Genomic DNA, 57671 nt, shown 5'->3' with positions numbered 1-57671 from the left:
TGGAACTTTCTGCGTGGCGGTGTTATATATTATCAATAGCATAGGTATAATGGGATTAATCCCTGCTTCTGAACTTATTAGCTCTAAAGCTCCTTATGCCGATGCCGCTACATTATTATTCGGGGGTAAATGTTCAAGTGTAATTACGGTTATAGCCTCGATTATATGTATAGGTACACTCAATGCTTGGGTGCTAACTAGCGGACAGATTGCTCTAGGGCTTGCAGAAGACGGATTATTACCGAAATTCTTTGCTAAGAAAAATAGCAATAACGCTCCAACTAACGGAATTATTGTAAGCTGCCTTGGAATTGTGCCGTTATTAATCTTTACGGCAAATGATAATTTTGCCGCACAAATTACGCAAATAATAGATTTCTCGGCGGTAACATTCTTATTCGTCTATTTAATTTGTAGCTTAGCTTTCTTAAAGGTAATTTTTAGCTCAAAAGAAAATTTTTCTTATTATTATTTACTTATAGCCATAATATCGATTATCTTTTGTGTATGGGTTATCTATGAAACACCTATTAAAACTCTGATTATAGCTAGCTCCTTTACTATTCTCGGTATTCCTTTATATTATGGATGGTATACTCGGTGAATTTCAAAAATTGGCATCGTCGTCTACCAATGATAAAAGAACGAGTTAATCTACTTGTATTCCTTTATATTATGGATGGTATAAAGTACAAAAAATTACTGATCCATGCTTAACGCTTAAAGCTTGTAAGAACGATGTAGAAATTAAGCATGCAATCGATTTTCATATTAAAGATGCAGTAGCTTTATGTGAGTTTTTTGCTGATTTGGATAAAAGTATCCGTCATTGCGAGAAGACGCAAAATGTCGACGAAGCAATCTCAGGAAAATATGACGAGATTGCCAAGCAGTCTTCGACTGCTCGTAATGACAGTGGGTTATTAACAGAATATTCCCTTGGTTTAAAGCTTATGGAGCAACGAGCCAAACAAGAGGGCTATGTTTCTGATAGTTTTCCTGCTATTTGCGGATTTCAGGAAAATTGGCTCAATAATGAAATAAATTTATTTTTACAATAATTATTGTAATTGACGTTTCCGCTATTTATTGGTATAAAGTCCATATAATCGTTTAATTTGAAAAATTGGCTAAGTTATCTTTCAAGATGCCTTGCTCTTTTCCAAATTAAACTTCGTCTATCAACTCTTCATTATTTTCTACATTGGGACGTCGCCAAGTGGTAAGGCAACGGTTTTTGGTATCGTCATTCGGAGGTTCGAATCCTCCCGTCCCAGCCATTCGTCAATTTTCAATATTTTTACAATCCCTGAACATTCCTGAAATCGTATTACGATGGGAAAAAGAAAAGCAATATAAAAAAATAATTGTTCTATAATATAGATTATGGAAAATGAATAACTATCCTTCAAAACTAGTACCTACTACCGGATGACCTGCTAGATCGTTATAAGTTTCTATCCCTAATAGTGCATGTGCTAGACCGCTATCTCTGATATAAATTTTTGGTGATTTAACAAGTCTTTTCCCAATATTTGAATGAAAAGGATTTAATCTTCTGACAAGTAACAAATCAACTGCCCTGATCAATAAGACTACGTAAGCTTTGAAATAATTCAGGAAATCTATGAATTTCATCGAATATAACTAATCTATCTTCAAGAAGATATACTCTAAATGACCGTTATATTGAGTTGATTTAGTGATGGTGCATTCGATTGGATTTGAACCAACGACCTTTGCCTTCGGAGGGCAATGCTCTATCCAGCTGAGCTACGAATGCAAATGAGGATACCGCCCTGTCATTGCGAGCAGGCCTTGTTGCGTGAATCAGTTTTCTATTGTCATCCCGCGACTTTGATCGTGGGATCCAGTTAAAAATACTAATAAGAACGGTCCAAAATAAATCTAATAATCGAAAATAAATAATCTTTATAACTATTCTGAACCGGAATTTTATTTAATAACTTATTTACTTCATTTTCTAAGTTACTCAAATAACTAACTGTTTCATTATGAATTTCATGTTCAATCATCAAATCACGTACTTTAATAAACTCATCATTAGTACGCTTATCGCATTTAATTATATTTTCAAGCCAGAGCTGTTTATCTTGCTCTAGCTTATTATATAAAAAAATCAGCGGTAACGTAACTTTTCCTTCTAAGAAATCATCGCCGATATTTTTGCCTACCTGTTTATCATTGCCCAAATAATCAAGTAGATCATCTATAACCTGAAATATCGTTCCGAGTAATTTCCCAAAGTCCCGCATATCTTTAGAAATATGGTCTACCTGCTCTGCTATAATAGCTCCAACTTCACAAGAAGCTCCAAATAGTTCGGCGGTTTTAGATTTAACTATTTGCTGATATTCGTCTATAGTTATAATGCGTCGCTCATTTAGCTTAACCAGCTGTACTACCTCCCCTTCGGAAATAATTGCTGAAGCTTTAGCTAGAACATTCATAGCTTTAATAGAGCTGGAAGCTACCATTAACTTAAAAGACTGACTAAAGAGGAAATCACCGACTAAAATACTTGTTTTACTTCCCCAAATAACGTTAGCCGTAGGTTTAAATCTTCTTAAAGTGCTGTCGTCTACCACATCATCATGAAGCAATGTAGCGGTGTGAATGAATTCAACGGCACTTGCGAGCTTTATATGATTATCGCCTTTATAATCAAACATTTTAGCGGTTATTATAGTTAAAAGCGGACGAATTCTTTTACCACCCGCCTCTAGTAAATATTTACCTACTGTTTCTATTAATTCTTCATCACTTTTTAAACAGCTAATGATTAAATCGTTTAACTTAGTTACTTCATCTTTTAAATCTTGCTGTATTTTTACTATAATATTCATGGTATTTTTTTAAATTTTTCTGTCATTGCGAGGAGAGGCGAAGCCTCGACGTGGCAATCTCAGAAATTTTGTACTATTTTCACGAGATTGCCACGCGGTCTTCGACCGCTCGCAATGACGACTAACGAGGTTCATCAACTATACATTCCTCTAATATTTTTTGATTAACGCTCGGAATTAACTCCATAATTTTTTCTTTTACGTTTTCTCCGGGTTTCACTTTTTTTACTGCTGCTTGGTATAAAGATAAATAATATAAAGGTATAAGTTTATTTATATCATCTATATTACCTATTTTAGCTTTGTTTAAATCGGATAAATCAAACTCATACTCAATGCTAGCGTCAATTAAATTAGATGAATTCGGGTGGTCGGATATAGTTTTTAAAAATGATTTTAGAGCATCTCCATATACTTCTTTGCTCTCTTTGGATAAGTTTTTAAAATCCCCTACTCCATATACATATAGACTTAAAACATCTATTATTTTAGAGTAATCATTAATTACTATCGTACCTTTACTGTAAGAATCTTTAAGAGCATTTACTATAGTTTCATTTGTTATATTAAATCCCGATGCGTTTGAATATAGACTTAAAGCATTTATCTGTGTTCTAGTTAATTTATTTAATTCAGTAACTAAATTAATATTTAAATTAAAATTATATTGCCTATCTTCAAAAATACTAAAATTATATTGTTTATTATTATTTAAAATATAGCTTAGTTCATTATTAAAATCTTTATATAGATTATTATTGGAAAGTTTAAACAGATAGGTTTGCCTATCGTAATATTTCTTTATAAATTCTAATGAACCTATTATAAAACCAGGTTTTAGCTTAAATTGCGAATCTATCAAAAGATCAATATTATTATTGCCGAAATCGTTTAACTTACCTTTATATAATAAATTAATATTATTTTCAAAATTATTACTATTTATTTTTGCATTAGTAACTTCAATTGTTAAATCTTTAGCAATATCTTTAAAATGCAAACTACTAGTACTAATCAAGAAATTACCGGAAAATTTGAAATTATTATTCCAAGCGGGTCTATATAATAATAAGCCGGCAGGTATTATTCTATCTTCAAGATTACTTTTTATTATTTCGGTTTCATAATAAATTTCTAATTTTTGCGGTATATTATCAAGGAAATCCTGTTTACTTGTATAATACTTACTTTTGTCAAATAACATAGTAAGTATAGTATGATCTTCTTCATATAATTTTTGATTATCTACTAAGTCAAAAATTTCTGTTTTACCGGAAGTAAATTTAATATTTTCTATTAAATTTATAACTTCAAATAAATCTTTTTTTGATCGTACTATTTCAAATAATTTAAAATTTAACGGTATTTTTGTTGATAATATACAGTTCTCATTATAAAATCTTACTCCAAACCCTCTTTCAACCGGCTTAAATTTTCCGAATGCTTCTCCGGAAAAATTTATAAATAATTTCTGCTTAAGTAAATCATAACCGATATTTATCGGTGTGGTAAATTCAATTGCTCTATTAATACTCTCTTCTTGCCAATTAATTACCGAAATACCTAATTTAAAAGGAAAACCATATGGCTGAACTTTAGAAAATTTAATAAGATATTGCTGATTAGGATTATTATCAGTTTCTTCTATATTAAGGTTGGTACCGGCATATTTTTGATTTATAGAGTGTGATAAAGAGAACATAATAGTAAACCATAGCCCACTATATGCGAGTATAATAAAGATAGTTATAAATAATATTATTTTAAGAATTCTTTTCATTATTTTAGCTGTAGTTTCCGTTATTGCGAGGAAAAATTGAAAATTTTGACGAAGCAATCTCAGGAGTATTATTTCATGAGATTGCCACGCAGCCTACGGCTGCTCGCAATGACGTGATGCCATTATTTACACAATTCTATATATTCCTTATTCAATTTTATAACGTTCCAAATCCATAAACTCATCATAACTATAAAAATTACTAATAAATATATTATAATAGAATCAAAGGTAGCAGTCGGAATAATAATAAATATCAAAGACTGTATAAATGCTCCAAGCGATTTACCGAATTTAGTACCTATTACCTCTACGGCAGCTTTTCCCTTAGTTCTAAGCTCTAAAGATAAAGGAATATACGCCATTTCTTTTGTTGAATCGAATAATGAATATTTGGACGATTTACTAAGTATGTTCTGAATAGCTCCAACAATAATCGCTGCATATAGAAGATTAAAATCACCGAAACATGCTCCTATTTCTTCAATAAAAATTATAAAGATAAAAAACATCAAGCCGGTAATAGACAACATAATAGGAGTTAATAATGCAGAAATGAGCCAACCGAGTCTTCTAAGTATATTGCTGCCTATTACCATGAAAGTAACGCATGATATCCCCATCCAAATATTAAACCTGCCCATAAAGTTAACATAGTCTATAGTGTTTGGATGTAATTCTTTTATTTTTGCTTTCCAAGGTCCTTCCACTATGTTTATTAATAATCCATAACAAATTATTAGTAAAGCAATACGACCTATATATTTTGAGTGAATTACTAATTTGATACTTTCAATTACCGAAAGTTTTGTTTTCGTTTTAGCCGTAACTTTTTTTGTATCTAAAACATTTATGGAATCCGTTAAAATAAATCTATTTATTATTCTAAATAGAAGCATAGCAATTATTCCTGCAACAACAATAATTGACATGATAGGCTGAAGCATTATAGCATTTCCGGCAGATGAATTAAAAGAATCCGGTAATAATTCTGAATCAATGACCTCCTGCCCGCTTGAGAAAAAAACAAGTACGCTACCTGCTATTATGAGACCTATATTACCGACCATTCCAAGAACTGGATAGAATCTTTTAGCTTTAGAAGTATCAAAAATGTGATTGGCAAACTGCCAAAACATTAAGTTTATGACTACTGCACTCCATAATTCTGAGAAAATATACATCAGTGCATAACTCCATTTACTACCTATTTTAATGAACCATTTAAAATTAGGGTATGAAGCAATTAAATTATTTATCATTTCATCGTTAGGATGATAAATATCTTGATTGGGATAAATAATATAGGCAAATAATAAGAAAAATAGTAAAAAACTGCCAACTATAATGTAGAAAATATATTCAAAATTTAATTTATTACTAAGCTTAACATAAAGTACGGTAAAAATTACGCACGAGGGTAATACTAACCATAATTTTAAGAAACTAATAATTTCGGCCCCCATAGAGGGTACTACTAAACTATCTTTGATAGATCTTAAAGCCCCAAAATTAAAAAGGATACATAACATCATTAAAGCCATAGGTATAAATAGCTTTAATTCTTTCCTTTCTATAGGCCAAATTATTTCTTTAACTTTTTCAAAGAAAATTTTAGGCGGTAACATTTTTATTGTAACCTTACATATTAAAGTTAACTTTTAAATCTCTTAAGTGCTAAAGTCAATTAAAATAATTAATTTATACTACTCCAAGGTGTTATTTCTCTATATCGCCAGTAATATTTTGTGATTTTATCTAATTTGTCCTGATTTGTCTTCCATAGTTCATGCTTATCGGTAGTCCATGGCTTAGGTCCTGCATAGTGTAAAATGAAGTAAGAAAAATAAGGGCTTTGATCTTCAAAATATGTCAAAAAGTTCCATCTCATCGACAAAGGATAAATGTAATCATGAAAAGCTATATTTAACACATCTTGATCAGGAAGCGAAAAGTCACATTCTGATTTTTTTATAGTTTCTAATATCGCAGATTCAGTTTGTTTTTCTCGCATATTTTTTAAGTTTAAAAATACTATCCTGCTATTTTTGTAAGAATGAGCCATATTTCTTTTACATTCTTTTATCAATTTATGATTACAATATGTAATACCTGTATCTATGCTACCTGCGGCAATATAATTACTCATATCTATTTTTTTAAGAGAATTCAAATCATGCAACACTACAATATCCGCATCAAGATATAATATAGAGTCTAGATGAGGAAAGATTTGATCAAAATATAACCTATACATTACTAAACTAGGCCAATTATACGTAAATTTTATTTTCTTATCTTTTAAAGCTTGATTTAATATATTTTCAGGAAAAGTAATAAAATCTATAGAATAATCTCTGATATATTTCATGGAAGCTAATTTTTCCATTGATTCTTGACTAACAGGGTCATTAGAATCCATAACAATATGAAATCTATAGAAACTATCTAAATCGCTATTTAGTAAACTAGAGGCTATTACTGTACTGGCATGAATAGCAAACTTATCATTAATAGTTAATGCTATATCTAGTATGTTATTTTGCCTTATACCGGTTAACTTAATTACATTTTGTATTTCTTCTATGGCAAGCTTATAATCAGTTTGTATAGTTTTTTCATTAAAAGATGACCTACCTAGTAAGTGAATTAAGCTAAGCCTATATAAACATCTAGCAGTAAGTTCCGGTATATTAAGAGAGATTAAACTATTTAAAAAAGGAATCTCATCCGCTGTATAACCGCTATAATATTTTAGGAAATCATCATCATTTTTTATTTCTAATATTTCTTTTACTTTTCCTTCGTGACCTAAAATAATGAGTTTAGCTAAATTAATCGCAGCTTTTTTAGTATATAAAGTATCTAAACCGTAGCTACCGTTTTTAATCGCTTTATATTGCTGAACTAAAGGAGCATTTTTGTCTAGATAAAGACGTAGTAAGCAATCATAACCCTTTGCTACCTCTAAACGTACCATTCCGTCTTCTACTTGAAAAGAGCAAATTTTTTCTAACCTTGCTTTATCTCTTGAGTTTAAAGATTCGCTATCTTCTAATTGCTCAAGTACTAGATCAAAATTTAATTGATCTTCACGTATGGTACTATAGAACTTTTTATAACTATAAGTCCAAATATCCATAATACAACTTGTATTTTTATGCATTCTGTAATTACTTATGAAAAAAGTAGTAATAACTATTATCAGTAGAAAAATAAAAAAGGATAATATTAAATTCGTACGAGACATTTATATTTATAAAAAATTAATGTACGGATTTTAACAATTAATAACAAAAAGAGCAATAATTATTAGGCTCTGTGAAGATTTCTAAAAAGATTATAACTATTTTTTCTTTCTCTTCTTAACTTAAATCGTATATAATTTAAACTATTCATTTTAACTTTATCAGATAAAAATGCCTTCTAAAAAGCAGCTCATCCCTAATAATAATATTTACGAATTACCTACTACTCTTGTAAGTAATATAATTTATCAAATTGAATCAGCTAAATCACAAGTAGCAAGTTACACTAATAGTACTTTAGTAATGTTATATTGGCATATTGGTTCTCTTATTAATCAAGAAATTCTAAACAATAAACGGGCTGAATATGGAGAGCAAATATTATCTCAAATAGCTAAAAGGTTAACCCTACTATATGGCAATGGTTTTGATTTTGCTAACCTTTCACGTATGGTTAAATTTTCTAAATTATATCCTTATCAAGAAATTGTTGTGACAGTGTCACAACAATTATCACGGTCGCACATCATAAGCTTTGTTATATGGCTCATTTTATGTCATTCCCGCGTAGGCGGGAATCCAGTAAAATCTATAAAAAACTTATTGAAGTTATTTTTTTGGATCCCCGCCTACGCGGGAATGACATCGAGTAGGTTTTCCGAATCATGCAATAAGACCCACATCATAAAATTAATACATATATAAAATTCATGTTAAATAACTCTCGTTTATGTATTATTTGGTTGTTTGGGCTTATTAGCGGTTTTAATCTAATGATTACCGGTAATACTTTAAATTATTGGCTTGCTAAAGAAGATATAGCACTGCAAACAATCGGTATATTATCATTCATAACGCTTCCCTACTCTATTAATTTCTTGTTAGCACCGATTTTTGATGCAGTGCAAATTAAATATTTAAACAAAATATTCGGTCATAGATTATCTTGGATTTGCTTAACTAGTACTGCGTTAATATTTCTTATATATATTTTCAGCTTTCTGGAACCTCGTACTAATCTAGTATTATTTACCTTTACGGCTTTAATTATTTCTTTTTTTAGTGCAGCCCAAGATACTATATTAAGTGCTTTAAGAACGGAAATAGTACCTAAAGAATCGCTTGGGTTTACTTCAGGAATATATATATTCGGTTATCGAATCGGGATGCTTTTAGCCGGTTCCGGAGCTATTTATTTATCTATTTATTTTACATTTAATGAAATATATAAAATCTTTGCCGGCTTAGTATTTATTTATTTAATTTTATTGATTGTAGGAATTAAGTATTGTTATTTAAACGAGAACATACATATACAGATAATCAAGAATGATATAAAAAATAATCAAAATAAAAAAAACATAATAAATTTTATATATAATGCGTTAAAACCTATAGGTTCTGTTTATTTCATTATTCTTATATTAATTTTCCTAGTATTATATAGATTACCGGATAACTTAATCAATGTTATGATTAATCCGTTTTTGCTTCATCTTGAGTATGATGCTTTTGAGATAGCAAGTGTTGGGAAGTTCTGGGGTGTTGTAGGAGCTATAATCGGCGGACTAGTTGGCGGCTTTATTATGAAACATAAAAATATACTAAATAGTATATTTTTATTTGGGATTATTCATGCTTTAGGATACATTTTGTTTATTTTTCTTGAAATACAGGGGAAAAATTCTTTATTATTATTTATCACGATAGGAATAGAAAGTATTACCGGTGGTATGACGATGACTGCTTATATAGCTTTTATTTCTTCGCTATGCCAAGGCAAATTTCGAGCTACTCAATATTCTTTTCTTTCGTCGATGATGGGAATTTCGCGCTCAATTTTTCCTATAATTTCAGGCTATATGGTAGTAAATTTTGGATGGCAAAATTTCTTTTTATTTACTACAATTATTACTATCCCCTCTTTGTTAATATTATTAAAAATAAAAACTAAATTACAATGAATGATATATTAAGTGCTTTTTTACATGGTATTGTTTTAGCTCTTGGTTTAATAGTGCCGCTTGGAGTACAGAATATTTTTATATTCAATCAAGGAGCAAAACAGCCAAAGTTTAGTAAGGCTTTAACTAGCATAATTGCAGCCTCAATATGTGATACTATTCTTATATGTATGGCAGTTCTTGGGGTATCTTTATTAATTCTTGAAATTTCTTGGTTAAAATTATCTATATTTATTGTTGGATTTATTTTTTTAATTTATATGGGATATAATACTTGGAATCAGCCGCCTATTGACCTTACAATGAATTCCGGAGCTTTTTCAGCTAAAAAACAAATTTTATTTGCTATATCGGTGTCAATATTAAATCCTCATGCTATTATGGATACGATTATAGTAATAGGTACTAGTGCTTTAAAGTATAACGGTATTGCAAAAATTATGTTTACCTTAACTTGTATATTTATATCTTGGATATGGTTTTTTTCTTTAGCAGTTGCAGGTTATAATATCAGAAAGCTAAATAAAAGTAGTACGATTTTAACCATAATTAATAAAATAGCTGCTATTATTATTTGGGCAGTTGCTTTTTATATTGGAGTACAAATATTGTATGAAATCGGTTTTATTAACTAGAAATATTGAAGAAAATAATGAAACTATAAAAGAAATAAGTAAATATAATTTAGATTTACGTTATATTCATTGTCCTTTAATTAAATATGAAACTCTAGATTTTAATATTGATATTTTAGATAATTACTCAAATATAATAATCACTAGTAAATACGCAGCAAATATCTTAGCCGGTCATAACTTAAAACAAGATATTTGGGTAGTAGGTAGTAAGTCAAAACGATTATTAGGCAAGAAAGTAATTTATACTGCTAAAAACGTGGAAGATTTGATTAAGCATTTTCCTCCTGATTTATATGAGCAGACTATATATTTATCTTCAAATGAAATTACTAAAGATTTGCCTAATAAAATAGCTAGACATATCATTTATAATGTAGAATATTTGAATGAGCTTCCGTTATCTGTTATAAAAGGATTTAAAAGCAATATTAGACATCTTTACAAACCAGCTTATAGAGAGGAATTTAAAGGAGACATGGAACGCAGCACCGCAGCGTACATAGAAGTACGTGAGGATGCGAGTACCGGATCGACGTATAAATTACCTCTAGAAGCGAAGTTTGGGAAGATGTTTATTGATTTTATATTACTTTATTCTCAGAATAGTGCTAAAACTTTTTTAAGATTATTACTTCAAAATAATTTACTAGAATATTTACAAGATAGTTTAGTTGTAGCTATAAGTTTGAAAGTTGCAAATATAGTTAGACCTTTTATAAAAAATGTGGTTTATTGTGATGATCAAAACCCTAACGATATAATCAAGTTATTATCCGAAAATGCAAAAATTTGATAGTTTATTTAAAAGCAAAAATATCTTTTTTATAGCAATAGTAATATTTGTCTTATCTTCTTTTACTTTTTATCATAATAGAGCCGATATTTTAAAACTGTTTAAAAGTGAAAATAAAGATTTAAGTCAAATTCCTGATCAAGCAGTAGGAAATAAAGAAAATAACGAGGAAGAAAAGGAAGCAACCCCTCTATTATCTACTAAGTCGCTTTTAAATTACGTAAGTTCTTTAAAGTTCCCTGAAGCACCGCCTGAACAGAAACTAGAAACTATTTTAGCCTCATCCAGAGATAAAGAGCAAGAAGCAAAGCCTATGATTAATAGGAGAGCAACGAGTGACGATGTAGGCGGAATGGGATCAATTGACTATATTAATTACTTATTAAATGTAAATCTATTAATATATAATTTCATGCAAGATAAGGATTATACCAAAGAACTAAAAACAGTATATTTCAATTGGTTACCTCTAGATATAAAGAATATTTTAAATAACTTAGAAGCATATAATAATAATTATCTTTTCTCGAAATCAAGTAGTACGGAAGTAATTTTTCCTACCAACCATAAATGGCTGGAGAAATTTATCAAAATTGAGAAAAAACCTTCTTCTATGATAATAAAAGAACAAGATAAAGCTCTAATTTTAGAGAAATTAAACTATCTAATCGATTTTCTTTATTCAGAAAAATTTATGCAGGAGTTTGTAAATAAAGATGTTTAGGTTATTATTAATATGTGCTACTTTTTTACTACTTTATTTCGGGTTTACTTTAATAAAGAGCTTTGATTCAAAAGTTTTTATTAGTTTATACGATTATAATATTGAGACTACTTTGTTCTTTAGTCTTATTTTAGGGTTATTATTACTAATTTCTTGTTTTATTGTCATTAGATTTCTAATATTAATTATCGATTTACCGTCTAAAATACATAATATTTTTAATAAACGAAAAGTTAATCATGATAGATATACTTTAATTTTAGCTTTTGCCGAATATATTATGAGTAATAAAGCTAAATCTGCTTCTATTGCCCGCAAAAATTTATCTTCTGAAGATCTAAAAGATTCACAAGAATTCCATAATTTAATCTTAGCCGTAACTGAAGAGGATGTAGATAGAAAAATTTCCTATTTTCAAAAACTTATTACATCTAAAGAATTTGTTTTTTACGGTAGCAAAAACCTAGCAAAACTTTATTATGATAAATCCTTGTATGAGAAAGCAGAAAATTACGCAACAAAGGCTTATAATTTCAATGAACTTGATAGTGACAATTTAATTACTTTAATGCGTTGTTATGCTAGACTTTCTCTATGGACGAAATTTATTTTTATAACAAATAAGCTCGCAAAATTTCATAAACATGAGTCTATGCCGGAAATTGCTGAGTATTATTTATTAGCAGCAAAGCAAGAAGTAGAAAGTAATAATACGGCTAATGCTATAGATTATTTGGAAACAGCTATAGATTTAAATTTTTATAATGATGAATTACTAGAATTTTACTTTAATTTAAATGATAAGCTTAATGTTAATAAAAAGACCAAAATATTAAAAGATGCTTTTCGTATTATCCCTTCTTTAAAATTAGTGCAGCTATTTAAAAAATTTACTTCTCTATCAGATAGGCAAATTTACGAAGAATTAACTCAAGAGTTAGATGCTAAAAAAGATGAAATATTAACTTTGGCAATAGAAGCTTATTTAGAATTATAGGTGTTGTTGTATCATGTCATTCCTGCGGAAGCAGGAATCCAGGAAAAATAGTCTTAATATTGGCAAAACAAACCTAAAAAACAAGTTTTTTATAGGTTTTTTACTGAATTCCCGTTTTCGTGGGAATGACATAAAACAAGCCATGCAACAAAGCACTTCGCTACGGCATTGTTGCATGGCTCGAAAAACCTACTGGGTGTCACCTAGTTCGCTTGACCACGGGGTCCATAAAAACAATAAAGAATACTAATATTTTAATATTTTTAACTGGATCCCGTGGTCAAGCCACGGGATGACAGAGGTGAAATTGATCCACGCGTGCAACGCTTACTCGCAATGACGGATAAGATAAAACCTAATATAAAAATAGTTTCTTTTGGCTCTTACTAATTTCTTCATTTACATTGTTATTATGGTGATGATAATTAGATTGGATCGTTATTAAATAATCACTTATTGCTTTAGAAAATTCTTCAGTTTTATAACGAAAGAAATGGTCAGCCCCATTGATAATTTTATAATCAACTTTAATATGGGATTGTTGCTTAGATAATCTATTTGCTAGGTCTTTTACATTATCTGCCGATACTATACTATCATTATCTCCCTGTAATATAAACCCTGGGATGGGACAAGGTGAAAGGAAAGAGAAGTCATATTTATGAATTGTATTAACCGGCGGCGAAATAGCAATAAAATGATTTATTTCCGGACGTCTCATTACAAGCTGCATAGCTATCCATGCTCCGAAAGAAAAACCTAATATCAGATTAGACTGAGCATTTGGGTTATTCTGCTGTAACCAGTCGAGAGCTGCCCCAGCATCAACAACTTCACCGACTCCGTTATCAAATTTACCTTGCGATCCCCCTACTCCTCTAAAATTAATACGTAAGACGGTATAACCGTTATCTGCTAAAATTTTATAGGCATTATAAACTACTTTATTATTCATATTACCCTCATATAAAGGATGAGGATGAAGAACTAATGCAATAGGAGCATTAGGTGAGGTAGCTTTTGCATATCTTCCTTCAATTCGTCCTTCCGGACCGTTAAAATAAATTTGCGGCATAATTATTCATAATATTTAATTTGTTCGATATGATATTTTACCACTTTTTCTTATTAGTGCAACTGTTCTTAATTAAAATATGATTGTATTGACGCATGCCGCCATATATACTAAAGCTTCTGATAAATGAAAAATAAATAGACGAAGCTCAATTTGGAAAAGAGCAAGGAGTCTGTAAGCCGAGGAGAGGAGCGTATAATAATACGTGAGCATCCGAGGTCTTACAAAGACGACGTAGCCAACTTTTCAAATTCAGCGAGTATATGTCGGAAGCCATGAGGATATTCCTGAATCAATGTATAAATAGTGGTGGTTTGCCTTTCAAACCACATATTAAGATTCCTAATGAAAAGACTATAAAAACTTTTGAGGATACAGATAAGCAAATTGGCTTAACTATCTCAAATAATACAAAAGAAATGTTTAATAAGTTAGGCATCTAATTTATATCGTCATTGCGAGCAGCCGTAGGCTGCGTGGCAATCTCATCAAATATCCTGAGATTGCTTCGTCAATTACTACGTAATTTCCTCGCAATGACGAAAAAGCTGTTAATACTATTTGGTCTAAGAAAATACTGCTCGCTCGACTGCATCTGTACTATGTTGTACTAAATCCTTAGCGATTTCTTTAGTAACCATCTTTTTTAGACCGTTTTTAAGTTCTTGTCTAACACATCCAAGCATCTGCGGTTCTGCTACAATAATCAATTCCTTATATTTAGCTTGATCAGCAGTAGTTACTTTCTCTAAATGTTTAATAACGCTCCTTGCTGCTTCTTTATGTTCTATGTCTTTTAGCGAAGTATGCGGCTCAAAAAGTGATCCTGGGGTAGATTTATTCTGGTAAAGGCTTTGTCTTTTTTCTCTATGGTGATGATGTTCCTCTAAATCTAAAGATAATTTTAAAGGTTTATTAGTAGTAATTTTAATACCCAACGCGTCGTAAAGCATCATTTGTTTACTATCGATAACTGCAATTAATTTTAACGGTGCTGTACTTACCATAAATACCTCCATAAGAACTAGGTTGTAATTTTATGATAATACTAATTATTTTTAAAACCTAATATTAATTTAATAATTTTTGCTTTTCACTGTTAATAATTTGCTCAACCTTGTCATTAAGTATACGTACGTCTGTTTGTTCTATTTCTTCTTTTTCTATTACACCTATAATCTTTACCTTTATAGTTCCAGGCTGCTTAAACCAAAAGCCTCTAGGCCAAAATAAACCGGCATTATGAGCCATCATTACAATTGGAACTTTAGTAATTGAAGCAAGCTTTACGGCACTTGGCTTAAATTTCACTGTTCTATCAGGTGGGACTTTGGTTGATTCCGGAAATATTATTAACCATAACCCTTCTTTTATTTTTTCCTGACCTTCTCTTAAAATCTGAGCAACCGAGCTATTAGTACCACGGTCAACCGCAATAGGTTTAACCATCCGAAGTCCCCAACCAAGCAAGGGTATATTAAATAATTCACGCTTTAATACCCAAGAATGTTTAGGAATAATCAGTTGCATAAACATTTGATCCCAGAAAGATTGGTGATTAGACACGACTATTGAGATTGTTTTCGGTAATTTCTCAAGCCCCTCTACTTCATATTTTAAACCGCAACAAATTTTTGCAAGCCACACAAAAGCATAAGAAAAAATAATGGCAATTCTGTATCTTATTTGATAGTTGACATTAAAAAATGTTACGGGTATGTAACATATAAGAAAAAAAATAAATGTAAATAACGATAATAATCCGTAAAATGATAAAATTCTTAAACGCCAAAGCATAATTTAACAAAAAATTAATATAATTTAGTATACGAAAATCAACTTGAAAAAGAGCAAGGCGTTTTGAGATTTTTAACCGCAGCGTAGTTAAATCTACGTGAGGATTAAAAATGAAAAACAACGTAGCCAATTTTTCAAGTTCATCTAGTATATATAACATAATTTTACAACGAGTAAAATAAATAAGGTATTATAATGAAAAAAACTGTTCTTTCCGGTGTGCAAGCAACCGGTTCTTTACATCTCGGTAACTATTTAGGTTCAATTAGAAACTGGGTTAAAATGCAGGAAGAATATAATTGTTTTTTCTTCTTAGCGGATTTGCATGCTATCACGGTTGATATTAAGCCCTTAGAACTTAATAATTCAATTATGGAAACTCTTGCAGTTTATCTAGCAGCAGGGCTAGAGCCAGACAAAGTAACGATTTTTGCCCAAAGTATGGTGAAAGAGCATGCAGAGCTTGCTTGGCTACTAAACTGTGTTACACCGCTTGGATGGTTAAAGCGAATGACGCAATTTAAAGATAAAGCCGGAAGCGATCAAGAGAAAGCTTACCTTGGGTTATTTTCCTATCCGGTACTTATGGCAGCGGATATATTGATATATAAAGCCGATATAGTACCTGTCGGTGAAGACCAAAAACAGCATCTAGAACTAACAAGAGATATTGCAGGGGTGATAAATAGAAAATTTGATAAAGAAATTCTAAAAGTTCCTGAACCGCTAATTAATGGTTCAGGTACAAGAATCATGAGCTTACGGGATGGATTAAAGAAAATGAGTAAATCTGATATATCTGATTTCGCTCGTATTAATTTGAAAGATGATAACGCTCTTATTCATCAAAAAATAAAAAAAGCCAAAACCGATCATTTAAGCTTTGTTAGCTATGATAAAGAAACAAGACCGGAAATTAGTAATTTATTAGATATTTATAGAAGTTTATCCGAAGAAAGTTTAGAAAAAATAATCAATAATTATCAGAACCAAGGTTTTGCAAAATTTAAAGAAGATTTAGCAGAAATTATTATTACAAATCTACAACCGATACGTGATAAATATTTAGAATTAATGAATGATAAAGAATATTTATTAAAAATACTACGCATTGGAGCAGAAAAAGCAAGAATTAGAGCCTCTGAAACGGTTAACGAAGTGAAAGAACAATTCGGATTTGTAATTTAAATTCAACTTCTTTTACTATATTTCAAGATTTCCCTTGAAATATATAAGATTATTTGGTATGAATCTTCTTGGATAGGTGGCCGAGCGGTTTAAGGCACTAGTCTTGAAAACTGGCGTACGGGCAACCGTACCGTGGGTTCGAATCCCACCCTATCCGCCAGCCAGCATATTATGGTCTTTTAGCCTAAAATTCTTTACTATATTACATTTATACCTAATTGTTAAATCCATACTAGGGATATGAAACAACAGACAAAGAATCCTCTTACTACCGAAGCTCTTCTTAAAGAAGCTTTGCTATTTGCAGAAATAGAAAGCAAATATTATGAACCTGCACTTTACGGTATAACTGATGGAAAGGCAATAGGTACTTATTTAGAACATAAGTTTAAAGCATATATTACACATAACTTATGAATATGTTAAAGGTAATGCAGCTTTTGGAGTAGATTTTCCAATTCTTGAAATAGACATAAAAGTAACTAGTATTAAACAACCACAATCTTCATGCCCATATAAATCAGCACGACAAAAAATTTATGGACTTGGGTATAGTTTACTTGTATTTGTATATGAAAAATTTGATGATGTAAAAAACCACACAGCTTGCCTTGATATACAACATACAATTTTTATTGATAAAAACAGAACTTCTGATTATCAAACTACGAGAGGTATTGGTGAAATTTTAGAACGTGATGGAAATGTGGATGATCTTATTGCGTTCATTCAGGATAAAAATCTGCCAATTGATGAAATAGAAGCAAAAAATATAGCCGAGGAAATATTAATAAATCACCCTATACAAGGATATTTAACAATTTCAAATGCATTACAATGGAGACTGCAATATAGTAGAGTTATACAAAAAGCTGGAGAGATTGAAGGTATTCATAAAATAAGATAGAATTAAAAAGGCTAATATGCCAAAAGTATTAAACACGAAAAATGTCAAATCATTTGGAGATTTTCAAACGCCAAAAGATTTTTCAATTCAAGTATTAAAATGTGTTAAAAAATCTCTTCCCTTTCAGCCACAGTCTATTTTAGAACCTACTTGCGGTAAAGGTTCTTTTTTATTTGCTGCTACCGACGTATTTTCTACTGCTAACTCTTATACAGGAGTTGAAATTAATAAATCTTATATTCAAGATTTATTTGATAACATTTATAACCAAAATATTAAGGATCGTATTAACTTAGTTAACGATGATTTTTTTACATTAGATTGGGATAAAATACTTTCTTCATTAATAGAACCTATTCTTATTACTGGTAATCCGCCTTGGGTTACAAATTCTAACATTAGTACCATGAAAGGAACAAATCTCCCAATAAAAAATAACTTTCAAGGTAGAAATGGAATTGAAGCTATTACTGGAAAAGCAAATTTTGATATCTCTGAATGGATGATTCTCAAATACTTAGAGTGGTTAGAACACAAACAAGGAGCTTTAGCAATTTTATGTAAAACCTGTGTGGCAAGAAAAATTCTTTCTTATATTTGGAAACATAAAAAGCCTTTTATAAATGCTTCAATTTATAAAATCAATGCATTAGCAATATTCGGTGCTGCTGTGGATGCTTGTTTATTTGTAGTAGTTACAGGGAATTCTAATAACAAAGAAGAATGCCGTATTTATGAAAACATAGAAGATGAATTACCAACACAATATATTAGTTATAAAGACGATATGATTATAGCAAATATAGATAATTATATGAATCTTTCTTATCTCAAGGGTATAAATACCTTTTATACATGGCGTTCAGGAATAAAACACGATTGTAGTCATATAATGGAACTTACAATCAATGGTAATATTTTAATTAATGGTGTTGGGGAAAAGGTAGCAGTAGAAGAAAAACATTTATATCCATTATTAAAAAGTTCAGATTTTGGTAATGAACGAGTAAAAGAGTATAGAAAATGCTTAATTGTAACTCAAAAATTTGTAGGTGAAGATACTAGCAATATAAAATCCTATGTACCATTAACGTGGGAATATTTACAATCTCATGCACAGGCTTTAGCCAATAGAAAAAGTTCTATTTATATAAAAAAACCTCTTTTTTCAATTTTTGGAGTAGGTAAATATTCTTTTTCTCCTTGGAAAGTTGCTACTTCTTCTTTATATAAGAACCTTAAATTTTTCTCTATAGGACCTATGGATAATAAGCCAGTTGTTTTTGATGATACAGTTTATTTTTTACCTTGTAGCTCAGAAAAAGAAGCTAAATTTATATGCGAATTATTAAATTCCCATACTGCTCGATCGTTTTTAGAGTCATTTATTTTTTGGAATGAAAAACGCCCTATCACCATCGATATTCTCAAACGTCTCTCAATAGAAAATTTAATACAGTATCTTAACCTTAAAGATGAGTGGCTATTATGCTTCAGTGATACAAGCTATTAACAAAGTTATTGAATAAAAATACTAATCAATCCAGTTGATTTAACATCATCTTAGCGGCTTTTATGGCTGATTCTTTTGAGGTTTTTATATTGGTAGTTTCGGTATGGAATGTTATTTTACTGCAATCGAGGTTGCCGAGCATGAAATCGGTTTGTATATTATCCGCATCTAGATATTTTGAATAAGCAGCAATCGGTGTACGGCAATTAGCATCTAGATATTCTAAAAAAGCTCTTTCGGGTTTTATTAGTTCAAAGGTAGGAATATGATTAATTTGGTTACATATCTCAAGCATAGCATTATCATTTTGTCGTATTTTGACTGCAATGACCCCCTGCCCTATACATGGTAACATCTGTGAATACTCTATCAAATGGCAATATTCCGGATTAAACGCCCTGAGCCTTTTCAGCCCAGCATATGCTAAAATTGTTGCATCAACTTCCGCATTCATTAGCTTTTTTATTCTTGAATCAATATTCCCCCTAAAAACCGTTACCTTTAAATCCGATCTTATTTTTTGGATGAATGCTTTTCTTCGTACTGCCGAGCTACCTATTACGGCATTTTGCGGCAGCTCTTCTATGGATTTATAATTTAAACATACAAACACGTCTCTAGGGTCTTCACGCTCTAAAACAGCAGCTATTACTAGCTCTTCGGGTATTTTACCGGGTACGTCTTTTAAAGAATGAACCGCTAAATCAATTTTTTTGTCAAGCAAGGCTTGCTCTATTTCCTTTAAAAATAAAGCTTTACCTCCTATATCGTATAATGGTTTATTTTGGATTAAATCACCGCTAGTAATAATGGGTACTATTTCACAATTAATATGAGGGAAATATTGCTTGATTTGCTCTATTACTAAATTAGTTTGAATTAAAGCAAGCGGACTTTTTCTTGTACCTATTCTGATAGAATTTGTCATTTGTTTTCTACTATTTCAAAAGGGCTAGTAAAGCTTAAAACATTACTGTTTATAATTACTTCATGATTCATAATAACCGGATGATTTACCTCTCCATACCCTATTTCGTGAGCTTTATAAGCTTCTATATGCGGAATATGATTTAAACAAAAACTTTTTATAGTTTGTTCTACAAACTCATCCCCTTTAGTAAAATCACCGAAAATTATTGCTTCTAAACATTCAAATGTACCGGCATTTTTTAATTGAACTAGATTACGATGCACGGCATAGGCTTTTTCATTAATATCTTCAAGCAGTAATATATTACCCTTTTTTAGGTCAATAGAAGTTCCTATCAATTTGCTAAAAACCGTTAAATTGCAGCCTGTTATATTTTCTTCGCTAATTTTATTTATAGGTATAAGTTGTATTTCACTCTTTTTCCCTTCAAGAACATCTATTATAGGAATAATAGCCTGATTAGTAGGCGGTAGTAACGATGTTAATACTGAACCGTGAATAGTTGTGATATTGTAATGGTTATTTAGTAATAAATGCAAAACGGTAATATCGCTATAGCCTATCAGGATTTTATCCCCTTTTTGCTTTATATTAAAAAAACCTTCTACAAATTCACTGCATCCATATCCACCGCGAAAAGCCCAAATTATTTTAACCTGCTCATTTTCCATAGCCTTCTTTAAACATTCTCAGCCTTTCCTCTTTGGAGCAGCGAAAAAGGACAATTCATCACCTAAAAAAATCTTATTATCTATTAAAGTTTTAAAACCATGCAAAGCTAGTATTTTAATAGCTTCCTTTAATTTATCTTGTGCCTCCAGACAGCTTGACGCCGGTGCTATAATTGATATCAAATCTCGTTGTTTGTTAAAAATAATCTTTTTCATAATAATGTCATACCGTGACCCAGCCACGGTATCCAGATAAAAATGTTAAAAAGTGCCTATTATAAGTTGTTGTTCTGGATACCATGGAGGGGCTACGGTATGACAGCAAAAAGTACTGGATTCCCGCTTCTGCGGGAATCACATTAAAATTATAATAGTTATACGAAGGTCAATTTCAAAAAGAGCAAGGAGTCTGCAAGGCGAGGAGCGGAGCGTATACTTAATACGTGAGTACCGCAGAACTTGCTAGACGACGACGCCAATTTTTGAAATTCACCGAGTATAAGGCATTGTGAAAATAAACTGAGTCTTGCCCTGTTTATCGTTTTCTGCCCAAATTTTTCCGGCGTGCAGTTCTATTACTTTCTTACAGAGAGCAAGCCCTACTCCTCTACCTCCTGCCGGTGTATGTGTTTTAGAGCTCACGACAAATACGCCGAATATACTCTGCAATTCCTCTTTTGGCACTCCTATTCCATCGTCTTTTATACTGAATAAAATACTATATTTCTGCTTTTGTAAATCAATTTTTATTATTCCCTCACTACAATAGCTGAGAGCATTAATTATTAGATTATCGAATGTGTGTTTAATATAATGAGGATCACAGTTAAATATTATATTCTCTTCAATATCAGATACAAAATTTAAGGTTTTGCCGTTTAGATATAATTTCTTACATATTTTAATCCTTTCATGCAGCACTTCGCTTAAGTTTATATCTTCTTTATTTAATTCATAATTAAAACTGGATAATTTTGAGAAATCTAGAATATTATTTATCAAGCTATTTAATCTAATAGAGCTTTTAGCTATAATCTCTACGGCACTACGGCGTTGATCTTCATTAAATTTATCATAATTAGCCCATAAGGTTTCACCAAGGCTAATAATACCAGTTAGCGGCGTATTGATTTCATGGTTTATATTACGTAAGAACTCATGTTTCAAATCAAGTAACTTCTCTAATTCCTGCTCTCTATAATTAACTCTATTACCTAAATGAGTATTTTTTAGGTTAACTAATCTTTCTTGCTCCTGCCTTGGTTTTAAGAATACTATTAAAAAGCTACTAAATAAGGTTAGGAAATATATTACTTTGAATTGAAAACTATCTATGCTAATTAATAACTTCTCATCCATAAAATATTTATAAAACTCTATACTAGCAAACACTCCTGTAACGGTCATAAGTAAAGTAGCTTGCCACCTGAATATCGTTGCAATTATAAGTAAGTTAATTATCGAACACATTAATTGCAACTGATCAAAACTATTTGATATGACAAGTAAACTACCGAAAAATATTAATATAACGAAAGTAGCAACAAACCAAGATAAAGATATAATATAATTCTTTTTAAATTTTAAAGACCATAAAGGATAAGTGATTAATATTGCAGCAGTGATAAGGGTGGTATGGTAAATAATATTATATATATCCAAATGGTTCATTATTTTACTACCCGATGTGGTATATAAAGATGAGAACATCGATATTAAAATAAATATACCGACATAGCTATAAGTAATTTCTTGATTTGGTAAGGTGCTTTCCCAATATTTAAAGATGTTAAAATTCTTAAGATCACGAAATAAAGTCAAAAATTTTCTTTTTCTCTCTTGCTTGATTATTTTAACGGCTAGCGGCTCTTTTAAAGAATTAAATCCTCCTGGTTGTTTTAAAATATAATGACTTCCAAGGAAAAAGATTAAATTTACGATAGTTGCAGGCAATATCGGATAAATACCTAAAACTGCTCTTAAAGAAAATACTTGCCACAATATAATAGTTAATATTGCAGCAATCATACCGATAAAAAAACTTTTGGCACTTGATTTAAAACCGTATATTAACAAAATTAACGGCAAAGTGATTAGCGGCAAATAGATACTAGTTAACAATAGAAATAGATTTATTAAATCTTTCGTATAGAGTGATATAATAAAACCTATTAATCCTATAGTAATTGCCGTTATATAATTATACTTTAGAGAAATTTTTTTAATGATATCATTAGTAAAAGTTACCGCTGCAACGTTAATATAAGAGTTAGTACTTGAGATTATCATTGCCATAATAACACCGACAATTAACCCCTTAAATCCTATATAACTTTTAATAATCCGTAAAAACAATTCATTAGTGTTAACACTTGGATCTTGAGATAGTAATAATATTACAATCCAAATAAATAAGGCGGATAAACAAAGACAAATAATTGCCGAAATAAAAAATGTTTTTGATATTTGCTTTGTGTCTTTTGCCATCAATATTCTTTGAAAAATTGAAGGACCAAGCGACGGAATCGCAAAATATATAAAAATATTTAAAGAAATCCAAAATTTAGGGCTAGTATAGTGAAACAATCCTTGTAAATCAGTTAGACGAGTCTGTACGTTTGAGTCTATAACTATATGCGGATCGCTAAAAACATTCCATACGACAATTCCTATTACCGGAATAATTGCACTATAGGTAAAAAACTGTACGGCTTCGGTAAAAGTAACCGATTTTACACCGCCAAAAGCAGAATAGCTTATTATTACGGTGGCAATACATAAATCTATGTAAAAATTTGAAATATTAAAGAATAGCTGTAATATTAAACTTGCTACGTGGAATTGCATGGCAATCCTACCTATAGACATTAATATACTAACTATCGACGTAAGAATACGAACTTTGTTATCGTAAGCCTCCCCTATTATTTCCGCTGCCGATAAGCTACCCAAAAAATTCTCAAAACGAGGAGCTATAAAGTAACTAATTAATAACCAACTAACGACGCTACCAAATATACTAGGTAATAAGTAAAATAATCCATCTGTATATATTCTTGAATTATCAATTAAAAAAGTACTAGTACCGATCCAAGTAGCAATAAGAGTTGCAACTATCGTACCTGTAGAAAAATTCCTTTTTCCTATAGCATATTCGCGAATGTTTTTTATATTTTTGATATTTAGAAGTCCAGCTAGCAAATTAATCGCTAAAAAGCTAGTAAAAATGAGGAGAGCTATATTTGGCATAGAGTTAAGTTATAGGGATTTTCTATGCAAATAATAATAAAGATAAAAAAAGAAACAAACTATATTTTTGTGGATATAAAGAAATATCGAAAAACGCATTCGGTGTCATCCCGTGGCTTGACCACGGGATCCAAAAAAATAATAAAAAATACTAGTAATTTTAGTATTTTTAACTGGATCCCAGGAACTTCGTCCCGAGATTGTAAAGGTTACGTAATTCGACGAAGCAATATCAGGAGGTTTGACGAGATTGCCACGTCAAGGCTTCGCCTTTCCTTGCAATGACGTTAAAAACGAACCATGCGAGCAAGGCTATGACGAGGCGACTCTTATTCATAAAGATTAAATGCAATAATTGAGATTTAATCTTACATTTAGTAAAATAAGATAAATATTAAATGGAGGATTAGAGATGAATCTAAATCAAAAAATAATAAAGCCAAAAATAGGATTACTAGAATTAGCTAAGAGTCTTGGTAGTATATCGTCCGCCTGTAAAGCAATGGGATACAGCAGTGACAGTTATTATAGGTTCAAAGAGCTATATGAAACTGGTGGAGAAGAGGCGTTATATGAGATTAGCAGGAAGAAGCCAATTATAGCAAATAGAGTTGAACCAGCAGTAGAGAGAGCAGTATTAGATATGGCAATAGAATACCCAGCTTATGGTCAGATGAGAGTATCAAATAAGCTTAAAAAGACTGGTATTCTTGTATCACCTGGAGGAGTTAGATCGATTTGGCTACGTAAATGATTTAAATAATATCAATAAAAGACTTAAAGCATTAGAAGCAAAGATGGCTCAAGATGGTATTGTTCTTACCGAAGCTCAGTTACAAGTATTAGAGAAACGGCGTAGCGAAAAAGAAGCCCATGGTGAGATTGATACACAGCATCCAGGTTATCTAGGATGCCAAGATACATATTATGTAGGTAATTTTAAAGGTATAGGCAAGGTATATTCTCAGGTATTTATTGATAGCTATACTAGGGTCGCAGATGCTAAATTATATACTGATAAAACAGCTCTTACCGCTGCTGACATGCTTAATGATAGAGTACTGCCGTGGTATGAGAGTCAGCAAATACCAGTGCTTCGTATTCTAACTGATAGAGGTGGTGAATATAAAGGAAATATAGAACATCATGCTTTTGAATTGTTCTTAAGCATTGAGGGCATTGAACATAACACTACTAAAGCATATTCTCCTCAAACAAATGGTATGTGTGAACGTTTTAATAAAACTATGAAGCAAGAATTATTTGATATGGCTATGCGTAAAAAGATTTATACTGATCTTGATGATCTACAACTTGACCTTGATATTTGGTTAGAACATTATAATAATGAAAGACCTCATTCTGGGAAATATTGTTATGGTAAAAATCCTATGCAGACCTTCAAGGATAGTAAGAAGTTAGCTGTTGAAAAGAATAATGAAATCTTATATCTTGAATACTCATCTGACAGTCATAACTTATCAAACATTCAGATATAATTTTTATAGTGTCTGTAAGATTAAATCTTGACTTCTACAATCCATTTGAGTTTGAAATAAACTTATATTTTGATTACTCGGATTATTAGTAATAAGCTGATATTTATTTAAATATGTATTTACATAAATATTTATTGCAGAATATAAAGTATCTTGACCAAGATCGTTAATATCTAAACCTAACGACTTTAATTTTTCGGTTTGGTCTTTACGGAAATCATCAGAAATATGCGGCTCCATAGCAACACGGAAAAAATTATGAATTTGTGCTTTTTCAGCTGCAACAAATTTATCCATTATTTGAGAATTATTATGAAATACATCCATTACCTTAGAGCTATTACTCCAAACACCCCATTCAAATATAGTATTACCGTTTGCATCTTTCTTATCCAATTAGTTTCAGAAATAGAAATCATTTTGCTTAATATCTGTACAGCAGTATTTTCTAAAGCATTTTTAACGTTCTGATCTTGTTGTTGAGGTATTAAATTACAAAGAGTTTCAAAAATATTAAGATTGTTGTTAACATTATTTACATTATCTTTATTTAAAGCCGTTGGTACAGACATTATATCTTGTATACGTCCGGTATTAAGTAATTCAAAAGGTGTACGTGTATCAGGAATATTAATATCAAGACCTATTTGTTTAAATTTTTCGATTTGCTCGTTTTGGAACGTAGAGGCAAGATGGTTTGATTTTAAAACACGTGTAAAATTTTGCATTTGTGCTTTTTCAATTGCTATAAACTTCGTTGTTGTATATGGATTTTTATGAAACACATTCATAATTTCAGAAGAACCGCTCCAAATACCCCATTCAAGTATAGTATTACCGGCTCCATCTTTCTTACCCCAATTAGTTTCAGGGATGGCAATCATTTTGCCTAATGTTTGTATTGCAGTATTTTCTAAAATATTTTTAACATTCTTATCTTGCTGTTGAGGTATTAAATTACAAAGAGCTTCAAAAATATTAAGGCTGTTGTTAAGCTCATTAACATTAGTTCCATTTAAAAACTGCGGTATATATTGTATGTTTTGTATATTTCCTGAAGTTAACAACTGAAAAGGTGTAGTCATAAAAGTATCCAATTTATATTAATTTTTTATAAAAAATACCATGAAATATGGTTTACATCTAGTTATAATAGATATAATACATGAGAACTTAATGAATGTCAAGTAATTATTAAAAAATTAACTAATTATTTAATACCAAGGTGCGAGAGATAAGTTTATTTTAATTCCTTTAACTGTGATATCAGATTTTTTACAGGCAAGATATTTTTCTTCTTTAATTAAGGCGATTGCTTTATTACGGTAACTTGAGCATATTAAGCCGATTTTATCGTTATCTGCGAGTATTTCTTCATCTTTAACTAATGAGGATAAATCTTCATCTGCTGTAATTTTATATATCTTTCTTCTTATAACCCCTTGATATTTAGCTCTTGAAATAACTTCCTGCCCAACATAACAGCCTTTATCAAAACTAATTGCATTTAACTCCTCAGCACCGTACATATTTGGAATGGATTTATCTGTGATTAAATCTTCCACACCGTCTATTATTGCGAAATTATATTTATCTTCTAGATATATTAGATTCCCGCTTTCGCAGAGAGATGTTGTTGCGTAGTTCTCCAAACCGTCATTGCGAGTGACCATAGGGAGCGTGGCAATCTCAGGAATTTTGTCCGAGATTGCTTCGTCGACGCCCATGGCGTCTTCTCGCAATGACAAAAAAGATGACACGATTGAGCGAAAACCAAGCATAGAATATCTCGGATCACGAGACGTAACTAGCGTGTCTATATCTAATTTTTGATGTGAATAGACAATTTTATATTCGTCACTACAATCTATTATTTGTATTTTTGAGCGAAATTTATAAAAGTTTAAATGCTCTATCAAAGCAGCTTTATTGCTTTTATCAATATCAAGGTAAATTTCCTCAAGCTTATGAACATATACGAAAAAATCAAATAAATATCTTCCTTGATTATTAAGCAAATAGGTATAACAGTAGCTGCTCTTACAAATATCATTGGTAACAAGATTTTGTAGGAACTTTACCGAATCTAAACCTATTATTTTGATAATCTCTCTATTACTTAATATTTCATACATAATTATAATATTATTGACTTTATAGGTGCCTAACTACTATACTCTAAATTTATATAAATTAAACTTAATAATCATGAGATGTTCATCTTACTGTACTTCTTCCGAATATAAGATGAGTGATCTAGTTACTAATTTAAAAAAGATTGGTCTTGAGCCTCAGCATTTTGACGATGTTTTATATATTCGGAAAGAGATAAATAAAGATTCTGATTTTATAGAGATATTTTTCTTTCCGTTTGGCTGTGTAACTATTTGGGGCGGCAATGAAATTCAAGAAAAAATAGTTTTAAACGATACTGATTTAGTAACAGTTAATAAGCTTAAAGAGCTGGTATCTGATTATATTTATTTTGAATATAATACAGAAGTTGAGAAAACATTTATTGATGAAGAAAAAAATAAAATAATCTTAGCAGATAAATCAGTCTTTGTTAAACTTTCTATTTCCCATGCTCTTGCACAATCGGTTAAACTTAGCGTTCTTGAGCAATCCGTTAGTAACTTGATTGTTCAGACCACTCCTATTCAGCAGGAACTAGCTAGAACCGGCAGCGTATCGCTTTCAAAAAAGGAGATATTACAGCAAATAGGTATATTATTTAACGAGCGTTATTCAATCAGTTTGCATAGCGATATATTCGATACTCCGGAATTCTTTTGGCGTCGTCCGAGCTATGAGCCTTTATATCTGATGACAGCAGAATTTCAAGACATAGAAATACGGCAAAATATAATGAATCATCGTCTTAATATGATTCACGAGCTTTTAGACATTCTTTCAAATGACCTTAATTATAAACATTCTACCAAACTTGAGTGGATTATTATTATTTTAATCGGTCTTGAAGTTGTCTTGTCGTTATCTCATACTAATCTTTTCTTAAAAATTATCGGAGCTTTATAAATAGCTTCTATGCAAATTATTGATAATCAAAAAACATTAGAAGAATTTTGTAATAGGTTAGCAAATAAGACATGCTTAAGCATAGATACGGAATTTGAGCGTCGCTATACCTATTATGCTCAGCTTAGTATAATTCAAGTTAAAGCAGAAGAATATTGCGGAATAATTGATGCATTAAGCAATTTAGATCTGAATATTTTTAATAAGTTACTTGCAGATAATAATATTACTAAAATATTTCATGCTCCTCGTGAAGATTTAGAGATTTTCTATAATTTATTTAAAACCCTACCTTCTAATGTTTTTGATATACAAATTGCAGCAAATATTTGCGGATTCGGTAAACAGCTAAGCTATGATGACCTTTGCTATAAGCTAATAGGCATTACTATCGATAAAACCCACCAAAAATCTAACTGGCTAAGACGCCCTATTACTAGTGATATGTTAAATTATGCAATGTTAGATGTGGAGTATTTGTATAAGATATATAAAGAGCTAAATAATATAATTATTAGAAATAATTTAACTAATAAATACCAAACTACTCTTAGTTCTTTATTAGACGTTAGAAATTATAAGGTTGAGCCGAAAAATGCGTGGAAAAAAATAAAATATAGAAGTGATGATGAAAGTTTTAACTGTAAAATTCAAGCACTTGCAGCTTATCGTGAAGAGAACGCACAAACTATAAATATTCCTCGTAAGCATTTTATTTTAGATGAAGATTTAATAAAGCTTAGTAAATACCCGCCATTGAATCACAAGGATTTTAAAAATCTAAATTTAAAAAGCAAATATTTACACAAACAAAAATATAAAGATGAAATAATAAGTTTGTGTAATAACTTATAAGAAAAAAGCTACAAATCAAATAATTTGTAGCCTATATATGCTGTAGAGGTCAAGATTTAATCTTACAGGCACTATAAAAATTATATCTGAATGTCTGATAAGTTATGACTGTCAGATGAGTATTCAAGATATAAGATTTCATTATTCTTTTCAACAGCTAACTTCTTACTATCCTTGAAGGTCTGCATAGGATTTTTACCATAACAATATTTCCCAGAATGAGGTCTTTCATTATTATAATGTTCTAACCAAATATCAAGGTCAAGTTGTAGATCATCAAGATCAGTATAAATCTTTTTACGCATAGCCATATCAAATAATTCTTGCTTCATAGTTTTATTAAAACGTTCACACATACCATTTGTTTGAGGAGAATATGCTTTAGTAGTGTTATGTTCAATGCCCTCAATGCTTAAGAACAATTCAAAAGCATGATGTTCTATATTTCCTTTATATTCACCACCTCTATCAGTTAGAATACGAAGCACTGGTATTTGCTGACTCTCATACCACGGCAGTACTCTATCATTAAGCATGTCAGCAGCGGTAAGAGCTGTTTTATCAGTATATAATTTAGCATCTGCGACCCTAGTATAGCTATCAATAAATACCTGAGAATATACCTTGCCTATACCTTTAAAATTACCTACATAATATGTATCTTGGCATCCTAGATAACCTGGATGCTGTGTATCAATCTCACCATGGGCTTCTTTTTCGCTACGCCGTTTCTCTAATACTTGTAACTGAGCTTCGGTAAGAACAATACCATCTTGAGCCATCTTTGCTTCTAATGCTTTAAGTCTTTTATTGATATTATTTAAATCATTACGTAGCCAAATCGATCTAACTCCTCCAGGTGATACAAGAATACCAGTCTTTTTAAGCTTATTTGATACTCTCATCTGACCATAAGCTGGGTATTCTATTGCCATATCTAATACTGCTCTCTCTACTGCTGGTTCAACTCTATTTGCTATAATTGGCTTCTTCCTGCTAATCTCATATAACGCCTCTTCTCCACCAGTTTCATATAGCTCTTTGAACCTATAATAACTGTCCCTGCTGTATCCCATTGCTTTACAGGCGGACGATATACTACCAAGACTCTTAGCTAATTCTAGTAATCCTATTTTTGGCTTTATTATTTTTTGATTTAGATTCATCTCTAATCCTCCATTTAATATTTATCTTATTTTACTAAATGTAAGATTAAATCTCAATTATTGTAAGTAAGTATCGTTTTAAGTGCAGCAATAGTGCGGCAATCTTTTTTGATTAAACTCTCAACACATGAGGTAAATAGTATCTCAATACTATTTTGACATATTCATTGTATACATCATCAGGCAAGTTACTAAATGCCTGATCGATGATAAGTATACCTACTCCTATCAATGCTAATTGAAAGCAAATATCTCCAGTCTGAGTATCGCCGGATACTTGTCCTGTTTCTAGCCAATCTCCAACTGCTTGTGCAAAAAAAGCAAAAGGTACACCGAGCAATACAACAATTTTTTTTTATTATATCAACCATTTTATCCTAAGTTGATTTTAGTAATAATAATATACAAATATAATATTTTATACAATTAAAAAAAATTAAGGTTATTATACCGAAATCACAAATTTAAGCTTACGATCATGAGATTCAACCGGAAAATTATCTATTAATTGCTCTTTTAAACAAACTCCGACAGCCAATATATTTCGGTTATTATTAAGATATCGATCAAAATGTCCTTTGCCGTATCCAAGTCTATAACCGTCCTTACTAAACGCAAGTCCTGGGATAATAACTAATTCAGGAATAACACAATCATTATTTATAGGTTCATAGGTTTTAAAAGCACCTAAAGCCAACTGATCGTTATAATGATAAGGACAATATTTTATCTCATTTTTTATAACTTTCGGTAGGAAGAATCTTATTTCAGGATGTAAGTTTGTTATTTCAAGTAAGTTAATTTCGTATTTTAGAGGGTAATAGTGACCAATTGTTTGTACTTTTAACTCCTTTAATAACCGACTAATTTTAGTTATTAAGGATTTTTTGACTAAGTCGGAGGTAATTTTTTCTTGGTTTTTTATTAAAAATTCTTTGAAATAAAGCCGTAGCTCTTGCTTGGTAATTGTTACTGTCATTCCGGTACTCTTCTATGTCATTCCGTCGTAGGCGGAGCGTTGTTGCACGGCTCTTATGTCATTCCCGCATATGCGGGAATCCAGAAAAAAGGTATAAATACAACAAATTTTTGAAATTAAAAGCTCGATTTATCTCGCTTTATGCTGGATTCCCGCTTTCGCGGGAATGACATAGCAGCTATGCAACAGTACTTTTAGTTGCTTACAGTGACGTAGGAGTATATCACATATTAATCGTTCTTTTATCCACACTAAGAGCTGCTTCTTTTATAGCCTCGCTTAAAGTCGGGTGGGCGTGGCAGGTTCTTGCTATATCTTCTGAAGCTGCTCCGAATTCCATATAAGCGGTAAGCTCGGCAATAAGCGTACCTGCATCAGCTCCTATAATATGAGCTCCTAAAACCCTATCGGTTTTACTATCGGCAAGAATTTTAACCATCCCTTCCGTACTACCGATTGCTCTTGCTCTACTATTTGCTAAAAACGGAAACTTACCCACTTTATAACTGATACCTTTTTCTTTTAGCTGCTCTTCCGTTTCACCGACGCTTGCTACTTCGGGATAAGTATATATTACGCTTGGAATTAGATTATAGTTAACATGTCCTGTCTGTCCTGCCATAATTTCCACGGCAACTACAGCCTCTTCTTCGGCTTTATGAGCAAGCATAGCTCCTTTTACCACATCACCTACTGCATAAATGTTTGGACTAGATGTTTGGAACCGGTCATTAATCTCAATTCTACCTTGCTTATCTGTAATAATACCGACAGACTCAAGCCCTAGATTTTGGGTATAGGCTTTTCTACCTACTGCCATTAATACCACATCGCTAGTTACTACCGAACTCTTACCGCCCTCCTCTATTGTCATATTTACTTTTCCTGACTTTACTTCAGCAGACAGCACTTTAGTATTTAGTTTAAACTCTATACCCTGCTTTTGTTGTAACTTCATAAACTGCGTAGCAATTTCTTTATCAAGCATCGGCACAATGCTCGGTGCATACTCAATAACCGTTACTTTAGCACCTAAACGACGCCAAACCGAACCGAGTTCTAAGCCTATATACCCTCCCCCGACTACTATTAAGTTCTCAGGTACTTTAGAAAGCTTTAAAGCTCCGGTAGATGAAACAATAAACTCTTCATCTATTTTGATATTCGGTATTTCTATGACGCTGGAACCTGTAGTAATTAGGATATTTTTAGCTTTAATTTGCTCTTTATTTACCTCAACGATATTGCTAGAGATAATTTTAGCTTCACCCTTTATCCTAGTAATCTTATTTTTGGCAAATAGGCTTTCTATACCTTTTGTAAGGTCAGAAACTACTTTATCTTTATTAGCTAGCATTTTTTGTAAGTCTAATTTTACATCTGCAGTAATACCTATACTCTCAAAATGCTTTAAAGCTTCTTCATATTTTTTAGAAGAATTAAGTAAAGCTTTCGACGGTATGCACCCTATATTTAAACAAGTGCCGCCGAGAGTATCGTTTTTCTCAACACACGCTACTTTCATACCAAGCTGAGCAGCTCTAATACTACCTGTATAACCGGCCGGCCCGCTACCTATTACCACTAAATCAAATTCTTGCATATTTGTTTGACCTTAATAAATTGTTGGATCGTCATTGCGAGGAAATTATGTAATAATTGACGAAGCAATCTCAGGCAAGATTCCTGAGATTGCCACGCTCCTTTTAGTCGCTCGCAATGACTTAATACTGCTAAAATACACCACTATCGCCTTTATAACAACTTTAATCTTATACTATTCTTATTTGGTGAAGCAATAAAACTAATTAAATTAATATTATCTTCAAAGCCGTTTGTATAATTTTGTAGTAAAGAGAACATCTTTTTAGAAATAGCGTAATTGTGACTAGCATTTAGTGAATTTGACTCACCGATATTTTTTACTTCCCTCATTAAAGCTAAAGGATTATCAAATTTTAGCTCTATATTTTCATAATCAACAATTACTTCGGCAAATCCTGCTTGTGATAATAGCATTGGGACATGGTCAAAATGAATAAAGGGAGAAATATGAGGAGAGTGTTTAAAACCACTTGCTGTTTCGGCATCTATTAAAGATTTACGTAAATTCTTTAAACTATTTCCGCCGACAAAATTACCAATAAAAATACCGTCAGGCTTTAAAAATGTTCTTATATTAGATAGAAAACTCTGCACATCATTTATCCAGTGTAACCCTAATGAATAAATAATTAAATCAAAAGAGTCTTTTGGAAATTCTAAATCTTCATCATCAATAGACATCTTTCCAAACTTCGCTTCTAGAGGTAATTTAGACGTCGATCCGGTACTCGCATCCTCACGTACTAGCGTGTACGCTGCGGTGCTGCGTTCCGTGTATCCTTTAAATTCCTCTCTATAAGCTGGTTTGGAAAGATGTCTAATTAATAATTTACGATCATGCTTAAATGAATCAAGCAATAAAGGTGACATATCCGTTGCAGTAATGTTGGCATTTCGGTAGGTAGTTTTTAACAATTTTGTAAGGTAACCGCATTTAGCCGATATTTCTAGAATATCCGAAAAATCCTTATCAATCATCCCTAATCGACTTATTATATCATTAGCTGCATGCTTGATAAATAAGCTGTTACTTATTCCCTCTACTGCATTATTTCGGTGATTTTTTAGCTTTAATCTGTTGAATATATAATCCCTTCCATTTATCTTCTATCTTTTGACCTAAAGTGTTAGTCGGGAATCGAGAAATAAGATCTCCTCTTAACCAACTATTTTGAATAAGTTCTCTCTGTCTTGCAGTGCGAATATCATCCCCTTTAACTCTATCTAGCCCTTCAAAATTCTCTTGAATACCTACAACTATAGGTTTCGTATTTTTATTATTAGGAGATAAAGGTTCTAAACTCAACAGGCTTTTTTCTAAAGGATTTAAATCCGAAGTTAGATCCAAATGCTCTAAGTAGACAGGTTTTAGCTGTTTATCATTACTAGAAACTTTTTTTCTTTCTATCCCTGAAATATTGTTCTCGGTCTTATTAGATTCTCCTAGAGATTTATAACTACTTATACACAACAATACTAATATAAATTTCTTTAACATAAATAACCCTGTATATTATTATAGTTAATATAAATTAAATAATATATGAATCAAGTGCTGAAATAAATTAATTATTTCTAAAGATATTATCTTCGTATTTTTTTCTATAATATATTTTGTAATTCTCGTTTCTTATATCATTAAACCATTGATCTTGTTGTTTTTTAATATAATAATTTAGAGAATTAGATTTACTTTTACTAGTTTGGAAATTATCTTCACAAAATTTTAAAAAACCTGATATTAAAGTTTCTACTCCATTAGTCTCAGATTTTTTCTCAAGAAATTGCATAGAAAAATTAGTAGGATTATTATGTTTTAAATAAAATTGCTTATATTTCTCATGAATTTTATTTTCTTTTTTTATTTGTTGTTCTAAAAAAGATAATTTTTCCTCTAATAATTTATGAATTTCGGTACAGTCGCTCCAAGGTAATTCTATTGTTAGCTGCTCTTCCTGATATTCAAAATTATCTTGAATATTGTTAAAATCGGCATTTACTTTTACCGCACTTACTAATATTAAAAAGTAAATGAAAAGCTGGTATACGAAGTTCAACTTGAAAAAGAGCAAGGAATCCACAAGACGAGGAACGCAGCGTATACTTAATACGTGAGTACCGCAGTAATTGTAGGATGACGTAGCCAATTTTTTAAGTTCAACGAGTATACTCATAAAATTTAATTAATTTTAGCAGGAATCGGTACCATAATACTACTTCTGTATCTTTTATTGCTACTAAAAAGTGATTTTTTTTGAATTTTGTTATTATTTACTGGAATTCTATCTTCTAAAGCCCCTTCATTATTATTTAGATAACTATGTAAGGATGCTTTATAAAGAGCCATATTACTTGCTATTTTAACTACATCTTGCTTATATTTAAACCCTAAAGAATGAGTGGCTGAGTGGTAATGTGCTATAGCTTTGTGCCAGCTCCCTAGCTGATCATATTTTGAGCGTAAAAACTCTGCCCCGTAACGAACATTATTATTTGGATCGAATGCCTGTTCAAGGGAATTAAAAGCCCCTAAATGATGTCTTAAGTTAATCTGCATACATCCGACATCAATACTCTCTCGCCCTTTTATAAGCTCCATTCTAACAAAACTTACGGCTTCTCTTTTCGTGTTAAAATAATAGCCTTTTCCTTCAACATTTACCGTCCAAGGCCATACTACTCTAATTTTACGGGTCGTATGTTTTTTCCCTGATTCTTTTAAAGCTATTGAATGTAATGTATTAGATGGGATATTAAATTTTTTTTCAAAGTAAGGAAAAAGTTTTGAACATTTAAAGGATTCAGCTATTTCAGGATCGGCAATAGCCGGATTTGAAAAGAAGAGAAAGGAACATAGTAGGATTTTAACGTCATTGCGAGGAAAATTACGAAGTAATTGACGAAGCAATCTCAGGAGTGTTATTTTATGAGATTGCCACGCTCCTTTCAGTCGCTCGCAATGACGGTTTTGTTCTAATTTTCGAGCCATATCGGCAACGCTAAAATAAACTTGAGTTACTAATTAAGATAAACTAGCCTACCATAACTTATCTTATGAAGCAAGGGAAGTTATGAGATAAGAAACCAACAAGATTACTTATAAATCATTAGCGTCAAAATTATCTTTAGCAATACCTAATGTTTCTAATATTTGTTCAAGTTCTATTACTACAGGCTCTAACTCAGCTGACTTTTTATTAAAGTTAAAGTTTTCTGAGGTTAATGTTTCTTCATTTAAACTTGCAGTTCTAACTACACTAAATCTTACTCCAACTTCTTTAAGCCATTGATATGTATTATTAACATCTTCATTATTTCTATAATAATCACTACAATCATTTAGTATTACGTGAAATATTTCTGCTTTTAATGGATCGCTTTTATAGTTACCGGTAAATTTTGAGCAAGTAACTCTAATATGTCCTTACCTTTTATAATAGCTTCATTACTATTTTTTGCTTCTTTTGAAACCTGCTCTAAGGACAACAAGCCTTGCCTTAACGCTATATTATCAATATTACTAGCTTCAATAAACTTTTTAATTTCGATAAGTATGCTCAAATAATCTATCGTCTCTAGTGGTTTTACTGTATCTTTTTTTAATTTTTCAACTAATGACTCTTTCACAAAAATATATCCTTATTTAAATTAAATTCAAATCTTAAAAAAAACCATGGAATATGGATTCTGAATTTTTGAAAACGGAAATATATAGAATTTGTAAAATTTTTTCAATAAATATAAGGTTTATGTATAGAAATTGTTAATTCTTTTTAAGAAAAAAGGCAAGTATCATAACTTTCTTTATGAATCAAAGAAAGTTATGATATTTAAAAACTAGGGACTTAATCTAGATCAAAGTCAGGTTGTATATCACCTAAAGAACTGACTCCGTGGTCGTTTAAATTATTTTCGGTAGTTTCAAAATTTTCACTTCTAGAAAAATTTTCTTCATACCATTTTATATATGTTTCTGCTGCTGTTTTTAATGGATTTAATGGTTCTCCACCAAACATAGAGCCTAATACTTGTAATGGATTACTTGTTCCTTCTGTTATTACTTTACAATATTCATATTTTAGAGTTTTACTTTCTTTATCTAATATAGGTAGTAAATCTTCTATAAATTCTGCTAAATTTTGAAACTCATCTGACTCTATAAATAAAGACTTACTTACAAAATTCAGAGAAGCGTAATGATTACCTAATGATTTCGTAAGATTTTCTACTATTATGAGAAGTTCTTGTTTAATAAAGTGAGGCTTATTTAAAGCTTGATCTATTATCTCTGCATCTTCGGTTTCTAAGACTCTATTTATATATTCTTCACTGATTACTATTTTATAATTTTTTATTAACTTATTGATTTCATTAATACTTTCTTTAACATTAAACTCTACTCTATTAGAGCTAGCGGTATTTGAACTAGTAGAAGGTTGTTCACCTAATTCTGCATTATTTAATATTGAACCTGCATGATTTTGCCATGCTTGATAATTTCCAGGTGTTGAAGTTGCTTTATTAGCGAGAGCTGTTGCTTGACTAAATAATGCTGCAAGTTGCTCAGAATTACCAAGGTCTATATATTGCGGCATTTCCGGCGGTGGAGTAAAATCGTTATGAGAAATATTTGATTCTTCTTCAAGAGATTCATCTTCAAATAATTCTTCTGTAGGCTCTATAGTAGCCCAACATACTGCTAATGTTTCAAGCTCATCATTAACAAATTCTTGATGTTTTGCAGCTGCATGTTTTACATTTTCATTATTTTTATAATTACTAGGAATAGCGTATAAACCGTATTCTCCTTCATTTGCTTCTTCTAATATAAGACTAAATATTTCTGATTTAATTTTATGGTTTTTTGTTTCTTGTAAATTGTTCTCTAGTAGTTTCAGTATCTGATCGCCTTGTGCTGCTCCTTTATTATTTTCCCAGCCTCTTGTTAAACTACAATAATCTATACCTGATGTTTTAGCATACTCTAACACTGCTTTTATAGCTTTCCATTGATTATTAGCTTTTTCATTTTCACCTTGCTGCTCATCTTTAATAGCATTCTCAGCCCATTTAGCAAGCTGAGCATAGGATGCTAGCTCCCCTACTGCATTAAATATGGATACATGTTTACCTGGATAATCTACTTTTGTAATTATTTCAGATAGATCAAATTTTTAAACTAATTTCGGTAATTAACAAGAAATTCATCATAATATGGTTTGTCTAAACTCCATTCTCTTCCATTTTGTTTGATTTCATTTATAGTTGCTTGATTAAAAGCATATGGCGAATATTTTTTCATAATTTGACCTTTTTATAATTATGGGTTAAATTTATATTTAAAAAACCATAAAATATGGTATCTCTTAATTTTTATAAATACATAATACATTATTTTATTAATATATGTCAATAAAAAACCACGAAACATGGTATTTTGTTTAAAAATGCTTTAAATTGGTAATTGACTGATTAAATAAAAATGTTTATTATTAGTCCAAATTAAATGTAATTAAGTATATTTTATGAAAGTCGTTAGCTCATTAAAATCACTAAAAAAACGTGATAAAGATTGTCAAATAGTTAAAAGAAGAGGCAAAATTTTTGTAATAAATAAAAAGAACAAAAGATTTAAAGCAAAACAAGGTTAATTGTTTCTAGATAGAATATGGCCGGTCACTCAAAGTTTAAAAATATTCAGCATCGTAAAGGGGCTCAAGATAAAAAAAGAGCAAAAGTTTTCACTAAATTAATTCGTGAAATAGTTACTGCAGTTAAAACCGGCTCTTCTAATATCCCTGAAAATAACCCGCGTCTTAGAAACGCTTTAACCGCCGCACGCAGTCAAAATCTCCCAAAAGAAAGAATAGACAAAGCTATTAATAGTGATGATGATGCTAATACCGAAAATTATACGGAAATTAGATATGAAGGTTATGCACCGAACGGTATTGCTATAATAGTTGAAGCTTTAACCGATAATAAAAACCGCACTGCTGCTGAAGTGCGTTCCGGTTTTACCAAATACGGTGGCAGTTTAGGTGAAACAGGTAGCGTTAATTATTTATTCAAACATTGCGGAGTTATTCAGTATCCAACAAACATAGCATCGAATGAAGATATTTTCGAGGCAGCAATAGAAGCCGGAGGGGATAATATCGTATCTGATGAAATATTCCATACAATCTATACGGATATTGAAAATTTTTCTAAAGTTCTAGAATTTTTAACCGGCAAATACGGTATACCTGAAGACTCTTATATAGGCTGGATTCCATTAAATACAATAATTATAGATGATAAGGAAAAAGCTGAAAAGTTACTAAAGTTTGTGGAAATTTTAGAAGAAAGCGACGATGTGCAAAGAGTTTTCGGTAATTATGAATTATCTGATGATGTTTACGAAATAATACAAAGAGAAGAATGACTTATAACGCTGCAAATTATCAAATAATTATTTTAGCAGCCGGTAAAGGTACTAGAATGGAGTCCGATTTACCGAAAGTAATGCATAAAGTTGGCGGAGTTCCAATGCTTGAAACGGTATTAAAGAATTCGCTTAACGTCACAAATGATGTAATTATAGTTTATTCAGAAGAACTTAAAAAACATTTAACGTCCTATGAAAATATGTGTCGCTTTGTACTGCAAGAAGAACCTAAAGGCACAGCTCATGCTACTTATGCAGCAATAGATTTAATTGATAAAAATAAAACAATATTAGTTTTATATGGTGATCATCCTCTTATTACTCCAAAACTTATGCATGAATTAATAGCTTACTTAAGCCTTACTAATTCTGCATTAGTTACTTTAAGCTTTGAGAGAGCAAATCCGGCTCAATATGGAAGAATAGCTACAGATAAAAATGGCGGATTTTTAGAGATAATCGAATATAAAAATGCAACTGAAGAACAGAAAAATATAAAGCTTTGTAATTCAGGTATTATGGCTTTCAGTAGCGGAATTTTAAATAAATACTTACCTTTATTTGCTACTAATACTAACGATAATAAGGAAGTTTATTTAACTGAAATAGTAAAAATATGTAAAAATCACGGTGAAAAAGTTTCATATTTATTGTCTACTGATCATGATTTAATTGTTGGTGTTAATACTAAAAATGAGCTAGAAGAAGCTAATAATATTTTTTCTAAGAATAAGTCTTAGCATTACCCACATGGATACCGAGTTGTCATTGCGAGTGGTATTGTTGCGTGGATCAAAAAACGCATTCGGTGTCATCCCGTGGCTTGACCACGATATCCAAAAAAACAATAAAAAATACTAATATTTTAATATTTTTAACTGGATCCCGTGGTCAAGCCACGGGATGACGACATAGGTGAAATTGATCCACGCAAATACCTTGTGAGAATAACATAGGAAGCCATACAGGCAATGCTAAAAATTTTGGAGAGATGGCCGAGCGGTTTAAGGTGCACGCCTGGAAAGCGTGTTCACGGCAACGTGTCGGGGGTTCGAATCCCCCTCTCTCCGCCATAATGATATTTCTTTTGTTATTATGTATTAGCGTCTTTTATAATTTTTATATTTATAAATCTATTTAATATATTATGGAAGAAAAACAAAAGTCTAAACCGACTCTTCGCACAAGAGCTAATAAAATTAAAGAGTTTAGGTGCAAGAACTTGATCGCCGTAATTGAGAACCCTGATAATATAAAAAATATTGGCACCATCATTAGAAATAAAGCATGTATGGACCTCCCTAATAATGCAAAAAAAAATAACATTTAATAGCTAAAAAGCAAATGCAGTCATGTATCCAACTTATAATTGATAAATTACCTTACTTGTATATTTACCGTATAGCCCTGATGGAATTCGTTTGCCTACAAACTTTTACTTATCACTTCGACGGCTTCTATAGAGCCTGTGCGTTAATCAGTTTTTTCGTAGGTTAAGGTTTGTCTTATTCACCATCAATATTATCTCTCACGCATATTTCGGATTGGAATTTTTACATATATTATTATCTAATTTATTCAGTTAATATTGGCAATTCAACAATATATTATTACCTTAATTAACTACAAACTTTAGTTTCGTTGTAATCATTGCCGGTACATAATACTGCGAATACTATTCGTGCCAATTTATTTGCTACAGCAACGGTAGTTTTATTATGCCCGCATCGCTCCGATAAATTATACATCCACTGGGTAAATCTAGTAAAATCCTTTTTGTTTTTTTGTGCTTCAGTTGTAAACCTTAGCTTAGCATTTAATACCGCTCTTGCTCCTTGAATCAATAAAGTACGTAAATAAGTATCGCCTCTCTTGCTTATACTAAGTAACCTCTCTTTACCTCCACTCGAATGTTGTTTTGGCACTAAACCAAGCCATGCTGATAATTGTCTACCATTATTAAAATATTTTGCATTACCTATTGAAGCTATCAATGCTGTAGCAGTAATTAAACCTATACCGGGTATAGATGTTAAACGTTTATATTGTTCTAACTCTGTTGCTAATATTTTTAATCGCTTTTCTAGCTCTATTATTTTTTTATCATTATCTATAAATTCTTCTTTTAACTCGATGAATGTTGTATAGCTTATTGGGCTTAAACCGCCATTATCTAAAACTTCTGTTAATTTAGCAGTAACTTTATTTATACCCTGAGGAATAGTAAAACCAAATTCATTTAGTAATCCTCTTATCTCATTGGCAAGTGCAGTACGATTTTTTACCAACCTTGCTCTTATCCTGTGAATCGACAAAATATCTCGTTGTCCTACACTTTTTATCGGTACATATCTCATATTCGGTCTTGTTACTGCTTCACAAATCGCTTCGCTATCTGCCTGATCGTTTTTATTAGTTTTAACATATGGTTTTACAAATTGTGGTGCTATTAGTTTAACCTCATGACCTAATTTTGTTATTTCTCTTGCCCAATAGTTAGCTCCGCCGCAAGCCTCCATACCTACTAAACATTTTGGTAAGTTAGCTATATAACTCAACACCTGATCTCTCATCAATTTTTTCTTTAATATTGCTTTGCCATTTTTATCTAATCCATGAATTTGAAAAATTCTTTTTGCAATATCTATGCCAATTGTGGTAACTTCCATTTGGACCTCCTTGTTGTTGCCTAGGATTAATTTCCTATTCTAGAACAATAATACATTATTATTGATTCCGTATATAGGGAGGTCCATACCATTACTTCTAGATCAAGCAAATATCGTTTCTACTGATCTTGAAAATGCTTTTATGAATAAAACACGTGCGTTAGAAGCAAAATTCAAAGAGCAATGTAACATGCAAGGTATAACTGCAAGGAATGCCTATTTTAGCGATGCTGAATTTGAAAATATACTATCTTTAAAAGAAGCTGACTTAAGAGAAGCTATAATGCAGCGTGTCAAACTTAAGAACGCTGATTTAACAAAAGCAAAGCTTGATAAAGCAAATCTTGAATATGCCGATCTTACAAACGCTACGCTTACTAATGCAACTGCACAATTTGCTAAGTTAAGTAATGCTACTTTAGAAAAAGCAGAAGCTGAAGGATTAAATATTTCTGATGCTATTGCTAAAAATATTAATGCTAAGGAAGTTAACTTTAAAAATGCAATTATGCAGCGTGCCGATCTTACTAAAGCCGATTTCACTAAAGCGGTGCTTGAAAATGCTGACATGCAAGGAGCAGAAGCGTTTGAGGCTATATTCAAAGAAGCAAATCTAAAGCAAGCTAATCTAAAAGCAGCAAATCTAGCCGGAATTAATAAAGAAGGAGCAGATTTTGATAAAGCAAAAATCGATGATGCTACAAAGATGCATGATACTAAAGATGAGGCTAAAGGGAATTTAGATCATCAAGATAAAGACGGTAAAAAAACATCTGTCAATGTTAACGAACATGCTAAATTACAAGATAAAATTCATGCAAGAGAAAAAAGCGGTTGGTTTCTGAAAACCGGAGTAGGACAGTTTTGTACAAAAATTGCTAAAACTACTACATCAGGAATTAGCAGCGTAACAAATTTTTTAGCAAGTAAGAAATTTTTAGTAGGGCTTGCCGTAGTAGCAGGTCTTGCAGTAGCAGCTGCACCTTTTGTAGCAATGCCTGTATTATTGGTCACCGGCACGGCCCTTGCTACTAAAGCTGTTATTCTAGGAGCAGGTATTTTAGCCGAAGGTCTAGTCGCTACCGGAACTTATAAACTTACTCAAAAACCTTTACACAATCTTCAGAAATCATTTGAAAATTTGACTAGCAGTATAGATAAATATATCTCACCACCTCCTGAAAATATTGATGAATTAGTAACAGAAAAACAACAAGCAAGACAAAAAGCTGAAACAGAAAAATCTAAAGAAAGGGAAGAAAATTTAAATAATGTAAATAATAATATTGATAAAGCTAAAGAACAAGATATTTTAAAACAAGCACAAAATAATTTAAACCAGGAAACGCCAAAAGTAGAAATAAAAGAAAAGAAAGATAAAACTGTAGAAAAACAACAAACAGAGCCTGGTAAATTTGCAGCAAAATTTAAGCCTAACACTAAAGGCAAAGGATTTGTCGAAAAAATAAAAGACGAAAAAAAAACCAAATTCAACAAAAGAAGCATATAACTAAATAAGTGTTAAAAATAATATCAGGTAAATATAGAAACCAAATTATACCTACTGCTAAAAATATCAAATATCGACCTTCCACCGGTAAGCTCAAAGAGGCAATATTTAGTATATTAACCTCAGGTGAGTTTACCGGTAATAAATTATTTAACGAAAATACCCACATTCTCGATTTATTTGCCGGTAGCGGTAGCCTTGCTTTTGAAAGCCTATCAAGAGGAGCAGGTTTTGCTACCTTAATTGATATAGACCCATTTTCGTTAAAAATAGCCGAAGGATTTGCTAAATCTCTAAACATTGAAAACAATGTTAATTTGGTTAATATTAATGCTTTAAATCTACCGAAAGCAAATGAATCATTTGATCTTGTATTTATAGACCCCCCTTATCATAAAGATATAGTAACTAAAGTAATGAAATTGCTGATAAAAAATAACTGGCTTAGAGACGGTACTATCATAGTTATTGAGATGGCTAAACTAGATGATTATGCTTTAGATGAAAATATTGAAATTTTACGTGAAAAACTATATGGTAAGAGTAAGCTGTTGGTTTTAAGATTTACTGTCATTCCTGCGAAAGCAGGAATCCAGTAAGAAATATATAAAAACTTATTTTTATATATTTACTTAGTCAAGTATGTAATAATTAAGACTATTTTTGTGGATTCCTGCTTTCGCAGGAATGACATAGGAACGCTTCACAATGAATCATAGCTTAAAAACATGACCAAAGACAAGAAGCATTATATCTGTTCTAACTGTGGAAATACTAGTCCTAAATGGTTGGGGCAGTGCTTTGACTGCGGTGTATGGGGTAGTATTGTCGAAGAGATAGTAAGCACGAATAAAGCAATTGTTAAAACAGATAACAAACAAGATTTCGATAAGCTTTCAGGTCACGTAGCCAAACAGTTACGCATCCCTACCCCTATAGGCGAATTAAATAGAGTACTAGGTGGCGGTTTGGTGCTTGGTTCTGCTATATTAATAGGAGGAGACCCTGGCATAGGCAAATCTACTTTGTTACTACAACTAGCAGCAAGTAACTTTGCATCAAAGATGAATTGCTTATATATAACGGGCGAAGAATCATTAGACCAAATAAAATTAAGGGCCATAAGGTTAAATCTAACTAACTATAATACCTATATTTTAGCAGCCACTAATTTGGAAGATATTATTGCGAGTATAGAAGCTAATAAAAATAATATTGATTTAGTAGTGATTGATTCTATTCAAACAATTACCACAAAAGAATTATCCTCGCCTCCAGGCACTGTTTCACAAATTCGTACATGTGCAAATGAACTTGTTAATTATGCTAAGCAAAACAATATAATTATTTTACTAAGCTGTCACGTAACTAAAGACGGTCAGCTAGCAGGTCCTAAGATACTTGAGCATTTAGTTGATACCGTGCTATATTTCGAGGGAGATCATAATAATCATTTCCGTATTTTACGTTCATATAAAAATCGTTTTGGCGGTGTGGGTGAAATAGGAGTATTTGAGATGAGCGGCAGCGGGCTTATTGAAGTAACAAATCCGTCTGAACTATTTTTGATGAAGCGAGAGCAGAACGTTATAGGTACGTCTATTTTTGCAGGAATTGAAGGCTCAAGACCTTTACTTATGGAAGTACAAGCCCTCATAGTACCTTCAAATATGGTAACTCCTAGACGCTTTGCGGTGGGCTGGGACGCTAATAGATTATCAATGATACTTGCCGTGCTTAGTAGTAGGATAGGACTTAATTTTGCTAATTATGAAGTATATTTAAGTATCGCTGGAGGGCTTAAAATTGCCGATCCTGCTTCGGACCTCGCAGTAGCAGCGAGCTTAATATCTGCTGCAGCAGGCAAGCCGGTTCCTGAACAAAGCGTTTTTTTCGGCGAAATAAGCTTATCGGGTGAGATAAGAAAAACTGCAAAAGCAGAAACAAGAATAAAAGAAGCCGTAAAGCTTGGATTTAATAAGATTATCTGCTCTAAACTTGAGAATTTAACATATAACTTTATATCTTCCGTCTCACATTTAAAGGATTTAAAAGAGATAATCAAATGAGTATAGTCAAATCAGTTGGATTTAATTACAAGGAGCAAGGAGCGAAGCCTATAACTAATAGGAGTGCGACGAGTGACTCGTGCAGTGAATTCAAATCATTTGACTATATAGTTTATGAAATAAGAAATTTGGAAGAAGCACGCAATTTTTTATCTAATGTAGAAGAGCAGTTGATATTAACAAATCATGCCTCTAGCGTAAAATATTACGGTATGCTAGCAATTGATTACATGTTTAAAATTTTAAGTAAAGAATTTCCGAAAAAAGTTTTAGAGCTTACCGTAAATGTAGGAGAGGATCACGCCGCTTTATTTACTGCAATCAAACTAGGGTATAAAAATATATTATATACAGGGGATTCTAAGGAAGCTAGAGGGTTATTGGGTGGAGTGAAAAAACACTCTATGTCATACCGCGGTCAAGCTGCGGTATGACACCAAGGAAAAACTATGAATATCAAAGATGTAGGAGTAATAATTGCTAAAAAACCTTTGAAAGAAAATACATTTATTATTACGGTTTTTACTAAAAATCATGGTTTATATTCGGGAGTTGTAAAAGAATCTTCTAAAAAAAGCAAATTTATATATCAAGAAGGAAATATTGTAGATTTTCTTTGGCAGGCAAGACTACACGAACATATAGGCATGGCTAAATGCGAACTCATCAAATCTTACACCGGTTATTTTATCATAAATAAAGCTAAATTATATGCCTTTAATTCCGTTATATCTTTAATCAAAGAGTTATTTCATGAAAGAGAAGAACATTCTAATTTTTTCTCCGTGCTAGTAAATTATCTGGATAGTTTATCAAAGAGTTTTTGTTTCCGTGATTATATTAATTTTGAGCTAGCTTTACTTGCCGAGACCGGCTATAAGCTTGATCTTACCAAGTGCGGCGTGAGTCATGTTACGACTGATTTAACTTATGTATCCCCTAAATCAGCTAGAGCATTATCATATGAAGTAGGGAAACCCTACAAAGATAAATTGTTGATTTTACCAAAATTTTTACTTTCAGATGATAGTGAGTTTACATTAGAAGAAAAAAGGCAAGCTTTAACCTTAACAAACTATTTTTTTAATAGATATTTATTTCATAATAATAGACAAGTTGAAGCACGCCAAATTTTTATGGAGTATATTTTAAATAATTCTTAGAGGCTATATTTTTACTTTTATTTTTCTTTTTTAATGATATACTTATTTAAGTAATTACTTAAATAAGTATGTAATATGACTAGACTAAGCATAGATATACCAAACGAACTACATCATTTTCTTAAAGTTCATACTGCACATAAAAATAATACTATTATGAATTTTGTAAGAGAAGCGATATATCATAAAATAGAACAGGAAAAAGAATTAAATGCAGAATCAATTAAAATATTAGAAGAATCAGCAAAAGGTCTAAATATTAATAAATATTCTTCATATAAAGAAATGTATAAAAAACTTAATTTAATATGATTTTGCAAACTTCTGGTATTTTATTCTATGTCATTCCCGCGAAAGCGGGAATCCAGTTGAGTAAAGATTCTTAAAAGCTTTACTCAAAAAGAAAACAATATAATAAAAAGACTTTTTTAGCCTAGATTCCTGCTTTCGCAGGAATGGCATAAGAGATTTTTTAAAAATTTTCCGGTACACTCGGCACCCATAGTGACTTATTCAAATAATAACCTATGAAAATACTAGCATTTGACACAGCCAATAATACTGCATCGGTAGCAATATCCGAAAATGAGAATATTTTGGCATATATAGAAGAATTACGCCCTTCCATGCAAGCAGAGAATCTCATGCCTATGATAGAAGACGTGATGAAGTCGGCTAAATGTTCATATGATGATCTAGATTATTTAGCGGTAACTCTAGGTCCTGGTAGCTTTACAGGTATTAGGATAGGACTTGCTAGTGCTAAAGGTATATTATTTGCCAAGGAAAATATTAAAGCAGTAGCGGTTAGCAATTTTGAATATGCTTACTTTAGAGCCATAACTCAAGTTAAAGATTATGATAAAATATATGTCTTTTTAAACGCTTATCGCTCACAGCTTTATATGCAAGTTTTTCATAAATCAGGAGAAATAGAAGAGCCGTTATTGATAGATTTCGAGTATGCTATAAAACTGCTTGCAAATGAGAAAGGGAATATAGTTTGCTGCGGTAGTGGGCTTGAATTTATATATCACCAAATTATACATTTACCGAATATAATAACCTTGCCACGTTTTGCACGAGTTAAAGCATGGGTTATTTGTAGATATATTGCTAGTAGATTATCAAACGGTATAAAGTTAAATAGCTCTATCGAACCGCTTTATATACGCCAGCCTGATGCTAAAATAGCAATAAATTATGTCGCTCCTAGTTAAAAGCATGGTTTGTTTTATGTCATTCCCACGGGGGCGGGAATGACATAAAGTAGGTTTTTTGATCCATGCAACAAAACTGCTAAAAACAGGAATCCATTTTTTTGTCTACCATAAGATAGGTTAACATAAGAGGTTTATTATAAATATACTACACATCACTTTCATAATCAAAGAATCCAAAATCATTACCTGATAACTTCGTAGTAAAATCACTATTAGAAAATCCTACTTGATTGCCTGATACTTCTATTTCATCTTCATAATCAGAGAACCCGGAATCACTATCAGATACTTCACCTGATTCTTGCTTTGCACACTTCTTGTTATATATAAGGGTTATTATTTGTTGAACTAACGATCCTGATAAACTATAACTATCAACAATTCTTTCTAAATCCTCATCTGAAGTATTATTAATTAATTCTGCCAATTTTTCATATGTGATCTTAATTTTATCTAATTCACTATCAGGCGTATTTATAATTTCTTCTAATAATTGCTGATTTTCTAGCTGTTTTACAGCCTCTTCACCATGTATTAAAATCATTATTTGTTTAATTTTTTCAGCAGGTAACAAATGCAATATCTTTGGTAAGTTTTGATCTGATATACTATCAACGATTCTTTCTAAACTTTCATCTGAAATATCACTAATTAATTCTGCTAATTTTGTGGTCTTAATTTTATCTAATTCATTTTCAGAAATGTTTAAAATTTCTTCTAATAATTGTTGACTTTTTAACTGTTTTATAGTCTCTTCTCCGTGTATTAAAATCATTATTTGTTTGATTTTTTCAGCAGGTAACAAATGTAATATCATCGGTAAGTTTTGATCTGAAATACTATCAACGATTTTTTCTAGATTTTCATCCGAGACGTTATTAATTATTGCTGCTAGCTTATCATTTGAAATATTACTAATGATTCTTACTAATTCTTTATATGTCACCTTTTCAAAAATTTTATCTAATTTATTCTCAGAAGCATTTAAAATTTCTTCTACTAACTCATTATCATAAAGAGTTTTAAGTTGATCTAAGGAATTAAATGCTTTTTCCGCATTACTATCTGAATAAGAAAAAACTTTATTACTCACAAGATTAAAAGTTTCAGTAATTTTAGAAGAAAGAATACTAGATGTATTTTTTATAATATTAAAACTCTATTACTCCAAAATCATAAACTGTTTTTAATGATGAACTAAATGTACTGAAAAAGCCTTTACTTTCAGTTGTGTCAGTTACTTTTTCGCTACCATCAAGCTCATTCATAATATCAGTATATTTGATTTGAGAGATGCCTAGAGTATCTTTATACCCCCAAATTTTCAATTCTTCCTTTGAACGATAATTAAATTCATCGTTAGCAAGATAGGAGGCTGGCTTTGGAGAAATATTATGTGGGATTAAATTTTGTAACTTATTAAAAATTGATGTTATTGCCATAAGTCTTCCTCATTTCTTATTATAATAATCAGCGTTGCATTATAATAGAAATTATGAGGAGGTCAAGATAAAGGCTAATAATTATTAACTTTTTATTATATTTTGCTTAAAATTGATTAATTTATCAAAGATGGATATTCTACTAAATGTTATTCGCACGAAAGCAGAATATTGTTGCGTGAGCCAGTAAAACCCACTGTGTCAACTAGTTCGCTTGCTAACTAGGTGCATAAAAACAATAAAAAATACTAATAATTTTAGTATTTTTAACTAGATCCCGTAGAGGGGTCTATAGTACCGGACAATTTTTAAAAAGTCCTCGATGTCATTCCCGCGAAAGCGGGGATCCAGGCTAAAAAATCTTAATTTTAAAGATTTTTTATTATATCGTTTTTTTAGGATAAAACTTTAAAAAAGCTTTAAAGTACTAGATTCCCGCTTTCGCGGGAATGACATATAATAAAAATTGTCCTGTACTATAGGAGGGACCACGGGATGACAGAGGTGAAATTCATCCACGCGGGTAATGCCTTGAGCTTTGTTGCATGGCTCGATTTTCCTCCTGTCATCCCGTGATTTATTCACGGGATCCAGTTAAAAATATCAATATTATTGATATTTTTAGTTGTTTTTCTGGATACCGTGGACAAGCCAAGGTATGACACCGAGTGCGTTTTTCGAGCCATGCAACAAGACCAATGCCTTGCGGGAATGACATATAATAAAAATTCTACTATAGTTGTCTCTGTTCTTGAACTAGCTCAAAAACTTCAACTGTGTCTCTTTCTCTAATATCTTCGTAATTTTCAAATGCTATACCACACTCATATCCTTCTCTAACTTCTTTAACTTCATCTTTAAAGCGTTTTAAAGTTTTGAGCTTTCCTTCATGAATGACTATATTATCACGTAATAAACGTACGCCCGCTCCTTTCTTAATAATCCCTTTAGTTACATAGCTACCGGCGATTTTACCGACTTTGGTAATATTGAATACCTGCCTGATTTCCACACTTCCGATATATTGCTCTCTAACGATCGGATCAAGCATACCGCTCATAATGGCTTTTACGTCATCAATTAAATTATATATTATACTATAATATCTAATATCAACTTTTTCTTTTTCTGCGGCAGTTAAAGCATTTACCCCTGCTCTAACGTTAAAGCCGACAATAATAGCCGAAGAAGCATGTGCAAGAGATACATCGGATTCCGTTATCGGACCTACGCCGCTATGAAGTATACGAAGCTTTATTTCATCACTCGGTAATTTTAATAAGCTACCTGAAATAGCTTCAACCGACCCTTGGACATCACCTTTAATAATTAAAGGTAATTCCTTAATTTTACTATTACCGGAAGCTTTTAAAAACAAATCCTCTAAACTTGAACGCGGTGCAATAGATATTTTCTTTTCTTTAGCAAGACGCATTCTATATTCGGCTATATCTTTTGCTTGTTTCTCATTTTGTACTACGTTAAATTTATCACCGGCAAAAGGTACTTCATTTAAACCTTGAATTTCTACAGGAACAGACGGTGTTGCTTCCACTATTTCTAATCCCTTATCATTAGTCATCTTTTTAACTTTACCGTAAGAGCTACCTGCTATTATAATATCACCGTTTCTTAAAGTACCTCGCTGAACTAATATAGTGGTTAGCGTTCCTCGTCCTTTTTCGATTTTTGACTCGATTACAACACCGGCAGCCGAACCGAAAGGACTCGCTTTTAAATCCTGCATTTCTGCAATTAATAAAATTGCTTCTTCAAGTTTATCTAAGTTAATTTTCTTTAGTGCCGAGATAGGAATAACCATAACGTCACCACCTGCCTCTTCACCTATAATTTCGTGGACATATAATTCGTTCTTTACACGCTCAATATCAATATCAGGCTTATCAATCTTATTAATAGCTACAATTATAGGAACGCCCGCTGCTTTTGCGTGATTAATTGCCTCAACCGTTTGCGTTTTGATTCCATCATCTGCTGCGACTACTATAATAACTATATCCGTTACTTTAGCACCTCTTGACCGCATTTCCGAAAAAGCCTCGTGACCCGGAGTATCAATAAAAGTAATCGCTCTACCGTCTGCAAGAGTTACTCTATAAGCCCCGATATGCTGGGTAATTCCTCCAGTTTCACTTGCAGCAATATCCGTAGATTTAAGAGCGTCAAGTAATGATGTTTTACCATGATCGACATGCCCCATTACTGTAACAACCGGAGCACGCGTTCTCAAATCTTCAACCTTATCATCACTAATTAAAACATTTTCAACATCCGATTCTTGAACTCTTTTTACCGTATGCCCTAAATTTGTTGCAACTAGTTCCGCCGTATCGGCATCTATTGTTTGGCTGGCATTTGCAAGAATACCGAGCTTCATTAATTCTTTAATTACATCTGCTACTCTTTCAGACATAGCATTTGCAAGATCGCCGACTCCGATAACTTCCGGTATTGTCACTTCTCTATATACTTTCTCAGGTGCTTGTGATACTAATTTACGCTTTTCTTTTTCTCTAGCTCTTTTTATAGAAGCAAGACTTCTAGTTCTAGTTCTACCGCTTTCGTCGTCGCCAAGCATATTGAAAAGATCGGCTTTTTTGAATTTTTTCGATTCTTCTAGCTTAATTTTTGGTGCGACTACTTTATTATCTGCTGTTTTATCTAATTCTTTCTCTGATTCTATCCCGTAACGTGTTCGCATTCCTACTAAAGGAGACTTTACAAAAGATTCTTCTTTCTTTTTAGATATTTGTGACGGTATATCTTCATTATCTTGAACGATTTTAGCACTAACTTCTACTTTATTTTCTTCGGTATTTTGCTGTTTTTGTTCAACTTCAGTTTCTAGCGTTTCTATTTTTGAGTTAGCAGAATGGTTAATACTTGCAAGTTTACTTAAAGTGCTTATTTGTGAAGGGTCATTTAATTTAGATTGCTCAGCAGCTTTTTTAAGAATAGATAAACGTCTGTTAAATTCTTCCTTATTAGCATCAATAGCAGTTTGATCTAAGCTATTTCTTTCTTTATTTAATGAAAGAGTAGTAGTACTACCGGTAGAGCTTTTTCTAACTTCTACTAGCGTTTTAGATTTAGCATTAACAAAGCTTTGAGCTCCTGTAAGAGAGTCAAAAGACTTATTAAGCGATAATTTTGAATTGCCAAGTGTCAACTTTTTGGGTTTGATTTCCTGGTTATCCGTCATATTTAAAACCTTTGTGTTTCTATTTTTCGTCTATTACGAAGAAAAAGTAATTGTATAATCCCGTATACCAACGTAATTCCCGTAGAACCTTGCCTGCGTGGTTCAATTTTCCGTCATTGCGAGCAGCCATAGGCTGCGAAGCAATCTCGTCAAATATCCTGAGATTGCTTCGTCAAAACTTGCAGTTTCTTCTCGTAATGACGAACTGACTAACTATCTTTTAACTCACCATGCTGTCTAGCAATTTTAATCAGCAATTTAATATTTTCGTCCGTTATATTAGAATTTGGAGCTAAATTTTTAAATTCATTTACGCTCATCTCTCCTAAATCTTCTATGGTCTTTATGCCATATTCGGCAAACTTTAATATTAATTCAAGCGGTAATTCTAATATATCTATTAATTCTTGCTCAACTCCCAGATCCTCTAGCTTTTTGATAATCTTTTCATTCTTAAGGTCGACGTAATTAATAGCTCGATTTTTGATCTCTACGGCAAGTTCTTCCTCAAAGCCTTCGATTCTTGTTAAAGCACTAACTTCAATAGTTGCAATTTGTTCTACCGAATTAAACCCTGTTACTGATAAAAGCTGTCCTATAACTTCTTCTACATCTAAAGCTTCCATAAATAATTCCGTAGAAGTTAAGAATTCTTCATTTCTTCTTTTTGATTCTTGCTCTTCGGTCATTATATCGATATTCCAACCGGTAAGCTTAGAAGCTAAACGAACATTCTGCCCTCTTCTACCTATTGCGATACTTTGATTTTCTTGTGAAACTACTACTTCTACCTTATGCCTATCCTCATCAATCAAAATTTTTGTAATTTCCCCGGGTGCAAGCGGTGCAAGAGCATTAACTATAAACTGTGCAAGGTCATTACTCCATAATACTATATCAATTTTCTCTCCGTTTAACTCATTCGTTACGGCTTTTACTCTATTGCCTCTAATACCTACGCACGAACCTACGGGATCTATACTACTATCCGAAGCAAATACCGCTATTTTTGCTTTTGAACCGGGATCACGTGCTACTGCCTTTATTTGAATAAGATCTTCAAGAATTTCAGGCACTTCTAGCTTAAATAGCTTAACCAGCATTTGGTTATCTACTCTAGACAAGAAAATCTGAGACCCTTTTATTTCTGGCCTTACATCCTGTACATATGCTTTAATACGATCACCCGGCTTAAAATTCTCGCCTTTAATCAGCTGTTCTCTCTTTATTATTGCTTCAGCCCGATTTAAATCAATTATTACATCACCATATTCTATTCTCTTAACTGTTCCGTTTATAATCTCACCTTTTCTATCTTTAAAGTCATGATATTGTTTCTCACGTTCAGCTTCTATAACACGTTGAGTTATAACTTGTTTTGCAGCTTGAGCCGACACTCTAGCATGATCAATCGGCGGTAAATATTCATATATCTCACCATCGATTTTAGCTTCCGGATTTTTAGCTAAAGCTTCTTTAAGTGAGATTTGCATTAAGTAATCCTCTACATTTTCTACTATTTTTAGAATTCTTAAAAGATTTATCTCGCCGGTTTTCCTATTTATTTGAGCTTTAATATTATATTCATTACCGTATTTTTTTCGTCCTGCTACTTGTACCGCTTGTTCAACCGTTGAAATCAAAACTTCTTTTGATATTCCTTTCTCACGAGCTACAGAATCTATAATTTGTAAAATTTCCACATTACCTATATTAGACATACATTATCTCTTATTGCTTTAGGTTCTTGCGTACAATTTCTAAAAAGATTTAATTTTGGTTATTTTTTAAAAATACCTCAAAATAGTAAATCAATTAGAAACCTTCGCAGAACTTAGTAATTTTCTAAATACTTCTTCAGTTAAAACTAGATTAGCATTTTTAATTAAATCATAATCAATTATTAATTCTTGCTCTTCACATTTTAAATATATTTTATTATTTTCAGCTTTAATTATTTCACCCTGATAGCGAGTTTTGCCGTTCAATAATTCTTTAAGTTTGATTTTAACTTCTCTTCCTAAAAATCTATTATAATTTTCAAACTTTACTAACGGACGTTCTAAACCGCTTGATGCTATTTCTAAAGAATAGGCATCTTCTATTAAATCTTCAACATCTAGAATAGCGGAGATAGTTCTACTTGCTTTAGTACAATCTTCCACAGATATTTTTTCACCGTTTAAGCTATCAATTAATATCTCGACTACTTTAGGATTAACACCTTTGAACTTAACAAGAACTAACTCAAACCCCATATCCGTCAAGGATTCTTCTATTACATTTGTTATTTGTTGTTCAATAGTTTGCATATTCGATGTTTATAACAAAAAAGGTGGGATAAACCCACCTATCTATAATTTTTATAATGCTTATCCGTAACGAAAATACACTAATTAGAATATATAAGCAATATTTAACTTTATATTTTTATAAAACTACATATTTATAAATGGGCAAATACTCGATAACCCCTCTTGTCCGCTTAGAGATGGATCATAGTCTCCTCCTGATGAACAAAACTCTTCTATATGAATCTGAGTATACATAACCCCCATTTTCTCTTCTAATATATGTTGCACATGATTGTTAAAAGAATGAGGACCGCAAATTTCATAAGTTTTGCCTTTTAGCATACCTAATAAAAATTCTTCAGCTATTCTACCGGTATGATAATGTATATTATCGTTCTCATTAATATTATTATAACTATCTTGAGTATAAAATTTATCATAGTGAATTTCAGTATCGCATATTGCTGCAATATCAGTTAATTTTTTTACAGCTGCATCTAATTGAAATGTGTCACTGTTTTTATTTTTAGTAGAGTGAATAATGTGAATAACGGCAGGAAGCTTAACATTTTCTTCATTTGTTATACTATTAATTCTAGAAATAGAATGACTTTCTCCCGACCCGCCGCTGATCAGAACAAGATCTTTATTGTTTTCTATATCCGATTCAATATATGAAGGGTGTACTTTTACTAGCTGATTTTCAGAATCAAATAGATAATTTGTTACAGTTCCATTAGGATTTTTCTTTATTAGACATTCATAATAATAACCTTCTTCATCATAACCAGTTTTTATAACTGTAAATTCTTTTTATAACTGTAAATTCACTGTATTTTTCTCCTACTTTAACAGTAATAACTTGCCCATGTTTGTGCGGTATTACTTTTTGTTCATTTTGTCTATAAAATTTTATTTTTGCCGTATTTTTATCAGCACTTTCTATTTCGATTTTTATTTTATGACTTTCAAAACTCTCTATATTATACTTTTCTTTTAATTCATCGTATTGCTTCTTTTCGGTACTTACAAAATGCTTTCCTACTATATTTAATATTTCCGTTACCAGCTTGTTACCCTCATCTACATTTGATATAAGCTCTTCAGCAACAGGTTGATATAACTCTGAAGGAATATTACGCCCTACATGTATACCGACAATTTTTGATACCGCATTTTTAAATTTATGATCATTCTCTAATGCTGATTGGATTACTTCTAAAAGATCTACTTCATCTGTTTCACTATATGAACTTAAAACCTTTAGAATACTAATGCCGGTAAGATTTAAAAAATTTTTCATTGCATTTGGCTGTATTCCTTTCTCAGGTTTTTCAGTATTAAAACTATTACTATTAAAAAATTCATTTACCACTGCTTCATATTTAGTTGCTAAATTTCCATAAAAATTTAAAGATTTAGTAATATCAAAATTCTTAAATAGCTCAGCAGCTTTTCTTATTTCTTTCACTATAGTTGTTCTAGACATAATAACTCTTTTTTTAATAATATAAATTTGAAATTTGCATAATATGCATTTAAAATACATATTATAGTAACTAGACTTATATAGACGTTTTTTTGTATATTCAAGGTAAAAATAAATAAAATTTTTATGCAGTTAACAAGTTTTACTGACTACGGATTACGTAGCCTTATATATCTTGCTTCAAAACCGGAAAGAGTTTGTAGTGTAAAAGAGATATCAGAGTACTATAATATTTCCCTTAATCATTTGGTAAAAGTGATCCACAGATTAGCACAATTAGGATATATTAATAGTAGTAAAGGAAAAGGAGGAGGAATTAAGCTAGCATTTAGCCCTTCTTCCATGAAGTTGGGAGATATAATAGAAAAATTAGAACCTAATATGGATATAGTAGAATGTTTCAATAAAAATACTAATAGCTGTAGAATTACAAATTCATGCCAATTTAAACATTTTATTAAAGAGGCAAGTGAAGCATTTATAAAAACATTGAATAATTATACATTAGAAGATGCAATGATTACTAAAACAATTCAAATTGAGGATAAAAAATAACCATTTTTTCTTTTTCCGCATATTAAAAATTCCTTATTTCCCTTAGCTCCTAGTATTGGACTTTCTATTATACCGAATATTTTAAAATTGTGCTCTTTTTCAAGCCAAATTTTGATTTT

General features: G+C 31.4%; 55 protein-coding genes, 4 tRNA genes and 6 pseudogenes (2 of these 65 running past the window's edge). 31 read left to right on the top strand and 34 right to left on the bottom strand.

The window, feature by feature from the left end; genetic code table 11:
• From ACE38Q_RS03400 to ACE38Q_RS03390, 3 genes and pseudogenes are all read left to right on the top strand, one after another.
• Positions 1 to 604 carry the final stretch of an APC family permease gene (locus ACE38Q_RS03400; protein WP_500190101.1) on the top strand. It extends 668 nt beyond the left edge of the window, so 604 of the gene's 1272 nt are visible here — the last part of the coding sequence; its start codon lies beyond the left edge, outside the window; it ends in the stop codon at positions 602 to 604.
• An 82-nt stretch (positions 605 to 686) separates the two neighbouring features.
• Positions 687 to 1025, top strand: a pseudogene (locus ACE38Q_RS03395) (aminopeptidase); the annotation flags it as partial.
• Positions 1026 to 1205: 180 nt separating this feature from the next.
• Positions 1206 to 1280 (top strand) — tRNA-Gln (locus ACE38Q_RS03390).
• Between the two features lie 121 nt (positions 1281 to 1401).
• Here ACE38Q_RS03390 and ACE38Q_RS03385 read toward each other — a convergent pair.
• The 6 genes from ACE38Q_RS03385 to ACE38Q_RS03360 all read right to left on the bottom strand — a co-directional run bounded on the left by ACE38Q_RS03385 (position 1402) and on the right by ACE38Q_RS03360 (position 7813).
• Positions 1402 to 1638: a DUF4143 domain-containing protein gene (locus ACE38Q_RS03385; RefSeq protein ID WP_500190100.1), complete on the bottom strand. Its 237-nt coding sequence runs from the start codon at positions 1636 to 1638 to the stop codon at positions 1402 to 1404.
• A gap of 68 nt (positions 1639 to 1706) precedes the next feature.
• A tRNA-Arg gene (locus ACE38Q_RS03380) sits at positions 1707 to 1783 on the bottom strand.
• Positions 1784 to 1883: 100 nt separating this feature from the next.
• On the bottom strand, positions 1884 to 2867 hold the full coding sequence (locus tag ACE38Q_RS03375) for a polyprenyl synthetase family protein (protein ID WP_500190099.1): 984 nt from the start codon (positions 2865 to 2867) through the stop codon (positions 1884 to 1886).
• Between the two features lie 121 nt (positions 2868 to 2988).
• Positions 2989 to 4647 carry a hypothetical protein gene (locus ACE38Q_RS03370; RefSeq protein WP_500190098.1) on the bottom strand — a complete coding sequence of 553 codons (1659 nt, stop codon included), beginning with the start codon at positions 4645 to 4647 and terminating at the stop codon, positions 2989 to 2991.
• A gap of 122 nt (positions 4648 to 4769) precedes the next feature.
• Positions 4770 to 6275 carry a nucleotide exchange transporter Tlc3 gene (gene tlc3 / locus ACE38Q_RS03365; protein WP_500190097.1) on the bottom strand — a complete coding sequence of 502 codons (1506 nt, stop codon included), beginning with the start codon at positions 6273 to 6275 and terminating at the stop codon, positions 4770 to 4772.
• Between the two features lie 68 nt (positions 6276 to 6343).
• Positions 6344 to 7813, bottom strand: coding sequence for a glycosyltransferase family 8 protein (locus ACE38Q_RS03360; RefSeq protein WP_500190096.1), 1470 nt, complete (start codon positions 7811 to 7813; stop codon positions 6344 to 6346).
• 253 nt (positions 7814 to 8066) lie between these two features.
• Between ACE38Q_RS03360 and ACE38Q_RS03355 the strand changes: the two genes are divergently transcribed.
• Genes ACE38Q_RS03355 through ACE38Q_RS03330 form a run of 6 tightly spaced genes read left to right on the top strand, consistent with a single transcriptional unit; the run spans position 8067 to position 13011 of the window.
• Positions 8067 to 8600 carry a DUF1016 N-terminal domain-containing protein gene (locus ACE38Q_RS03355; protein WP_500190095.1) on the top strand — a complete coding sequence of 178 codons (534 nt, stop codon included), beginning with the start codon at positions 8067 to 8069 and terminating at the stop codon, positions 8598 to 8600.
• A 5-nt stretch (positions 8601 to 8605) separates the two neighbouring features.
• Complete coding sequence (locus ACE38Q_RS03350; RefSeq protein ID WP_500190094.1) at positions 8606 to 9859, top strand: AmpG family muropeptide MFS transporter; 1254 nt, start codon at positions 8606 to 8608, stop codon at positions 9857 to 9859.
• Positions 9856 to 10494 carry a LysE/ArgO family amino acid transporter gene (locus ACE38Q_RS03345; protein ID WP_500190093.1) on the top strand — a complete coding sequence of 213 codons (639 nt, stop codon included), beginning with the start codon at positions 9856 to 9858 and terminating at the stop codon, positions 10492 to 10494. The genes ACE38Q_RS03350 and ACE38Q_RS03345 overlap by 4 nt, the downstream gene beginning before the upstream one ends.
• Positions 10472 to 11290: a palindromic element RPE1 domain-containing protein gene (locus ACE38Q_RS03340; protein ID WP_500190092.1), complete on the top strand. Its 819-nt coding sequence runs from the start codon at positions 10472 to 10474 to the stop codon at positions 11288 to 11290. Before ACE38Q_RS03345 ends, ACE38Q_RS03340 begins: the two co-directional genes overlap by 23 nt.
• On the top strand, positions 11277 to 12014 hold the full coding sequence (locus tag ACE38Q_RS03335) for a palindromic element RPE2 domain-containing protein (protein ID WP_500190091.1): 738 nt from the start codon (positions 11277 to 11279) through the stop codon (positions 12012 to 12014). Before ACE38Q_RS03340 ends, ACE38Q_RS03335 begins: the two co-directional genes overlap by 14 nt.
• The gene (locus ACE38Q_RS03330) at positions 12007 to 13011 is read left to right on the top strand and encodes a tetratricopeptide repeat protein (protein WP_500190090.1); all 1005 of its coding nucleotides are present in this window, start codon (positions 12007 to 12009) and stop codon (positions 13009 to 13011) included. Before ACE38Q_RS03335 ends, ACE38Q_RS03330 begins: the two co-directional genes overlap by 8 nt.
• A gap of 355 nt (positions 13012 to 13366) precedes the next feature.
• Here ACE38Q_RS03330 and ACE38Q_RS03325 read toward each other — a convergent pair whose 3' ends face one another.
• Complete coding sequence (locus ACE38Q_RS03325) at positions 13367 to 14086, bottom strand: alpha/beta hydrolase (RefSeq protein WP_500190089.1); 720 nt, start codon at positions 14084 to 14086, stop codon at positions 13367 to 13369.
• Between the two features lie 314 nt (positions 14087 to 14400).
• Here ACE38Q_RS03325 and ACE38Q_RS03320 point away from each other — a divergent pair, with 314 nt between their 5' ends.
• Positions 14401 to 14529, top strand: coding sequence for a damage-inducible protein J (locus ACE38Q_RS03320; protein WP_500191245.1), 129 nt, complete (start codon positions 14401 to 14403; stop codon positions 14527 to 14529).
• Between the two features lie 7 nt (positions 14530 to 14536).
• Positions 14537 to 14682: pseudogene (locus ACE38Q_RS03315) on the top strand (polysaccharide polymerase); the annotation flags it as partial.
• Here the strand turns inward: ACE38Q_RS03315 and ACE38Q_RS03310 are convergent.
• Together ACE38Q_RS03310 and ACE38Q_RS03305 are read right to left on the bottom strand one after the other, a co-directional pair.
• Positions 14653 to 15093 (bottom strand): host attachment protein, encoded by a 441-nt coding sequence (locus tag ACE38Q_RS03310; RefSeq protein ID WP_039595012.1) that lies wholly within the window; start codon positions 15091 to 15093, stop codon positions 14653 to 14655. The pseudogene ACE38Q_RS03315 and the gene ACE38Q_RS03310 overlap by 30 nt on opposite strands.
• 64 nt (positions 15094 to 15157) lie before the next feature.
• Positions 15158 to 15883, bottom strand: coding sequence for a lysophospholipid acyltransferase family protein (locus ACE38Q_RS03305; protein WP_041079573.1), 726 nt, complete (start codon positions 15881 to 15883; stop codon positions 15158 to 15160).
• A 195-nt stretch (positions 15884 to 16078) separates the two neighbouring features.
• Here ACE38Q_RS03305 and trpS point away from each other — a divergent pair, with 195 nt between their 5' ends.
• The 5 genes from trpS to ACE38Q_RS03280 all read left to right on the top strand — a co-directional run bounded on the left by trpS (position 16079) and on the right by ACE38Q_RS03280 (position 19491).
• Positions 16079 to 17071 (top strand): tryptophan--tRNA ligase, encoded by a 993-nt coding sequence (gene trpS, locus ACE38Q_RS03300; RefSeq protein WP_500190088.1) that lies wholly within the window; start codon positions 16079 to 16081, stop codon positions 17069 to 17071.
• 70 nt (positions 17072 to 17141) lie between these two features.
• A tRNA-Ser gene (locus tag ACE38Q_RS03295) sits at positions 17142 to 17231 on the top strand.
• 80 nt (positions 17232 to 17311) lie between these two features.
• Entirely contained in the window at positions 17312 to 17488 is a 177-nt protein-coding gene (locus tag ACE38Q_RS03290; RefSeq protein WP_500190087.1) for a hypothetical protein, read from the top strand.
• Positions 17454 to 17978 carry a hypothetical protein gene (locus ACE38Q_RS03285; RefSeq protein ID WP_500191243.1) on the top strand — a complete coding sequence of 175 codons (525 nt, stop codon included), beginning with the start codon at positions 17454 to 17456 and terminating at the stop codon, positions 17976 to 17978. The genes ACE38Q_RS03290 and ACE38Q_RS03285 overlap by 35 nt, the downstream gene beginning before the upstream one ends.
• 16 nt (positions 17979 to 17994) lie before the next feature.
• On the top strand, positions 17995 to 19491 hold the full coding sequence (locus tag ACE38Q_RS03280; protein ID WP_500190086.1) for an N-6 DNA methylase: 1497 nt from the start codon (positions 17995 to 17997) through the stop codon (positions 19489 to 19491).
• Positions 19492 to 19516: 25 nt separating this feature from the next.
• On the opposite strand, the gene hemC is transcribed toward ACE38Q_RS03280, so the two are convergent.
• The 3 genes and pseudogenes from hemC to ACE38Q_RS03265 form a co-directional block, all read right to left on the bottom strand.
• Positions 19517 to 20419, bottom strand: coding sequence for a hydroxymethylbilane synthase (gene hemC / locus ACE38Q_RS03275; protein ID WP_500190085.1), 903 nt, complete (start codon positions 20417 to 20419; stop codon positions 19517 to 19519).
• Positions 20416 to 21309 (bottom strand): annotated as a pseudogene (locus tag ACE38Q_RS03270) (LD-carboxypeptidase). The gene hemC and the pseudogene ACE38Q_RS03270 overlap by 4 nt, the downstream one beginning before the upstream one ends.
• Before the next feature lie 273 nt (positions 21310 to 21582).
• Entirely contained in the window at positions 21583 to 24342 is a 2760-nt protein-coding gene (locus ACE38Q_RS03265; RefSeq protein WP_500190084.1) for a sodium:solute symporter family transporter, read from the bottom strand.
• Between the two features lie 412 nt (positions 24343 to 24754).
• Here ACE38Q_RS03265 and ACE38Q_RS03260 point away from each other — a divergent pair.
• A pseudogene (locus ACE38Q_RS03260) lies at positions 24755 to 25841 on the top strand (IS481 family transposase).
• Between the two features lie 3 nt (positions 25842 to 25844).
• On the opposite strand, the gene ACE38Q_RS03255 reads toward ACE38Q_RS03260, so the two are convergent.
• The 3 genes from ACE38Q_RS03255 to ygfZ all read right to left on the bottom strand — a co-directional run bounded on the left by ACE38Q_RS03255 (position 25845) and on the right by ygfZ (position 27976).
• A complete protein-coding gene (locus ACE38Q_RS03255) occupies positions 25845 to 26168 on the bottom strand; it encodes a hypothetical protein (RefSeq protein WP_500190083.1) in 324 nt (107 codons plus the stop codon).
• Positions 26168 to 26926: a hypothetical protein gene (locus ACE38Q_RS03250; RefSeq protein WP_500190082.1), complete on the bottom strand. Its 759-nt coding sequence runs from the start codon at positions 26924 to 26926 to the stop codon at positions 26168 to 26170. The genes ACE38Q_RS03255 and ACE38Q_RS03250 overlap by 1 nt, the downstream gene beginning before the upstream one ends.
• A gap of 129 nt (positions 26927 to 27055) precedes the next feature.
• Positions 27056 to 27976, bottom strand: a complete 921-nt coding sequence (gene ygfZ, locus ACE38Q_RS03245) for a CAF17-like 4Fe-4S cluster assembly/insertion protein YgfZ (RefSeq protein WP_500190081.1) — start codon at positions 27974 to 27976, stop codon at positions 27056 to 27058.
• 112 nt (positions 27977 to 28088) lie between these two features.
• Between ygfZ and ACE38Q_RS03240 the strand changes: the two genes are divergently transcribed.
• Positions 28089 to 28880, top strand: a complete 792-nt coding sequence (locus ACE38Q_RS03240; protein ID WP_500191241.1) for an RMD1 family protein — start codon at positions 28089 to 28091, stop codon at positions 28878 to 28880.
• A gap of 9 nt (positions 28881 to 28889) precedes the next feature.
• On the top strand, positions 28890 to 29735 hold the full coding sequence (locus ACE38Q_RS03235) for a ribonuclease D (protein ID WP_500190080.1): 846 nt from the start codon (positions 28890 to 28892) through the stop codon (positions 29733 to 29735).
• 80 nt (positions 29736 to 29815) lie between these two features.
• Here the strand turns inward: ACE38Q_RS03235 and ACE38Q_RS03230 are convergent, their stop codons facing one another.
• The 11 genes from ACE38Q_RS03230 to ACE38Q_RS03180 form a co-directional block, all read right to left on the bottom strand.
• Positions 29816 to 30901 carry an IS481 family transposase gene (locus tag ACE38Q_RS03230; RefSeq protein WP_500190024.1) on the bottom strand — a complete coding sequence of 362 codons (1086 nt, stop codon included), beginning with the start codon at positions 30899 to 30901 and terminating at the stop codon, positions 29816 to 29818.
• A 112-nt stretch (positions 30902 to 31013) separates the two neighbouring features.
• Entirely contained in the window at positions 31014 to 31241 is a 228-nt protein-coding gene (locus ACE38Q_RS03225; protein WP_500190079.1) for a hypothetical protein, read from the bottom strand.
• A 105-nt stretch (positions 31242 to 31346) separates the two neighbouring features.
• On the bottom strand, positions 31347 to 31868 hold the full coding sequence (locus ACE38Q_RS03220) for a 5-formyltetrahydrofolate cyclo-ligase (protein WP_500191239.1): 522 nt from the start codon (positions 31866 to 31868) through the stop codon (positions 31347 to 31349).
• Between the two features lie 235 nt (positions 31869 to 32103).
• Positions 32104 to 33483: a dihydrolipoyl dehydrogenase gene (gene lpdA / locus ACE38Q_RS03215; protein WP_500190078.1), complete on the bottom strand. Its 1380-nt coding sequence runs from the start codon at positions 33481 to 33483 to the stop codon at positions 32104 to 32106.
• A 152-nt stretch (positions 33484 to 33635) separates the two neighbouring features.
• On the bottom strand, positions 33636 to 34502 hold the full coding sequence (locus tag ACE38Q_RS03210; protein WP_500191236.1) for a palindromic element RPE1 domain-containing protein: 867 nt from the start codon (positions 34500 to 34502) through the stop codon (positions 33636 to 33638).
• Positions 34503 to 34533: 31 nt separating this feature from the next.
• A complete protein-coding gene (locus tag ACE38Q_RS03205) occupies positions 34534 to 34983 on the bottom strand; it encodes a hypothetical protein (protein ID WP_500190077.1) in 450 nt (149 codons plus the stop codon).
• Between the two features lie 67 nt (positions 34984 to 35050).
• Entirely contained in the window at positions 35051 to 35542 is a 492-nt protein-coding gene (locus ACE38Q_RS03200; protein ID WP_500190076.1) for a DUF2532 domain-containing protein, read from the bottom strand.
• 122 nt (positions 35543 to 35664) lie between these two features.
• Positions 35665 to 36474 carry a lytic transglycosylase domain-containing protein gene (locus tag ACE38Q_RS03195; protein WP_500190075.1) on the bottom strand — a complete coding sequence of 270 codons (810 nt, stop codon included), beginning with the start codon at positions 36472 to 36474 and terminating at the stop codon, positions 35665 to 35667.
• Positions 36475 to 36851: 377 nt separating this feature from the next.
• Positions 36852 to 37112 (bottom strand): hypothetical protein, encoded by a 261-nt coding sequence (locus tag ACE38Q_RS03190; RefSeq protein WP_500190074.1) that lies wholly within the window; start codon positions 37110 to 37112, stop codon positions 36852 to 36854.
• Positions 37113 to 37330: 218 nt separating this feature from the next.
• Positions 37331 to 38476, bottom strand: coding sequence for a hypothetical protein (locus tag ACE38Q_RS03185; RefSeq protein WP_500190073.1), 1146 nt, complete (start codon positions 38474 to 38476; stop codon positions 37331 to 37333).
• A gap of 188 nt (positions 38477 to 38664) precedes the next feature.
• Positions 38665 to 38787 carry a hypothetical protein gene (locus ACE38Q_RS03180; RefSeq protein ID WP_500191401.1) on the bottom strand — a complete coding sequence of 41 codons (123 nt, stop codon included), beginning with the start codon at positions 38785 to 38787 and terminating at the stop codon, positions 38665 to 38667.
• 223 nt (positions 38788 to 39010) lie between these two features.
• Between ACE38Q_RS03180 and ykgO the strand changes: the two genes are divergently transcribed.
• From ykgO to ACE38Q_RS03160, 4 genes are all read left to right on the top strand, one after another.
• Entirely contained in the window at positions 39011 to 39136 is a 126-nt protein-coding gene (gene ykgO, locus ACE38Q_RS03175; protein ID WP_004998227.1) for a type B 50S ribosomal protein L36, read from the top strand.
• Positions 39137 to 39153: 17 nt separating this feature from the next.
• Positions 39154 to 39912: a YebC/PmpR family DNA-binding transcriptional regulator gene (locus ACE38Q_RS03170; protein WP_500190072.1), complete on the top strand. Its 759-nt coding sequence runs from the start codon at positions 39154 to 39156 to the stop codon at positions 39910 to 39912.
• Positions 39909 to 40655 carry a sugar phosphate nucleotidyltransferase gene (locus tag ACE38Q_RS03165; RefSeq protein WP_500190071.1) on the top strand — a complete coding sequence of 249 codons (747 nt, stop codon included), beginning with the start codon at positions 39909 to 39911 and terminating at the stop codon, positions 40653 to 40655. Before ACE38Q_RS03170 ends, ACE38Q_RS03165 begins: the two co-directional genes overlap by 4 nt.
• 245 nt (positions 40656 to 40900) lie before the next feature.
• Positions 40901 to 40988 (top strand) — tRNA-Ser (locus ACE38Q_RS03160).
• Between the two features lie 546 nt (positions 40989 to 41534).
• Here ACE38Q_RS03160 and ACE38Q_RS03155 read toward each other — a convergent pair.
• On the bottom strand, positions 41535 to 42584 hold the full coding sequence (locus ACE38Q_RS03155) for an IS110 family RNA-guided transposase (RefSeq protein WP_500190070.1): 1050 nt from the start codon (positions 42582 to 42584) through the stop codon (positions 41535 to 41537).
• A gap of 94 nt (positions 42585 to 42678) precedes the next feature.
• On the opposite strand from ACE38Q_RS03155, the pseudogene ACE38Q_RS03150 reads away from it, so the two are divergent.
• The 7 genes and pseudogenes from ACE38Q_RS03150 to tsaB all read left to right on the top strand — a co-directional run.
• Positions 42679 to 44098, top strand: a pseudogene (locus ACE38Q_RS03150) (pentapeptide repeat-containing protein); the annotation flags it as partial.
• 4 nt (positions 44099 to 44102) lie between these two features.
• The gene (gene rsmD / locus ACE38Q_RS03145; RefSeq protein WP_500190069.1) at positions 44103 to 44693 is read left to right on the top strand and encodes a 16S rRNA (guanine(966)-N(2))-methyltransferase RsmD; all 591 of its coding nucleotides are present in this window, start codon (positions 44103 to 44105) and stop codon (positions 44691 to 44693) included.
• Between the two features lie 129 nt (positions 44694 to 44822).
• Positions 44823 to 46163 carry a DNA repair protein RadA gene (gene radA / locus ACE38Q_RS03140; RefSeq protein WP_500190068.1) on the top strand — a complete coding sequence of 447 codons (1341 nt, stop codon included), beginning with the start codon at positions 44823 to 44825 and terminating at the stop codon, positions 46161 to 46163.
• A 107-nt stretch (positions 46164 to 46270) separates the two neighbouring features.
• Positions 46271 to 46597, top strand: a complete 327-nt coding sequence (locus ACE38Q_RS03135) for a hypothetical protein (protein ID WP_500191232.1) — start codon at positions 46271 to 46273, stop codon at positions 46595 to 46597.
• Positions 46598 to 46612: 15 nt separating this feature from the next.
• On the top strand, positions 46613 to 47326 hold the full coding sequence (gene recO / locus ACE38Q_RS03130) for a DNA repair protein RecO (RefSeq protein WP_500190067.1): 714 nt from the start codon (positions 46613 to 46615) through the stop codon (positions 47324 to 47326).
• 75 nt (positions 47327 to 47401) lie between these two features.
• Positions 47402 to 47638, top strand: a complete 237-nt coding sequence (locus ACE38Q_RS03125) for a hypothetical protein (RefSeq protein WP_500190066.1) — start codon at positions 47402 to 47404, stop codon at positions 47636 to 47638.
• Between the two features lie 215 nt (positions 47639 to 47853).
• Positions 47854 to 48546, top strand: a complete 693-nt coding sequence (gene tsaB, locus ACE38Q_RS03120) for a tRNA (adenosine(37)-N6)-threonylcarbamoyltransferase complex dimerization subunit type 1 TsaB (RefSeq protein WP_500190065.1) — start codon at positions 47854 to 47856, stop codon at positions 48544 to 48546.
• Positions 48547 to 48694: 148 nt separating this feature from the next.
• Here the strand turns inward: tsaB and ACE38Q_RS03115 are convergent.
• From ACE38Q_RS03115 to ACE38Q_RS03090, 6 genes and pseudogenes are all read right to left on the bottom strand, one after another.
• Positions 48695 to 49991, bottom strand: a pseudogene (locus tag ACE38Q_RS03115) (SrfC family effector protein).
• Between the two features lie 733 nt (positions 49992 to 50724).
• Positions 50725 to 53214 carry a translation initiation factor IF-2 gene (gene infB / locus ACE38Q_RS03110; RefSeq protein ID WP_500190064.1) on the bottom strand — a complete coding sequence of 830 codons (2490 nt, stop codon included), beginning with the start codon at positions 53212 to 53214 and terminating at the stop codon, positions 50725 to 50727.
• Between the two features lie 209 nt (positions 53215 to 53423).
• Positions 53424 to 54935 carry a transcription termination factor NusA gene (gene nusA / locus ACE38Q_RS03105; protein ID WP_500190063.1) on the bottom strand — a complete coding sequence of 504 codons (1512 nt, stop codon included), beginning with the start codon at positions 54933 to 54935 and terminating at the stop codon, positions 53424 to 53426.
• Positions 54936 to 55025: 90 nt separating this feature from the next.
• On the bottom strand, positions 55026 to 55526 hold the full coding sequence (gene rimP / locus ACE38Q_RS03100; RefSeq protein ID WP_500190062.1) for a ribosome maturation factor RimP: 501 nt from the start codon (positions 55524 to 55526) through the stop codon (positions 55026 to 55028).
• A gap of 126 nt (positions 55527 to 55652) precedes the next feature.
• The gene (locus ACE38Q_RS03095; protein ID WP_052326395.1) at positions 55653 to 55850 is read right to left on the bottom strand and encodes a hypothetical protein; all 198 of its coding nucleotides are present in this window, start codon (positions 55848 to 55850) and stop codon (positions 55653 to 55655) included.
• 439 nt (positions 55851 to 56289) lie between these two features.
• Positions 56290 to 56997 carry a globin family protein gene (locus tag ACE38Q_RS03090; protein WP_500190061.1) on the bottom strand — a complete coding sequence of 236 codons (708 nt, stop codon included), beginning with the start codon at positions 56995 to 56997 and terminating at the stop codon, positions 56290 to 56292.
• Between the two features lie 126 nt (positions 56998 to 57123).
• Here ACE38Q_RS03090 and ACE38Q_RS03085 point away from each other — a divergent pair, with 126 nt between their 5' ends.
• Positions 57124 to 57552, top strand: a complete 429-nt coding sequence (locus ACE38Q_RS03085) for an Rrf2 family transcriptional regulator (protein ID WP_500190060.1) — start codon at positions 57124 to 57126, stop codon at positions 57550 to 57552.
• On the opposite strand, the gene ACE38Q_RS03080 is transcribed toward ACE38Q_RS03085, so the two are convergent.
• On the bottom strand, positions 57531 to 57671 hold the final stretch of the coding sequence (locus ACE38Q_RS03080; RefSeq protein WP_500190059.1) for a TlyA family RNA methyltransferase. Its footprint extends 624 nt past the window's final position; only the last 141 of its 765 coding nucleotides appear in the window; its start codon lies off the right edge, out of view — the gene reads right to left on this strand; its stop codon occupies positions 57531 to 57533. The genes ACE38Q_RS03085 and ACE38Q_RS03080 overlap by 22 nt on opposite strands.

Origin of the sequence: Rickettsia endosymbiont of Thecocarcelia acutangulata (genome assembly GCF_964263195.1) — a bacterium.
Taxonomy (GTDB): Bacteria; Pseudomonadota; Alphaproteobacteria; order Rickettsiales; family Rickettsiaceae; genus Rickettsia; species Rickettsia felis.
Note: the sequence above shows the minus strand (reverse complement) of the source record. Positions and strands in the feature narration are given on the sequence as shown.

Coding starts and splice junctions, on each gene's coding strand:
- ACE38Q_RS03385 (WP_500190100.1), bottom strand. CDS start 1,638: ATGAAATTCATAGATTTCCTGAATTATTTCAAAGCTTACGTAGTCTTA.
- ACE38Q_RS03375 (WP_500190099.1), bottom strand. CDS start 2,867: ATGAATATTATAGTAAAAATACAGCAAGATTTAAAAGATGAAGTAACT.
- ACE38Q_RS03370 (WP_500190098.1), bottom strand. CDS start 4,647: ATGAAAAGAATTCTTAAAATAATATTATTTATAACTATCTTTATTATA.
- tlc3 (WP_500190097.1), bottom strand. CDS start 6,275: ATGTTACCGCCTAAAATTTTCTTTGAAAAAGTTAAAGAAATAATTTGG.
- ACE38Q_RS03360 (WP_500190096.1), bottom strand. CDS start 7,813: ATGCATAAAAATACAAGTTGTATTATGGATATTTGGACTTATAGTTAT.
- ACE38Q_RS03355 (WP_500190095.1), top strand. CDS start 8,067: ATGCCTTCTAAAAAGCAGCTCATCCCTAATAATAATATTTACGAATTA.
- ACE38Q_RS03350 (WP_500190094.1), top strand. CDS start 8,606: ATGTTAAATAACTCTCGTTTATGTATTATTTGGTTGTTTGGGCTTATT.
- ACE38Q_RS03345 (WP_500190093.1), top strand. CDS start 9,856: ATGAATGATATATTAAGTGCTTTTTTACATGGTATTGTTTTAGCTCTT.
- ACE38Q_RS03340 (WP_500190092.1), top strand. CDS start 10,472: ATGAAATCGGTTTTATTAACTAGAAATATTGAAGAAAATAATGAAACT.
- ACE38Q_RS03335 (WP_500190091.1), top strand. CDS start 11,277: ATGCAAAAATTTGATAGTTTATTTAAAAGCAAAAATATCTTTTTTATA.
- ACE38Q_RS03330 (WP_500190090.1), top strand. CDS start 12,007: ATGTTTAGGTTATTATTAATATGTGCTACTTTTTTACTACTTTATTTC.
- ACE38Q_RS03325 (WP_500190089.1), bottom strand. CDS start 14,086: ATGCCGCAAATTTATTTTAACGGTCCGGAAGGACGAATTGAAGGAAGA.
- ACE38Q_RS03310 (WP_039595012.1), bottom strand. CDS start 15,093: ATGGTAAGTACAGCACCGTTAAAATTAATTGCAGTTATCGATAGTAAA.
- ACE38Q_RS03305 (WP_041079573.1), bottom strand. CDS start 15,883: ATGCTTTGGCGTTTAAGAATTTTATCATTTTACGGATTATTATCGTTA.
- trpS (WP_500190088.1), top strand. CDS start 16,079: ATGAAAAAAACTGTTCTTTCCGGTGTGCAAGCAACCGGTTCTTTACAT.
- ACE38Q_RS03290 (WP_500190087.1), top strand. CDS start 17,312: ATGAAACAACAGACAAAGAATCCTCTTACTACCGAAGCTCTTCTTAAA.
- ACE38Q_RS03280 (WP_500190086.1), top strand. CDS start 17,995: ATGCCAAAAGTATTAAACACGAAAAATGTCAAATCATTTGGAGATTTT.
- hemC (WP_500190085.1), bottom strand. CDS start 20,419: ATGACAAATTCTATCAGAATAGGTACAAGAAAAAGTCCGCTTGCTTTA.
- ACE38Q_RS03265 (WP_500190084.1), bottom strand. CDS start 24,342: ATGCCAAATATAGCTCTCCTCATTTTTACTAGCTTTTTAGCGATTAAT.
- ACE38Q_RS03255 (WP_500190083.1), bottom strand. CDS start 26,168: ATGGATGTATTTCATAATAATTCTCAAATAATGGATAAATTTGTTGCA.
- ACE38Q_RS03250 (WP_500190082.1), bottom strand. CDS start 26,926: ATGACTACACCTTTTCAGTTGTTAACTTCAGGAAATATACAAAACATA.
- ygfZ (WP_500190081.1), bottom strand. CDS start 27,976: ATGTATGAAATATTAAGTAATAGAGAGATTATCAAAATAATAGGTTTA.
- ACE38Q_RS03240 (WP_500191241.1), top strand. CDS start 28,089: ATGAGTGATCTAGTTACTAATTTAAAAAAGATTGGTCTTGAGCCTCAG.
- ACE38Q_RS03235 (WP_500190080.1), top strand. CDS start 28,890: ATGCAAATTATTGATAATCAAAAAACATTAGAAGAATTTTGTAATAGG.
- ACE38Q_RS03230 (WP_500190024.1), bottom strand. CDS start 30,901: ATGAATCTAAATCAAAAAATAATAAAGCCAAAAATAGGATTACTAGAA.
- lpdA (WP_500190078.1), bottom strand. CDS start 33,483: ATGCAAGAATTTGATTTAGTGGTAATAGGTAGCGGGCCGGCCGGTTAT.
- ACE38Q_RS03205 (WP_500190077.1), bottom strand. CDS start 34,983: ATGTTAAAGAAATTTATATTAGTATTGTTGTGTATAAGTAGTTATAAA.
- ACE38Q_RS03195 (WP_500190075.1), bottom strand. CDS start 36,474: ATGGCTCGAAAATTAGAACAAAACCGTCATTGCGAGCGACTGAAAGGA.
- ACE38Q_RS03180 (WP_500191401.1), bottom strand. CDS start 38,787: ATGAAAAAATATTCGCCATATGCTTTTAATCAAGCAACTATAAATGAA.
- ykgO (WP_004998227.1), top strand. CDS start 39,011: ATGAAAGTCGTTAGCTCATTAAAATCACTAAAAAAACGTGATAAAGAT.
- ACE38Q_RS03170 (WP_500190072.1), top strand. CDS start 39,154: ATGGCCGGTCACTCAAAGTTTAAAAATATTCAGCATCGTAAAGGGGCT.
- ACE38Q_RS03165 (WP_500190071.1), top strand. CDS start 39,909: ATGACTTATAACGCTGCAAATTATCAAATAATTATTTTAGCAGCCGGT.
- ACE38Q_RS03155 (WP_500190070.1), bottom strand. CDS start 42,584: ATGGAAGTTACCACAATTGGCATAGATATTGCAAAAAGAATTTTTCAA.
- radA (WP_500190068.1), top strand. CDS start 44,823: ATGACCAAAGACAAGAAGCATTATATCTGTTCTAACTGTGGAAATACT.
- recO (WP_500190067.1), top strand. CDS start 46,613: ATGAATATCAAAGATGTAGGAGTAATAATTGCTAAAAAACCTTTGAAA.
- ACE38Q_RS03125 (WP_500190066.1), top strand. CDS start 47,402: ATGACTAGACTAAGCATAGATATACCAAACGAACTACATCATTTTCTT.
- tsaB (WP_500190065.1), top strand. CDS start 47,854: ATGAAAATACTAGCATTTGACACAGCCAATAATACTGCATCGGTAGCA.
- infB (WP_500190064.1), bottom strand. CDS start 53,214: ATGACGGATAACCAGGAAATCAAACCCAAAAAGTTGACACTTGGCAAT.
- nusA (WP_500190063.1), bottom strand. CDS start 54,935: ATGTCTAATATAGGTAATGTGGAAATTTTACAAATTATAGATTCTGTA.
- rimP (WP_500190062.1), bottom strand. CDS start 55,526: ATGCAAACTATTGAACAACAAATAACAAATGTAATAGAAGAATCCTTG.
- ACE38Q_RS03095 (WP_052326395.1), bottom strand. CDS start 55,850: ATGCTAAAAGGCAAAACTTATGAAATTTGCGGTCCTCATTCTTTTAAC.
- ACE38Q_RS03090 (WP_500190061.1), bottom strand. CDS start 56,997: ATGTCTAGAACAACTATAGTGAAAGAAATAAGAAAAGCTGCTGAGCTA.
- ACE38Q_RS03085 (WP_500190060.1), top strand. CDS start 57,124: ATGCAGTTAACAAGTTTTACTGACTACGGATTACGTAGCCTTATATAT.